The 57671-nt window shown below is 42.2% G+C and carries 57 protein-coding genes and 1 riboswitch (1 of these 58 running past the window's edge); of the genes, 19 read left to right on the top strand and 38 right to left on the bottom strand.

The features are described 5' to 3' along the window. The 6 genes in view from AC0YOD_RS18605 to AC0YOD_RS18580 are tightly spaced (at most 11 nt apart) and all read left to right on the top strand, a layout consistent with a single transcriptional unit that may run on beyond the window. Window positions 1-810, top strand: partial view of a YheC/YheD family endospore coat-associated protein gene (locus tag AC0YOD_RS18605; protein WP_475800822.1) — the 3' portion only. The gene continues 561 nt to the left of window position 1, outside the view; 810 of the gene's 1371 nt are visible here — the last part of the coding sequence; the start codon falls outside the window, past its left edge; it ends in the stop codon at window positions 808-810. 11 nt (window positions 811-821) lie between these two features. After that, the gene (locus tag AC0YOD_RS18600) at window positions 822-2045 is read left to right on the top strand and encodes a YheC/YheD family endospore coat-associated protein (RefSeq protein ID WP_475800821.1); all 1224 of its coding nucleotides are present in this window, start codon (window positions 822-824) and stop codon (window positions 2043-2045) included. Then, entirely contained in the window at window positions 2042-3421 is a 1380-nt protein-coding gene (locus AC0YOD_RS18595; protein WP_475800820.1) for a YheC/YheD family endospore coat-associated protein, read from the top strand. Before AC0YOD_RS18600 ends, AC0YOD_RS18595 begins: the two co-directional genes overlap by 4 nt. Next, a complete protein-coding gene (locus AC0YOD_RS18590; RefSeq protein ID WP_475800819.1) occupies window positions 3421-4575 on the top strand; it encodes a YheC/YheD family endospore coat-associated protein in 1155 nt (384 codons plus the stop codon). The genes AC0YOD_RS18595 and AC0YOD_RS18590 overlap by 1 nt, the downstream gene beginning before the upstream one ends. A 1-nt stretch (window position 4576) precedes the next feature. Further along, on the top strand, window positions 4577-5074 hold the full coding sequence (locus tag AC0YOD_RS18585; protein ID WP_475800818.1) for a GNAT family N-acetyltransferase: 498 nt from the start codon (window positions 4577-4579) through the stop codon (window positions 5072-5074). Then, window positions 5031-6188, top strand: a complete 1158-nt coding sequence (locus AC0YOD_RS18580) for a YheC/YheD family endospore coat-associated protein (protein WP_475800817.1) — start codon at window positions 5031-5033, stop codon at window positions 6186-6188. The genes AC0YOD_RS18585 and AC0YOD_RS18580 overlap by 44 nt, the downstream gene beginning before the upstream one ends. A gap of 141 nt (window positions 6189-6329) precedes the next feature. On the opposite strand, the gene AC0YOD_RS18575 is transcribed toward AC0YOD_RS18580, so the two are convergent. After that, on the bottom strand, window positions 6330-7004 hold the full coding sequence (locus tag AC0YOD_RS18575; protein ID WP_475800816.1) for an HAD family hydrolase: 675 nt from the start codon (window positions 7002-7004) through the stop codon (window positions 6330-6332). A gap of 71 nt (window positions 7005-7075) precedes the next feature. Continuing rightward, the gene (locus tag AC0YOD_RS18570) at window positions 7076-7369 is read right to left on the bottom strand and encodes a transposase (RefSeq protein ID WP_475800815.1); all 294 of its coding nucleotides are present in this window, start codon (window positions 7367-7369) and stop codon (window positions 7076-7078) included. 158 nt (window positions 7370-7527) lie between these two features. On the opposite strand from AC0YOD_RS18570, the gene AC0YOD_RS18565 reads away from it, so the two are divergent. Continuing rightward, the gene (locus AC0YOD_RS18565) at window positions 7528-8292 is read left to right on the top strand and encodes a TspO/MBR family protein (protein ID WP_475800814.1); all 765 of its coding nucleotides are present in this window, start codon (window positions 7528-7530) and stop codon (window positions 8290-8292) included. An 82-nt stretch (window positions 8293-8374) separates the two neighbouring features. Continuing rightward, window positions 8375-9157 carry an archaetidylserine decarboxylase gene (asd, locus tag AC0YOD_RS18560; RefSeq protein ID WP_475800813.1) on the top strand — a complete coding sequence of 261 codons (783 nt, stop codon included), beginning with the start codon at window positions 8375-8377 and terminating at the stop codon, window positions 9155-9157. A gap of 80 nt (window positions 9158-9237) precedes the next feature. On the opposite strand, the gene AC0YOD_RS18555 is transcribed toward asd, so the two are convergent. After that, the gene (locus AC0YOD_RS18555) at window positions 9238-10023 is read right to left on the bottom strand and encodes a helix-turn-helix domain-containing protein (RefSeq protein WP_475800812.1); all 786 of its coding nucleotides are present in this window, start codon (window positions 10021-10023) and stop codon (window positions 9238-9240) included. 233 nt (window positions 10024-10256) lie between these two features. Here AC0YOD_RS18555 and AC0YOD_RS18550 point away from each other — a divergent pair, with 233 nt between their 5' ends. Beyond that, a complete protein-coding gene (locus AC0YOD_RS18550; RefSeq protein WP_475800811.1) occupies window positions 10257-11561 on the top strand; it encodes an aminotransferase class I/II-fold pyridoxal phosphate-dependent enzyme in 1305 nt (434 codons plus the stop codon). A gap of 87 nt (window positions 11562-11648) precedes the next feature. On the opposite strand, the gene AC0YOD_RS18545 is transcribed toward AC0YOD_RS18550, so the two are convergent. The 8 genes from AC0YOD_RS18545 to AC0YOD_RS18510 all read right to left on the bottom strand — a co-directional run bounded on the left by AC0YOD_RS18545 (window position 11649) and on the right by AC0YOD_RS18510 (window position 19913). Further along, entirely contained in the window at window positions 11649-12263 is a 615-nt protein-coding gene (locus AC0YOD_RS18545) for an NAD(P)-dependent oxidoreductase (protein ID WP_475800810.1), read from the bottom strand. A gap of 31 nt (window positions 12264-12294) precedes the next feature. Beyond that, on the bottom strand, window positions 12295-13542 hold the full coding sequence (locus tag AC0YOD_RS18540) for an ABC transporter permease (protein ID WP_475800809.1): 1248 nt from the start codon (window positions 13540-13542) through the stop codon (window positions 12295-12297). Beyond that, window positions 13542-14291, bottom strand: a complete 750-nt coding sequence (locus AC0YOD_RS18535) for an ABC transporter ATP-binding protein (RefSeq protein ID WP_475800808.1) — start codon at window positions 14289-14291, stop codon at window positions 13542-13544. Before AC0YOD_RS18535 ends, AC0YOD_RS18540 begins: the two co-directional genes overlap by 1 nt. A 120-nt stretch (window positions 14292-14411) precedes the next feature. Further along, window positions 14412-15659 carry an S-layer homology domain-containing protein gene (locus AC0YOD_RS18530; protein ID WP_475800807.1) on the bottom strand — a complete coding sequence of 416 codons (1248 nt, stop codon included), beginning with the start codon at window positions 15657-15659 and terminating at the stop codon, window positions 14412-14414. 104 nt (window positions 15660-15763) lie between these two features. Continuing rightward, window positions 15764-17260, bottom strand: coding sequence for a DEAD/DEAH box helicase (locus AC0YOD_RS18525; protein WP_475800806.1), 1497 nt, complete (start codon window positions 17258-17260; stop codon window positions 15764-15766). Between the two features lie 26 nt (window positions 17261-17286). Beyond that, window positions 17287-18060 carry an SDR family NAD(P)-dependent oxidoreductase gene (locus tag AC0YOD_RS18520; RefSeq protein WP_475800805.1) on the bottom strand — a complete coding sequence of 258 codons (774 nt, stop codon included), beginning with the start codon at window positions 18058-18060 and terminating at the stop codon, window positions 17287-17289. Window positions 18061-18136: 76 nt separating this feature from the next. After that, window positions 18137-18598 (bottom strand): chemotaxis protein CheX, encoded by a 462-nt coding sequence (locus AC0YOD_RS18515; RefSeq protein WP_475800804.1) that lies wholly within the window; start codon window positions 18596-18598, stop codon window positions 18137-18139. Window positions 18599-18920: 322 nt separating this feature from the next. Beyond that, window positions 18921-19913 carry an HRDC domain-containing protein gene (locus tag AC0YOD_RS18510; protein ID WP_475800803.1) on the bottom strand — a complete coding sequence of 331 codons (993 nt, stop codon included), beginning with the start codon at window positions 19911-19913 and terminating at the stop codon, window positions 18921-18923. Between the two features lie 238 nt (window positions 19914-20151). On the opposite strand from AC0YOD_RS18510, the gene AC0YOD_RS18505 reads away from it, so the two are divergent. Together AC0YOD_RS18505 and AC0YOD_RS18500 are read left to right on the top strand one after the other, a co-directional pair. Beyond that, entirely contained in the window at window positions 20152-20448 is a 297-nt protein-coding gene (locus AC0YOD_RS18505; RefSeq protein ID WP_475800802.1) for a DUF3055 domain-containing protein, read from the top strand. A 51-nt stretch (window positions 20449-20499) separates the two neighbouring features. Further along, complete coding sequence (locus tag AC0YOD_RS18500) at window positions 20500-20778, top strand: hypothetical protein (RefSeq protein WP_475800801.1); 279 nt, start codon at window positions 20500-20502, stop codon at window positions 20776-20778. Window positions 20779-20851: 73 nt separating this feature from the next. Here AC0YOD_RS18500 and AC0YOD_RS18495 read toward each other — a convergent pair whose 3' ends face one another. Continuing rightward, window positions 20852-21661, bottom strand: a complete 810-nt coding sequence (locus AC0YOD_RS18495; protein WP_475800800.1) for a metallophosphoesterase — start codon at window positions 21659-21661, stop codon at window positions 20852-20854. Window positions 21662-21995: 334 nt separating this feature from the next. Between AC0YOD_RS18495 and AC0YOD_RS18490 the strand changes: the two genes are divergently transcribed. From AC0YOD_RS18490 to AC0YOD_RS18460, 7 genes are all read left to right on the top strand, one after another. Then, window positions 21996-23933 (top strand): asparagine synthase-related protein, encoded by a 1938-nt coding sequence (locus AC0YOD_RS18490; RefSeq protein WP_475800799.1) that lies wholly within the window; start codon window positions 21996-21998, stop codon window positions 23931-23933. 14 nt (window positions 23934-23947) lie between these two features. Next, the gene (locus tag AC0YOD_RS18485) at window positions 23948-24079 is read left to right on the top strand and encodes a paeninodin family lasso peptide (RefSeq protein ID WP_475800798.1); all 132 of its coding nucleotides are present in this window, start codon (window positions 23948-23950) and stop codon (window positions 24077-24079) included. Window positions 24080-24181: 102 nt separating this feature from the next. After that, entirely contained in the window at window positions 24182-25108 is a 927-nt protein-coding gene (locus AC0YOD_RS18480; RefSeq protein ID WP_475800797.1) for an aldolase, read from the top strand. Between the two features lies 1 nt (window position 25109). Further along, complete coding sequence (locus AC0YOD_RS18475; RefSeq protein WP_475800796.1) at window positions 25110-25427, top strand: lasso peptide biosynthesis PqqD family chaperone; 318 nt, start codon at window positions 25110-25112, stop codon at window positions 25425-25427. Next, window positions 25390-25839 (top strand): lasso peptide biosynthesis B2 protein, encoded by a 450-nt coding sequence (locus tag AC0YOD_RS18470; RefSeq protein ID WP_475800795.1) that lies wholly within the window; start codon window positions 25390-25392, stop codon window positions 25837-25839. The genes AC0YOD_RS18475 and AC0YOD_RS18470 overlap by 38 nt, the downstream gene beginning before the upstream one ends. 61 nt (window positions 25840-25900) lie before the next feature. After that, complete coding sequence (locus tag AC0YOD_RS18465) at window positions 25901-27697, top strand: ABC transporter ATP-binding protein (protein WP_475800794.1); 1797 nt, start codon at window positions 25901-25903, stop codon at window positions 27695-27697. A gap of 117 nt (window positions 27698-27814) precedes the next feature. After that, on the top strand, window positions 27815-28147 hold the full coding sequence (locus AC0YOD_RS18460; protein ID WP_475800793.1) for a helix-turn-helix domain-containing protein: 333 nt from the start codon (window positions 27815-27817) through the stop codon (window positions 28145-28147). A 10-nt stretch (window positions 28148-28157) separates the two neighbouring features. Here the strand turns inward: AC0YOD_RS18460 and AC0YOD_RS18455 are convergent, their stop codons facing one another. From AC0YOD_RS18455 to AC0YOD_RS18395, 13 genes are all read right to left on the bottom strand, one after another. Continuing rightward, window positions 28158-28319: a hypothetical protein gene (locus AC0YOD_RS18455; RefSeq protein WP_475800792.1), complete on the bottom strand. Its 162-nt coding sequence runs from the start codon at window positions 28317-28319 to the stop codon at window positions 28158-28160. 15 nt (window positions 28320-28334) lie between these two features. Then, a riboswitch (cyclic di-GMP riboswitch) is annotated at window positions 28335-28417 on the bottom strand. Between the two features lie 121 nt (window positions 28418-28538). Next, window positions 28539-29597 carry a glycosyltransferase family 2 protein gene (locus tag AC0YOD_RS18450; protein WP_475800791.1) on the bottom strand — a complete coding sequence of 353 codons (1059 nt, stop codon included), beginning with the start codon at window positions 29595-29597 and terminating at the stop codon, window positions 28539-28541. A 44-nt stretch (window positions 29598-29641) separates the two neighbouring features. Beyond that, window positions 29642-30691 carry a UDP-glucose 4-epimerase GalE gene (galE, locus tag AC0YOD_RS18445; RefSeq protein ID WP_475800790.1) on the bottom strand — a complete coding sequence of 350 codons (1050 nt, stop codon included), beginning with the start codon at window positions 30689-30691 and terminating at the stop codon, window positions 29642-29644. Between the two features lie 122 nt (window positions 30692-30813). Beyond that, the gene (locus tag AC0YOD_RS18440; RefSeq protein ID WP_475800789.1) at window positions 30814-33120 is read right to left on the bottom strand and encodes a right-handed parallel beta-helix repeat-containing protein; all 2307 of its coding nucleotides are present in this window, start codon (window positions 33118-33120) and stop codon (window positions 30814-30816) included. A 48-nt stretch (window positions 33121-33168) separates the two neighbouring features. Next, window positions 33169-34749, bottom strand: a complete 1581-nt coding sequence (locus tag AC0YOD_RS18435) for a lipopolysaccharide biosynthesis protein (protein ID WP_475800788.1) — start codon at window positions 34747-34749, stop codon at window positions 33169-33171. 9 nt (window positions 34750-34758) lie between these two features. Further along, window positions 34759-35319, bottom strand: coding sequence for an acyltransferase (locus tag AC0YOD_RS18430; RefSeq protein ID WP_475800787.1), 561 nt, complete (start codon window positions 35317-35319; stop codon window positions 34759-34761). Between the two features lie 2 nt (window positions 35320-35321). Next, complete coding sequence (locus AC0YOD_RS18425) at window positions 35322-36506, bottom strand: glycoside hydrolase family 88 protein (RefSeq protein WP_475800786.1); 1185 nt, start codon at window positions 36504-36506, stop codon at window positions 35322-35324. 22 nt (window positions 36507-36528) lie between these two features. After that, entirely contained in the window at window positions 36529-37713 is a 1185-nt protein-coding gene (locus AC0YOD_RS18420; RefSeq protein ID WP_475800785.1) for a glycosyltransferase, read from the bottom strand. A gap of 14 nt (window positions 37714-37727) precedes the next feature. After that, complete coding sequence (locus AC0YOD_RS18415) at window positions 37728-38918, bottom strand: glycosyltransferase (protein WP_475800784.1); 1191 nt, start codon at window positions 38916-38918, stop codon at window positions 37728-37730. A 7-nt stretch (window positions 38919-38925) separates the two neighbouring features. Then, window positions 38926-40083: a polysaccharide pyruvyl transferase family protein gene (locus tag AC0YOD_RS18410; protein ID WP_475800783.1), complete on the bottom strand. Its 1158-nt coding sequence runs from the start codon at window positions 40081-40083 to the stop codon at window positions 38926-38928. Next, window positions 40080-41129 (bottom strand): glycosyltransferase, encoded by a 1050-nt coding sequence (locus tag AC0YOD_RS18405; RefSeq protein WP_475800782.1) that lies wholly within the window; start codon window positions 41127-41129, stop codon window positions 40080-40082. The genes AC0YOD_RS18410 and AC0YOD_RS18405 overlap by 4 nt, the downstream gene beginning before the upstream one ends. After that, the gene (locus tag AC0YOD_RS18400; RefSeq protein ID WP_475800781.1) at window positions 41126-42343 is read right to left on the bottom strand and encodes a glycosyltransferase; all 1218 of its coding nucleotides are present in this window, start codon (window positions 42341-42343) and stop codon (window positions 41126-41128) included. The genes AC0YOD_RS18405 and AC0YOD_RS18400 overlap by 4 nt, the downstream gene beginning before the upstream one ends. A 24-nt stretch (window positions 42344-42367) precedes the next feature. After that, window positions 42368-43555 (bottom strand): nucleotidyltransferase domain-containing protein, encoded by a 1188-nt coding sequence (locus AC0YOD_RS18395; protein WP_475800780.1) that lies wholly within the window; start codon window positions 43553-43555, stop codon window positions 42368-42370. Window positions 43556-43760: 205 nt separating this feature from the next. Here AC0YOD_RS18395 and AC0YOD_RS18390 point away from each other — a divergent pair, with 205 nt between their 5' ends. Beyond that, a complete protein-coding gene (locus tag AC0YOD_RS18390) occupies window positions 43761-44417 on the top strand; it encodes an acetyltransferase (protein WP_475800779.1) in 657 nt (218 codons plus the stop codon). 9 nt (window positions 44418-44426) lie between these two features. Here the strand turns inward: AC0YOD_RS18390 and AC0YOD_RS18385 are convergent, their stop codons facing one another. The 13 genes from AC0YOD_RS18385 to AC0YOD_RS18325 form a co-directional block, all read right to left on the bottom strand. Then, window positions 44427-45608, bottom strand: a complete 1182-nt coding sequence (locus tag AC0YOD_RS18385) for an aminotransferase class I/II-fold pyridoxal phosphate-dependent enzyme (protein WP_475800778.1) — start codon at window positions 45606-45608, stop codon at window positions 44427-44429. A 69-nt stretch (window positions 45609-45677) separates the two neighbouring features. After that, a complete protein-coding gene (locus AC0YOD_RS18380; protein ID WP_475801029.1) occupies window positions 45678-46283 on the bottom strand; it encodes a sugar transferase in 606 nt (201 codons plus the stop codon). 40 nt (window positions 46284-46323) lie between these two features. Further along, window positions 46324-47061 carry a glycosyltransferase family 32 protein gene (locus AC0YOD_RS18375; protein ID WP_475800777.1) on the bottom strand — a complete coding sequence of 246 codons (738 nt, stop codon included), beginning with the start codon at window positions 47059-47061 and terminating at the stop codon, window positions 46324-46326. Between the two features lie 13 nt (window positions 47062-47074). Next, window positions 47075-48148 (bottom strand): EpsG family protein, encoded by a 1074-nt coding sequence (locus tag AC0YOD_RS18370; RefSeq protein ID WP_475800776.1) that lies wholly within the window; start codon window positions 48146-48148, stop codon window positions 47075-47077. Next, window positions 48129-49052, bottom strand: coding sequence for a glycosyltransferase family 2 protein (locus AC0YOD_RS18365; RefSeq protein WP_475800775.1), 924 nt, complete (start codon window positions 49050-49052; stop codon window positions 48129-48131). Before AC0YOD_RS18365 ends, AC0YOD_RS18370 begins: the two co-directional genes overlap by 20 nt. Continuing rightward, window positions 49018-50163: a glycosyltransferase family 1 protein gene (locus AC0YOD_RS18360; protein WP_475800774.1), complete on the bottom strand. Its 1146-nt coding sequence runs from the start codon at window positions 50161-50163 to the stop codon at window positions 49018-49020. The genes AC0YOD_RS18365 and AC0YOD_RS18360 overlap by 35 nt, the downstream gene beginning before the upstream one ends. Then, complete coding sequence (locus AC0YOD_RS18355; RefSeq protein WP_475800773.1) at window positions 50148-51314, bottom strand: glycosyltransferase family 4 protein; 1167 nt, start codon at window positions 51312-51314, stop codon at window positions 50148-50150. Before AC0YOD_RS18355 ends, AC0YOD_RS18360 begins: the two co-directional genes overlap by 16 nt. A 21-nt stretch (window positions 51315-51335) precedes the next feature. Then, the gene (gene galU, locus AC0YOD_RS18350) at window positions 51336-52217 is read right to left on the bottom strand and encodes a UTP--glucose-1-phosphate uridylyltransferase GalU (RefSeq protein WP_475800772.1); all 882 of its coding nucleotides are present in this window, start codon (window positions 52215-52217) and stop codon (window positions 51336-51338) included. 25 nt (window positions 52218-52242) lie between these two features. Beyond that, window positions 52243-54069, bottom strand: coding sequence for a polysaccharide biosynthesis protein (locus AC0YOD_RS18345; protein ID WP_475800771.1), 1827 nt, complete (start codon window positions 54067-54069; stop codon window positions 52243-52245). 323 nt (window positions 54070-54392) lie between these two features. Continuing rightward, complete coding sequence (locus AC0YOD_RS18340) at window positions 54393-55067, bottom strand: CpsD/CapB family tyrosine-protein kinase (protein ID WP_475800770.1); 675 nt, start codon at window positions 55065-55067, stop codon at window positions 54393-54395. Continuing rightward, window positions 55048-55791, bottom strand: a complete 744-nt coding sequence (locus tag AC0YOD_RS18335; RefSeq protein ID WP_475800769.1) for a YveK family protein — start codon at window positions 55789-55791, stop codon at window positions 55048-55050. Before AC0YOD_RS18335 ends, AC0YOD_RS18340 begins: the two co-directional genes overlap by 20 nt. 98 nt (window positions 55792-55889) lie before the next feature. Further along, entirely contained in the window at window positions 55890-56306 is a 417-nt protein-coding gene (locus tag AC0YOD_RS18330; RefSeq protein ID WP_475800768.1) for a helix-turn-helix domain-containing protein, read from the bottom strand. 498 nt (window positions 56307-56804) lie between these two features. Beyond that, window positions 56805-56954: a hypothetical protein gene (locus AC0YOD_RS18325; RefSeq protein ID WP_475800767.1), complete on the bottom strand. Its 150-nt coding sequence runs from the start codon at window positions 56952-56954 to the stop codon at window positions 56805-56807. Between the last annotated feature and the right edge of the window lie 717 nt (window positions 56955-57671).

Raw genomic sequence — 57671 nt, 5'->3', positions numbered from 1 at the left:
AAAGAAGTAAAACAGCAGCATCGCACCAACATTTTCAACGAAAAGTTTCTGGATAAAACCGAGGTTTTCGATGCACTGAAGAAGGATGAGACGCTCGCTCGATATTTGCCTGAATCCCATACACTTCGGAACTACGCCATGCTGAAATCCATGTGCGGTCGCTATAACAATGTTTTTTTGAAGCCTGCTCGCGGCAGCCTGGGCAAAGGAATCATTCGCATTACTCAAGTCGATTCGAATAACTATCAAGCCATGTATGCGACCGCTGCTGGTACACGCAAGCAGAATTATACGAGTCTAGTTAAGCTCTTCTCGACCATTTCTTCGAAAATGAAAACCGTTCGGTATCAGATTCAACAGGGCTTGCAGCTCATTGAAATCCAGAAGAGACCCGTAGATTTCAGGGCGCTTGTCCAAAAAAACAAACTAGGCAAATGGACGATAACATCCATTGTTGCAAGAACTGCCGGCAGTCATCATTTTGTCTCCAACTTGGCACGCGGAGGTACGCTCAGCACCGCTCTAGAGGGTGTGTCCAGATCCAATCTTCAAGCTAGTGTAGGCAGACAAGACGCGGTGCAGCGCTTGCAGCAAGCTGCGCTGAATATCGCTCGCGGAGTAGATGAGCAGATCCCAGCACATTTCGGAGAGCTTGGCATCGATTTAGCGCTTGATACCAGTGGTCGCGTGTGGCTGCTTGAAGTAAATTCAAAGCCATCCAAAAACGATAACACACCGCTAAACGAGAATAAAATTAGACCTTCTGTTCGCATGATGATCCAATATTCCCGTTTCCTTTCAGGCTTTTAAAGGAGGTTACTATGCAATCTCAAACGGTCAATGTGGGTATCGCCGTTGCTTCTATCCGCCTCTCTAAACAAGGCGCCGAGGAGGTTCCGGTATTGTTGGAGCCTTCCTTCTATCGCGACCTGAGTCTAGCTGCAAAGCGGCTCGGCATAAACCTTTACGTGTTTTGTGCAGAAGGCTATCAGCAGCAAACAGGACAATTAAAGGCCTATTGCTTTGAACGAAATCACTTTACGCTACAGACCGTTCCCTTACCCGACATCATCTATGACCGTTGTTTCTTCACCGATGCCAGCCAGCGCATAAGATTCCGAAAGCTGCTGGCTTCCCTTTCGCAAAGGAAATCCTTTCAGCTTCTTAATGCAGCTCTCCCAGCGAAACTTGAAGTATATCACGCACTGAACCGCGACACTCTTCTGCAATCCTATTTACCTCAAACATTGAATTATCAATCATCAGATCAAATTATGGGTCTGACTGGGCTTCATCCTGAAGGCATTGTAATGAAACCGGCGTCCGGCATGCAGGGAAGAGGCTTGCTTCATATTAGAAAAAACCCAAATCATTCCACCTTTGAGGTGAATGGGCGCAGCAAACAAAACCATTCTTTTTCTCTTAGTTTTAAGGGTGAGCATAAATTCAATCATTGGATTAGTCGCTTCACTGGACGGACTCCTTACCTGATTCAGCCTTATCTAGAGCTTCGGGATGAGAAAGATAACCCCCTTGATATAAGAGCGCTCCTGCAAAAGGATGAGAATGGGCAATGGTCTCTCTCTGGCACAGCAGCCCGCTCCGGGCAAGCAGGCTCTCTTACATCCAACCTTCATGGCGGCGGTGATGCTCGCCCTGCCCTGCAGGTATTGAACGCCAAATTTGGCAGAGCTAAATCCGAACGTTTGCTAGAGGAAATCCATACAATAAGCAAGCAAACAGGAGCACGAATTGAGCAATCATTCGGAAGATTCGCCGAACTTGGTCTCGATTTCGGCATCGACCGAAGCGGCCGGCTATGGTTGATTGAAGTGAATGCCAAACCCGGCCGCTCATCCTTTCGACTCATCAGCGACAAGAAAGCAGAGCAGCTTTCCATTCAAAGACCGCTCCAGTACGCGCGATTGCTTTCAAGGCGCTTACAACCCAACTTTGTAGCCAATGAAACCGCAAACGGCCGATTCCATTTTTTTAGAACAGACAACCAATTACGGCCTTTCAACGTTCAGGAGGTTCATCAATGAGTTTGACAACTTGTAACGTACATTTCTCACAGCAGTCCAACAAGATCATTTATTTGTCCAGCCCGTTGCTGAAGCAGCTGAAGCTATCCGGCAAAAAGTCGGTTCACCTCAAGCTGGGCAACGAGGTCATTATTGCAGAAATCAAGCAGTTGAAACGCCCTGGCAATCACTTGTATTTATCATCAGGCGTTCGTCAATCCATTAGGGTGCCGAAGTCCGGTAATGTCTTCGTGCTCAATACCGGTGAGAATGAAGTGCAACTAGGTCCTCTGATCGGCATTCTAAGCGATAATAACAACCACTCGGAAAGCAACCCTTTTGGTCCGCGCACAGGATTCATTAAGCAAATTATCCGTACAGGCGAGAGTAAAGCTTATCTGTTCGGATTTACGCCAAGCGATATCAACTGGCAGCAAGGAACCATCAACGGCTATTTTCTTAATGCACAAGGCGGCTGGTACCGTAAAGTAGTTTCGTTGCCGGATGTTGTGTATAACCGTCTTCCAAGCCGTAAGGCAGAGACATCCGCATCGATTAACTCCCTGCGCGAGCGGTTTGTACGCCGAAAAATCCCTTTCTTCAACTGGAGCTTCTTCAATAAGTCTGATGTTTACAAACTGCTCGACAATGATCCGGAAGCGTTGAATCATTTGCCGGAATCTGTCGCAGGACCAACCTCAGAAAAAATAAAAGAGATGCTCGAGAAGCATCAGTTTCTTTATTTCAAGCCAACCGCAGGCAGTCTAGGTGTAGGCATCTACCGCCTCACCTATAATCCGAAGCGCGGTTACTTCGCACGCTATCGCAAAGGAGGTCAAAACGTACTCCTGCGTTTCACAAACTTCAGCAGCTTAATGCGCATGCTGCAAGCTAAACACGGAAGCAACCTGAATCATTACGTCATTCAGCAAGGCATCCGCTTAGTTGAGATTGATAGCTGCCCGCTGGATTTCCGCTTTCATATGCATAAAAACGGCAAAAACGAATGGATAACAGCTGGAATAGGCGCAAAGAAAGCAGGCAGAGGAAGCGTAACGACGCATGTCAAAAACGGCGGGTCACTAATGACACCTGAACAAGCGCTTGGAAAAACTTTCGGCGCTAAAGCAGATGAGGTATTAGAGAAAGCCAAGACTGCTGCCGTCAAGCTTTCAGAGGCTATTGAACGAAACTATCCGCATCGCCTCGGCGAGCTAGGACTTGATATCGGTATCGACAAAGATGGCGAAGTATGGATGTTTGAAGCTAATGCAAAACCGGGCCGATCCATCTTCAAACATCCAGCCTTGCGTTCGGAGGGCCGGGCATCTCTATCTTACATTCTTGAGCATTGTTTGTATCTTAGCCGCTTTCAGAACCAAGGAGGTAATGGCTAATGGACAGCTCGCTTCCGGCAGAATCGAATTTTAGAGAACTCCGCGCCGGCAGGACGGTTCTTGCCATTTTGACGATTGATGATGACTTGCTGCTCTTCCGAGGTAATCGAAGCAACTTTGCTGATTTGATTCGAACGGGTCAATCTATGGGTTTTATCGTCTACGTCGTGACAGCGAAAAATCTACAATTAACAAAAAACATTATAAAGGGCTTCATCTTCGATGAGGAGTCTGAGAGCTGGCTGCAGCGGCTCCTGCCATTTCCTGATATTATCTACAATCGAATCCCGCAGCGGGAGGATGAGATGCTCCCTGCTGTTAGACAAAAAATCGCCGCTTGTCATAAGCATCCGCGAGTGAAGCTGTTTAACCCATCCTTCTTCAATAAATGGGATCTATTTGAATGGCTTCGATTATCAAAGAAGACAAAACCTTATATTCCAACGACCCGCAAGCTTATTACGGTGACGGGACTCAGCCAAATGCTGCGCAAGCATTCCTATCTCTATCTGAAGCCGGAAAGCGGCAAAGCGGGAAAGGGCATCATGACCATCAAGGTCCAAAGCGAGAAGCAGATGCCCTATCGATTGAAAATTCAAGAAAACAAAAAAAGCGTCACCTATAATTGTTCTAGCATTAGTAAGCTTTGGAGCCGGATTCAGAAGCAAAGCGGAGACGAAGCCTATATAGCCCAGCAAGGCATTAAGCTAGCCTCCTTTAATGACCGAAGCTTTGATCTGCGGGCACTTGTTCAAAAAAACCAGCGCGGTCAATGGGATATAACAGGAATAGGGGCGCGTATCGCCGGACTTTCGAGTATAACCACCCACGTTCCACGCGGGGGGATGATCGAGGATCCGGAGAAGCTGCTTGTTCATTCATTTAACGAGGAGCAAGCGCGTAAGCTACTCATACAAGCAAAAAATACAGCAGTGTTAATTGCCAAACAAATCGAGCGCGCCTCGGGACAACTGCTTGGAGAAATGTCGATGGACCTGGGCGTCGACAGCAACGGGAATATGTGGTTTTTTGAAGCCAATTCCAAGCCGATGAAGTTCGATGAACTGCATATTCGTCAAAAATCTTTAGAACGCATTTTTCATTATGGAGCGTATTTGGTAAAAACAAAATCGGAAAAAACAGGAGGCGCATGACGTGGAACTGGAGCTGCTTACACCGGAGGCGTGGATATCAGAACAAAAAAGACTTATCGGCTATGCCATTCGATTCGGGGATAAGCGGCTTGCGGTCTCTACCATTCATACGCTGCGCAAGCTGGATGCCGCATTGCTGAAAGAGGATCACAACAACCTCTTTCATGCAGTTGCCGTTGTTGCTAAGCAAGCCAACCGAATTATTGGCTTTGGTTTTGCCTCGGGCAATGGTGAAGATGGCTGTATGGTCGTCGTTCACCCAGAGGCTAGAGGTCACGGAATCGGCAGCGCTATTGTACAAGCGATGATTGATCGACTTGGCAAACTGACCTGTAATGTCGCCACTGACAATACAGCAAGCATGGCCATATGCTTTCGGCTTGGCATGACAGCCGTCTCTATGCATAGAGGCCCAACAGGAAAACCGACGCTCCGTTTCGAAAGGGGAACCTCAAATGGCACAACCCGTCCTAGGCATTCTGACTTTGTACCTCAATGAAGCGGGCATGCTGGAGGAACGATCCATTTATCAAAAAATGACTACCGCGGGACGAAAAATTGGACTTCGCGTTTTCGTATTTACACCCAAAGACGTCAATTATAAAAAGAATCAAATTCATGCGCTTTTTTATGATCCCGACGAAGCGACTTGGTCCCGGAAATGGACTTCATTCCCTCATCTCATATATGACCGTTGCCGTATTCAAAGAACCTATCGCTTTGATCAGCTTAAACAGTTTCGAGCTCGCTATGGTTTTCTAACCTTCCTTAACCGCCCGCTTCGAAATAAATGGACGATACACCGTGTGCTGTCGAAGGATTCACGTTACAAAGGGCATCTTCCTTCCACTCGCTACGTCGAGAGCACGAGCGATGTCATTGAGATGATCAAGAAATTCCCGCTTCTTTATCTAAAGCCGATTAACGGCACGGGAGGCAGAGGCATTCTCCGCATCGAGAGAAACAAGGACGGTATGCTTAATATTCAAGGCCGCGATCGGTCGCGGCGGATTATAAAACCGCAGCAAATCTCAGTTTCTGCACTAAACAGTTACTTGACTCCTTGGAATTTGAAAGGGAATCGTTATATCGCGCAGCAAGGCATTCAAATAAAATTAAATAGCGGTCGCGTGCATGATTATCGCATGCTTGTTCAGAAAAATGCTGAAGGTGTGTGGGAAGTAACCGGTTGTGCTGGGCGAATTGGCGCATCAGGCAGTATTACATCCAATCTGCACGGGGGTGGCCGCGCATCCACGATGGGCGCTTTGCTTAAGGAATGGCTGCATGATGAGAAGAAGATAATTGAGGTGAAGGAAGAGTCCGAGAAGCTCGGGGTCGGAATTGCCGCATATCTGGAACAGAACTACGGAAGATTATGTGAGCTTGCGCTTGATTTAGCAATTGATCGCAAAGGAGGCATATGGCTTTTGGAGGTTAATCCCAAGCCAGCTCGCGAAGTGTTCGCACAAGCGGGAGAGAAAGAGGTTTACCGCAAAGCAATTGTCAGACCTCTTGAATATGCACTCTGGCTTCATAATCAAAAGATTCGTAAAAAAAACAAAGAAAAGACACTAGATTCTGATACACGTATCGATTTCGAGTTAGAATGAAACGTTGCTTTTGCTAAATAAACCGGTCTGCTACAAACCTTTTTTATAGTCAGAAAATCCTGCACCTGCAAGGAAGCGAGCGATGCCGCCGCTTCCTTGCAGGTGCTTTATGCTTATCACTTATTGATGAGTATACATCTATTATTCCAAAAGACCGATCAGCTCACGAAAATCGGAAATAAGCGCATCAGCACCCTCAAGCTCTGATGAGCGTCCATAGGTCGCATAGGCGCAGCCAATTGTCTGCAGTCCATTGCCCTTACCTGCTTCCACATCTGATGAGCGGTCGCCAACCATCCATGCCGATTGAATACCATGATCCGTTAACAAACGAGCAACTAAATCAACTTTGGTTGCCGTCTGATATTCTCCTGCACTGTACAGCCCATGGAATAGTCCAGCAATCCCTTTGTATTCCGCAACGCCTTTCACATAGTCCTCAAGTCCGTTGCTTGCCACAAATAGCTTTATTCCTCTATTCTTCAGCTCCGTTAATGTTTGCTCTACATACGCATATAAATCTCCTTCGCCTACAGCAAGCGCCTCTAGCTCATATTGCAGCAGCAATTCATCGGCGCGATTGCGAGCTGCCTCTGAGCCGTCTGGCATAACTTTTCGCCAAATATCATCCAGCAGCATGCCAAGACAGCCAAGCAATCTCTCTACTGGCGGTGTCGGATGGGGATATAACGCCTCCTCCCGAAGTGTCTCGAACACACGGTGATGGACGGGTATTAACAACGTATCGGTTTCAAACAATGTACCATCCATATCAAAAATAATGGCCTCCGGTTTTGGAAGCTTTTGCTCGTTCATCTAAGTTGCCCCTCTCCAAGTTTGTCCTAATCATACTGGAAGGGTAGATGCTATAGCAAGACTTTACCCCTCTATTTACGAACAAATAACGAAGCGGGAAGCATGACCAATCGTCCAATTGTATATGGACCCAAATAAGCACCAGCAACCAAAAAAAACGGGTTCACAAGCACCTCATGCACCTCTGTCATAAATACGGTATCGTGAACAATCGTTTCCCTAACAGCATCTGCCGCGACGACAAAAAATATAAATGCCGCTACAACAGCAGCAGCGTCAAACAACCGGCTTGCCACTCCGCTGACAAAGCTCACCCAACTAACTAGAACCGTTCCCAACGCCAGCGCGATGCCTATCATCAACATTTTACATCCCCCTTTTCTACTAGCTTCGGTTTATTGTCAATCGCTTAAACCATTAAAAAATCATAAAAAACAGCTCGATTGAATAAATAGAAGGCAAGTTGTTTACATATGAAAAGAGAAGATTAACTAAAAAACGTTGTAAAGCGGAGGTGCATGAGATGAAACATAAATATCGTTGGTGGAATATTATTGCTCTCGTTGCGGTTTTAATTGTTAACGGTCTAGCGGAATGGCTTCCGATCAATGGAAAGACGACTGGTGAAATATCGGCTCATTACCCGGTACTTATTACACCGGCACCGTATGCCTTTTCTATTTGGTCTGTTATTTATTTGCTGCTTATCGGCTTTGCTATATTTCAATTTAGACCACAAGCTGCCGGAAGCAGAATGTTGCAAAGTATCGGCCCTTGGTTTCTAATCAGCTGCTTATTAAATATAGCTTGGATTCTTGTTTGGCATTATGAACGGCTAAATAGCAGTATGTTCGTTATGTTGGCATTGCTTTTATCACTAATTATGATTTATACAGCTATCGGCAAAGAAAAGCTTAAGGCCTCAAGCGGTGAGAGACTGCTCATTTGGCTTCCGTTCAGTATTTATCTGGGCTGGATCAGCACCGCTACAATCGTTAACATCTCTGTCGTCTTATATGCTGCTAACTGGGATGGCTTTGGTTTGGCTGATACGGCTTGGACTATAATTATGCTGATCATCGCCGCTCTACTCGCGCTCTTTGTTGGGTTAAGGCATCTCGATCCCCCCTATGTTCTCGTATTCATCTGGTCATTTATTGCAATAGCCGTTAAGGAAGGACAGCAATCTGATATTGCGGCCGCTGCATTAATCGGAGCGAGTGTTCTTACGGCTGCCGCTGTACTCATACTTATTCAAGCTGGAAAAAGGAAGTCGAATGCATATTGATAAATAACACCGGATATGTCAAACTGTTTGGTGGGTGCGAGGATAAATCCCCCCCAGCAGGAGAGGACGTGACGGTTTACGAATGGCAAAATGGCTGCTTCGTTCCATGACAGAATTAAGCTCGCGCAAATGGATATCCCGATTAACGGGAAAATTCGCGCAATCGGGTGCTAGCCGTCGCTTTATTTCTCGATTCGCAACGACTTATGGCATTAAGATAGAAGAGGCAGAGAAGCCTTTATCTCAATACAAGACATTAAATGAATTTTTCACACGCAGGCTGAAGCCTGGACTGCGAGAAATTCATACCGATACGGATTCACTAGTAAGCCCTGTCGATGCGCTTATCACTGGCGCTGGTCCCATTACTAGCGGCACTATTGTGAATGTCAAAGGGCAGGATTATACAATTGAAGAGCTCCTTAACCGGTCTCCGAGAACGGCAAATTACTTGAATGGCTATTATATGGTGCTTTATTTAAGTCCAACTGACTATCACCGCATTCATTCACCCGTTAGCGGACACATTGTTGAACGTGAGCATATCGCCGGCAAGGTTTATCCTGTGAATGACTTTGGTTTACGCCATATGAGGCGGGTTCTGAGTCGAAATGAACGTCTCATTACTTACATGCAGCATGAGCAAGGTGAAGTCGCAGTTGTTAAGGTAGGCGCGATGAATGTGAGCAGCATCAAATATGTCATGCCTCTGCGTGATCAGCTGTTAAAGGGTGATGAGCTGGCATATTTTGAATTCGGCTCAACCGTGGTTCTTCTGACGGAGGACGGTTCGTTTACACCTCGTGAAGAAGGCTTGCTTGGAGCAAAGGTACGCATGGGAGAAAGATTAGGTTCACTTCAATAACATAAGCGTTTGTTAAGGCACAAAATCAAAACAGCCCTTTTCCTGAATAGGTTTCAGGAAGAGGGCTGTTTTGTCATTGCTTATCTCATATCAGATGGACTTCGTCCAGTATATTGCTTAAACTGCCTGCTGAAAAAGAAAATGTCACGATAACCAAGCGCATCCGCTACTTCCGTCACATTCATTCCCGCATGCATGAGCAAATGCTGCGCTCTTTCAATTCTTGTTCGAATGATATAAGTTTGAACCGACATCCCGATCATTTCTTTGAATCTCATCGAGAAATAACGCGGCGATAGCTGGGCTCTAGCGGCTAGATCCTCAACGCGATGTGCGATACTTGGATTTTGACGAACATAATTGGCTACCTCATGTATAGCTTCCGTTAACTGATTACTAGCTTTCTTCTCAACAGGTAATTCCTTGTCTTCCCGCAGTAAATGAATCATCAGCTGTTTAAGTACAAGCTGTGCTTCTTCCTCAGCTGCAAAGGTTTTAACGAGAAATAAACGTACATAGCGTGAAAGCATATATTCAAAGTCAACGGTATCACTTAGCTGTCTGTAACGATTTGGAACAGTATCAATCGGTTCATTGATAGCAAAATGTATGTAGGTCAAAACTAGCGGGCGCTGTGGGTGGTGCGTGGCACTTGTGAAATCACCCTTACGAAAGAGAAAACAGCTGCCTGGTCCCACATCGTAATGAATTCCATTTACTTCCACTTCCCCTTCTCCGCTCCATACATAAAATAAATCATAATTAGCCAGCGGTATTTCTCGTCTCGCCCATTTCCAGCTGGGCTCGCATACGATTTTGGCAAATGCGGGCAGCAGGACGAACGACTCAGGCGAAATGTGCAGCATAGGTCTACCTCCCATGTAAATCTATGCCGTCATCATACAACAGCAATAATCTTTTAGGCAAGCTGTCTAAAATTCAGAAAAAATTTGATCCCTTAATGGTTTGCAGTGTATAAAAAATGTTATAATATCTCCCGATAGCCAAAAACGGCCGAAGTAACTTATTTCGGTAATTATCATATTACATGAATAAATGAAATTCAAATGAAACAATTCGGAAGGATGGAATAAGGTCAATGAACCCACTTGCTCAGCAGTTAAACGAGACGTTGCAAACAGAAAATCCGAACGTCTATGCGATGTTGTCAGCTTTAGGCCAAGCGATTTATTTCCCGAAGGAGGGAATTCTCAGTCAATCCGCCGAAGCGAAGACAAAAGCAACTAAATTTAACGCTACAATCGGAATTGCTACAGAAGGCGGTCAGCCTATGCACCTTAAGGTCATACAGGATACCCTTACTGCTTACAATCCGAAAGATATATATGAATATGCTCCACCTGGAGGCAAGCCGGAGCTTCGGTCTGTTTGGCGTACCAAAATGCTGAAAGAAAACCCTTCGCTTGAAGCGAAAGGCTTCGGTACTCCAGTCGTTACGAATGCATTGACACATGGTCTTAGCATTGTAGCCGATTTATTCGCTGACGTTGGCGATGCTGTCATCATTCCTGATAAGAACTGGGAAAACTACGAGCTGACCTTCGGTGTTCGCCGCGGTGCTGAAATCGTAGAATATCCGCTCTACAATGAACAAACTCGCTTTAACAGCAAAGGCCTCCGCGAAGCGATGCTTGCTCAGAAGGACAAAGGCAAAGTAATCGTCGTGCTCAACTTTCCTAACAATCCTACTGGCTATACACCTGATGCTCAAGAAGGAGCGGAAATAATCTCAGCTATTCGCGATGCAGCTGAAGCGGGAATTAATGTTGTAGCTGTAACAGATGATGCTTATTTTGGTCTATTCTTTGAAGATTCCTTGCATGAATCTTTGTTCCCTCAACTAGCTGAGCTTCATCCGCGTGTGCTTGCTGTTAAAATTGACGGTGCAACGAAAGAAGAATATGTGTGGGGCTTCCGTGTAGGGTTCATCACTTATGCTTCCTCATCCGCTGCTACATTGGCTGCGCTTGAGCAAAAAACGCTGGGAATTATTCGCTCTACCATTTCAAGCGGTCCTCATCCTTCACAAACCTTCGTATTGCGTGCCTTGAAGTCGCCTGATTTCGATGCGCAAAAAGCAGAGAAGTACGAGATTATGAAGAACCGTGCCAACAAAGTAAAATCATTGCTCGACAGCGGCCGTTATGGTGATGTATGGGGCTACTACCCATTCAACTCCGGCTACTTTATGTGCCTCAAGTTAACTCAAGTATCTGCTGAATCGGTACGTCAGCATTTGCTTAACCAATATGGCATTGGTACGATCGCGCTTGGTGAAACAGATCTCCGTGTTGCTTTCTCTTGTATCGAGGAAGAAAACCTTGAAGAACTGTATGATACAATCTTCAAAGCCGTTAACGAATTGATCGCTGCCCAAGCTTAATAGAGCAGTAAAAAAAGAAACACCCCTTAGGGATTCCGTCTTGTTCAAAAGACGATGCTTCCCTCAGGGGTGTTTTTCTTATCTCGTTTAATAGGACAGCCCAACGGAAGCCTCGATGAATTGCGGCTCCAGCAAAGCAATCAGTAAGAAATGAGCAACATCAGCACGAGCTATGCGACTCCCTTTGCTTGGCACACCTAGAAGTGAAGTACGATACTTCGCCGTTAAAGGACCATTAACCAGTTGAAGCGGACGAGCAATCGTCCATTCTAATCCACTAGCCGTTATCTGGCTCACTGCTTGCCGATGATCTGCGAGTACATTACGCAGCAGCATGCCTGTTAATTTACCAATTACGCCAGGTATCTCATCATGTATTCCTGCTGAAGCAAGGTAGACGATGCGCTGAACGTTATGCGCCTTCATTCCATGGAGAAGTTCTGCTGTCATGGTAGTCAGGGCGTTAGACTTGCCAAAGCCTCGTGTTCCAAGACATGAAATAACCGCTTCATGCCCTTTAATTGCAGCTGATACTGCTTCGCGATCAGTTGCATCTCCGCATATAATAGTAAGTCTTTCATGCCGCTCCGTTATTTTATCAGCATTCCTAACGAAAGCCGTTACCTCATGGCCTTGTCTTATCGCTCCCTTTAAAACCTCTAAGCCTGTCCCTCCGCTTGCGCCGAACACGATTATTTTCATTTGTCATGCTCCTCTCCCCTACCTGCCTGCTCTATTCCTCATCCTCGTCGGTAAGCAGCTTCTTACGTAAGCGTGACGGTCTGATAAGGATATACATAATCGTTCCTGCGCCTGCCGCCAGTGATGGTATGAATAGGTCTGATACTAGTAACGGCAAGGCGACAAATAACCATAGCAATAGAGCGCAGCAAATGATCGCCAGTCGATCTACCTTTACATATTGTTCAAATCGTTGTTTCTCTGGCAATGGATAGACATGCTTCCAAACGGAATAGCGATGAACATGACGCAAGCCACCCAATTGAACTGCAATAAGTCCGAGGAAGATGACATATACGATCATACAGCCCCACCCGGATAGTGAGGCAGCCTCAGAGAACCAGTAGGTGATCAAGCATCCCAGCATCAGCAGTCTTAGAATGATACCGCCCATTTCTGTTCGCAGAAGGGCTGCTGTATAAAGGTAGACAAAAGTATTCGAATTGGAGTAAGGAATGACCCCAAGGACCCACGATAGATAGGATCGCTTCGCTATATTGGAAGGCAGCGTAGGGACGTCAATAAATAGTCCAAAGAAAACATAATATCTTTTTCGCGTGCGCGCTTCTTCAGCGATAAGTCTCTCCCAAGGCAGATGATGTCGACTAGGAAGACGGTAAAGGAACGCAAATAATAAGGAAACCAATACCGTAAATGCTGCCGCTTGCCATACGAGACAAGTTAACCATGCTGTTAGCATAAGTGCTGTAGCTGCCCAGCGGAGCAACCGCATCAGTCTTCTCATTCCAGGCCATGCAATCTGCCGCTCCCGCCATGCCCCCCAGATGTTGCCGCCCTTCAAAAAAGCTGCTGCGAGCGCAAGAAGCCAGCCACCGCTTATTGCCGGACCTTGGTTGTAAATCGGCAAATAAAGCAAGAATACGATTAAGGCAAGGATTGAAAAGCCTATGGATGTATAACGAAATGAGCGCCTTATGTACCCGTCCATCTCTGCTTCACGGGGCATCATAAATACGGTATCGCCCGCTTCCAGCCAGGTCCGTAGAGGGCTCCAGCAAAGAACAAGCAGCAATGAAATGACACCTACCGAAGCAATAGGAAACTGAGGAGGCAGGTTGTTTATCAAGGTTATATAGCCAATTGCTGAAGAAATAAAAATGAGCGACAAAAAAGCTGGAAAACCGCTCTGTCCCATGTACCGAAAATAGGGCAGTGTTTCTGCGCGAAAAGCTTTTTTGCGGCGAGTCCATATCGCTTCGAGCATTAAATCTGCGCTCATTATGAATGTCCCCCAGTTACGAGCTTGTAGAAGGCATCCTCCAGTGAACCGCTTCGATTATCCATGCCCGCTGCCTGTCTGACTTCATCCAGTGTTCCCAAAGCAACGATTTTACCATGATGCATGACAATAAAACGATCGCAGTATGCCTCAACCGTAGACAAGATATGCGAGCTCATCAGAATAGCGGCTCCCTTTTCCTTCACCTCAACCAGTCTCTCCAGAAGTGAGCGTATACCAAGAGGATCTAGACCAAGAAAAGGCTCATCAATGATATAAAGCGACGGTTCAGCAAGCAGCGCATTCATTATCATCACCTTCTGCTTCATCCCTTTGGACAAATGGGAGGCAAATGCTTTCCGTTTTGGCGTCATTTGAAACTCAGTAATCAACTCTTCCACTCGTGCATCATAGGCGTTCCCCGCCACACTGTATGCCATTCCCGTCAATCGCAAATGCTCCTCCACCGTCAACTCATCGAAGAGTACGGGTGTCTCCGGCACGTATGCAAAAGCAGATCGGTATCGTTCTGTATTCTCCTCCAGAGTAACTCCGTACACCTTCACCTCACCCATTTGCGGCTTCATTAGACCAAGAATATGCTTGATTGTCGTGCTTTTACCCGCACCATTCAGTCCAATTAGCCCAATCATCTCACCTGCCTTTACCTCAAAGGAAATGTCGTGCAGCACCGGTCTCTTAGGACTGTAACCACCGGTCAAAGCATTTACCTGTAATATAGAATCCATTTCATCACCTTCAATAATGCGATTTAGTAATAGCTATTAAACAGCATACCGAATAATCCGTCCAATATCAAAAAAAAGACAGCACCGCAAGCGGTACTGTCTCCTTTATTTTGCAAAAGCTTATTTGATTTCAATAGATTTTACAATGTTGTTATCGCCTTTTACCTGTACGAGTTGACCCGTCTTTAAAAGGGAGGCATTGCCGGTAACGGATACATTAGCATCGATATTATATTGATAGATGAGCGTTTGCCCATTCTCAACTCGCGTAATTGCGATTGAAGAGAGCTTTGCCTGCCCATTGAACGTAAGGGAATATACCGTTCCCAGCTCATTGAATGATGTATTCACAGCAGCTGTTTTTAAAACTTCGATAAAGACGACTCTATTCTGATAAGTGCGTACGAGTACTTCATCTCCCGCGCGTAATGCGCTTACTGGAGCTTTCTTATCCTCTCGGAAAATAAATACATTGGGATCAAGCGTTAATGCTGTCTCTGTATTATCCGATTTCAAAATTGTAATTTTACCATCTGACGCAACTGCTTTCAGCTTACCTGTAATCGCCTGTGCATCATGATTCGGAATTTCAGTATCTGTACGATCCAGCAGCGCTGCAAGTTCAGCACGGGTAACGGATTGGTTTGGACGGAACGTCTTGCCGTGTTTATCGTTGTAGCCAGTAATGATTCCTTTTTTGAGAGCAAGCGCGACATAACCGACTGAGCCTGCCGGGATATCCTTCGCATCCTTAAAGTCCAGCTTCGTATTATTGAGCGCTTTCGCTTCATCTTCCAATTTAAGCGCTTTAATGAGAATGATCGTTGACCATAGTCTTGTCGCATTTTCTTCCGGCTTCACTTCTGATTCTGTCTCTGAGAACAGATCATTTTCTAATGCTACTGCTACATAACCAACAGCCCAAGGATATTTCTTCTTAATCTTATCTGCATCCTTGAACTGAAGCTCTGTTTTCATCTCTTCCGTTGATTCCGCTTGAGCACGGAGTCCCATCAATCTTACAGCTGCAACTAATGTTTCAATTCGGTTGACCTTTTGATTAGGCTTGAATGTCCCATCCTCATAGCCTGTGAACACACCCTTCGACGCTTGTCGCATAATGTATTCCATCGCCCATTTCAGCTGGTCCTCATCCTTAAACTGCCAGGTCACTTTATATTTATCATCGTCATCTTCATTCTTGTTGTTCTTGTCCTCATGGCGCCCGTTATCACGGTCATTCCCATTATTCCCTTTTCCTTTGCCGCCGTCTGCAAAAGCTGATGTTGCACCGCCTGCAAGCATTAGCAGTGCAAGTGAGGAAATCGCTGTCTTTTTCCACATGGTTTGTTTTATCAAGAAAGCCACTCTCCTTTGTCGATTGCGGTAATTTCCGCTTTTTCCACCTTCGCCCATATGTTTCGGGAGAAGAGAATCGATTTAAGAGGGTGGCTTTTGACCTATTTATTCAATTATTCTTTTTTTTCTTCACGTTTGGCCTTCAACCATTTCGGTGCGCCTTTATTTTTACCTTCGCGCTTGCGCTCTACTTTCTTCACGGGAGCAGGCTTAGCCTTTGGCTTGGAAGCCTTTTCTCCTGGCACAGCTTGTACCGTATTCGCCGTACCCGAAACAGAGCTCGCCGTTACCTTTTGCTTTTCTTTAAAATCCCTTGAATCCTTCGTACCTTTGAGTTCGGTCGTATCTTTCACAGCTCGCGGACGATCATTTTCTCCCTGAACTGGTTTCACCTTGGCTGATGCTGCATCTGTCCGTTCGTTTGACCTCGTCTCTTGACGAGCCGCAAATGGACGAGTCGCTTCGCGCAGCTGTTCCTCCGAGAGAAGCTTACCGCGGAACATTGTGCGCTCACTCAAATCGATGCCCAGCTGCTTACGGAATTTCTCCATAATGAACAGCTCCTGCGGGGTCACAATGGATACAACCGTTCCTGGTTTACCCATACGTCCCGTTCTTCCCGCTCTATGCACATAATGGTCGGAATCTGCTGCTGGATCAAGCTGTATGACGAGTGTTAATCCTTCAATATCGAGGCCTCGAGCCGCCACATCTGTAGCGAGAAGAAGCTGACAGCGTCCGTCACGGAATCTTGTTAGCGTAGCCGCCCTACGCTGCTTATCCGCATCACCGTACAGGGCTTCAACAGTAAAGCCTTCATAACTAAGTTTAGATTCCCAATTCGCAATATTATCCGTGTCATTAAGGAATAACAGCGCGGAAGACGGATTGAGCAAACGAACAAGTCGTCTTGCCGTATCTGTTTTATCACGTTTATCGCTTACGATATAGTAATTATCAATCGTTGCCGATACCCGGTGCTCCGGTGTAATTTGGATGCGCTCCGGATTTTTCATCCAGCGACCTTCAAATCTTGCCATTTGATCGGGATAAGTAGCGGAGAAAAAAGCCATTTGACGGTCACGACCGACGCTGTGCAAAATAATTTCAACTTCTTTTGTTGAACCTAGCTGAAATACCTGATCCGCTTCATCAATGACGACATTATTCACGTCAGTAAGCTTTAGCTTCCTAATCTTCAGCAGCTCATGAATACGTCCCGGTGTTCCGATAACAATCTGCGGACGAAGCTTTAGCTTCTCGACCTGACGCTTTAACGCCGCTCCGCCGATCAACTGTTGAACACGAATGTTCAGCGGTTCGCCGTACATTTCTGCAACGCGTACGATTTGCATAGCAAGCTCCTGCGTGGGAGCCAAAATAATAGCCTGAATCGCATTCGAATAAGGATTCAGCTTTTGCAGCATTGGCAGTAAATAGGCAAGCGTCTTGCCTGTACCTGTCTGCGATCTAGCGGAAACATCGCTCCCGCCCAGTAAAATCGGAATCGTCTCCGCTTGCACGTCGGTCGGCTCTACAATGCCGTTTGCCTCCAGCTTATTAGCTAGTTGTTCATTAATGCCAATCTCATTCCATGTATGCTTGCTCATTCTTAATTCCACTCTCATTCCAATCCTTATTTTTGATTAAATAAACCGCCGAGCAATCGATCTACTGTACGTGGCAGCAAATGATAAAGCTTTATGCCTATAGATGCCGTCTTTGGCAGATCAAGCTCTTCCTTCTTCCGTTCCATCACACGAATCATCGATTTGACAACATATTGTGGTTTCATCATAAACCAGCTGACATTTTTTACGTAAGTGCCCGATGGATCAGCAAGTGAGAAGAAAGGAGTATCGATCGGTCCTGGATTGATCGCTGATACACTTATTCCTTTCTCACGCAGCTCCATTCTAAGCGCATTCGTGAATCCAAGAACAGCATGCTTAGAGGCTGTATAGGACGTTGATTTGGAGGAGCCAATTTTCCCAGCCATAGAAGCCATATTAACGATATGACCGCTTCCCTGCTTAAGCATATGGGGAATGACTGCCTTGCAGCAACGAACGATTCCCATATAGTTGGTATCCATCATTTGTTCAAAGCTTTCCACAGGCATATCTGTAAAATACTGAAACGTTCCGTAGCCGGCATTATTCAATAAAATATCTATTTTCCCATGCTTCGCAATGACGGCATCCACCGTTTGCTGTACCTGCTCCATGCTCGTAACATCCATCTGATACACGGAGCAGTTGCCTTTTATCGTTTTAGAAACATCCTTCAGCCTATCTAAATTCCGGCCTGTCAGTATCGGTATTGCGCCTTTCTCGGCTAAACTGGCAGCCGCTAAAGCACCAATTCCGCTTGAAGCGCCAGAAATGAATACCACTTTTCCTTTTAACATCCAGCATCACCTATTATAAGTTTACTTGATTGGTATGGAAGACGCAAAAAAAGCTCCCTAAGGAGCTATTTCTGTGCTAGGATGCGATTAAAACCTGAATATCCAATTCCCCAATGCCTTCCATAATAAGCGGGATTGTCAACGCCTTCTGTGCACTAAAGCCTGCTGAATGAGCAGATTGAATAACTTTCGGCGGAGTAATATCAACTCTTACGCCTTGATTATACAATAATGTACTGGCATTGCCGCTAATCATGTTGCCAAGCTCAGAAATAGCACTCTTTACTATTTCATCGATTTCAGAAATCGCGTATCCGCCCATCATCGCAGAAACCATTTTCATAGCTACTTCTTCACTGAGCCCAAAAACGATATCACCAGTCATTCCGCCATTTAGCCCTATCTGAATCCAGATGTAGTTCTCCACGAACTTTATATCCTTTAGACCGAGTTGTCCAGTTAAAGGACGAATTTGTATGACTTGCTCGATGACGATTTTTGCGGACTCAAGAAATGGATTAATGTATTCTGCCTTCATAATGAAGATACGCTCCTTTTCGACAAATTTCGCAAGTTGTCTTGTATAATCTTCATTATACTTAATTTACTAGGACAAGTATACTAAAAATATAATATATAGATCATAGGAACTAATTTTTACAATAAAAAATGTTGAAATATAGGTGAAACTGGCGTGTTTGACGAGCAAAATCCGAATAATCATTTGTTTTCATTTTTACGTACCGTTTTTAGGAAGAATGTCCTCGTACTGAAGTATCAGAGAATTCTACCGACTTCATCATCATGAAGAAGTCTCTGATACTTGTCTACAACTATGTTTTTTACCAAGCTTTTCTTAATTAAACGGCCTTACTCGGAACCGATCTTCGGAAACGGAGTCTTATTAAGCGAAGGCGCTCGTATAGCACATCAACCGGTTTATTAAGCTGTGATCCATCGGCTGATCCGTATACCTGCTGCAGCACCGGCTTTAAATATTTATCACCAACTAATGACAATGCATCCCACACCAGCTGCTGCTCCTCTTCTGGCACTTCAACCAGTTCTCTTGAAATCAGAGGTTCAAAATCATATCCTTCCTGCTCCAGCTGCTCAATCCGATCCATCAGCTCGCGGCGCGACAGCTCTAGCTCCGATTGCAGCTGATCGAGCGTTCCACCCTGATGGACGGTCGTTAAAATATGTTTTTTCGCTAGCTGGCGATCCATAAGATTTTTATATTTCGCTTCCTTTTGTTTAAAGAGCCATTGTGTATATGCCGCATTATCTAATTTTTCCGTCACCCATTGCAGTGGAAATTCAGTTGTTCTCATTCGTTCCTCCGTTATAGCGAGCACTTCCATACCATAGGATGCATGCTTCGTATTTCCCCACCCTGGTATTTGCGTCAGCTCTTCGGCTGTTTTCGGGACAAACGCACTGATCATCCACAGCATCCGATTTGTTGCAACAAGATAGGCAGAACGCTTCTCAGAGATCGCTTTGGCACGACGCCATTCGCGCAGCAATTGGAACAGCTCTGGGTTCGAATGAAGCTCGCCATAGCATTGCAGCATGGACAGGAAGCTGCCCGCAGAAGTGCGGCGATCCTCAAGCATACCATCAATAATAGGCGCATAGCCTTCCCCCATCATTCTTGCAGTACCATGCCTGAAGGCAGTAATCATCTCCTCCCAAGATGCACCTTCAAACCAGGTTTGAGGATTCTCGTCTTCTCCCTCCATCCATAGCACTGCCCATTGCCCTTCACGCTCACAAATAGATAACTGTGCACTTGCGACCTGCTGATCCTCTCCTGGTTTCTCGAACGTGTTCAGAAATACGATTTGCATGTTTACTCATCCTCCAATAAATAGATGTGATCGCGAATGAATTGAACGGCTAGGCAGCAATCGGCTTGAGGCCAAAACGCCGGAGAACAAAAAAAAGCACCTCTTCTGCCTTGGGCAGAAGAGGTGCTTCCTCAACGTTCAATAATTCGATTGCCTTCATGCTATCATAATGATTTCTTTATTACAAGTATTTTGTTATTGTATAATAGTTGTAAATAATGAACGGAGGCTATACCAAATGCTGTTGCCTGATTTTGATTTTATGTCTGATACAACGGAACAAACCGAGACGAGATTTGTCACCTTCATCACGCCAAGCTTGAAGCGCTTTGACCTTGCTGTTACATCCACAAACCGTTTCTATGGCAAAAAGCTGATCACTGATCTCCAGTCCGGAAAAACTGCAGTTATCGGCCCTGATGACTTAGAGGAAGAGGGCTATTTGGAGCATACATACAAGCTGACAGAAGAAGAGGCTGCTGAGCTTGTTCAATTTTTATATTTTGTGGTCGGAAGCGTGCATTTTACCGATTAATGGGGGCACACTGAGGGGGTAGCCTATTACCATTTCAGGAGGACCTTGCCCATGGATCGATTTATTCATGAGGATCGCCAGCCTTCTACCGATGTTTCAACGGTGGAATCGCAACGCAATGACCTCATTCCGGAGGAGTTCCCGGATGGCCCTTACGGCTCCGAACTGCGGATGGAATCACTTGGAAAAAGTACACCTTGGCGAATTGATCAACGACCATCGAATCGCTTTGGCTATGAGAACAGAGCACTGCATGCCGGATTAAAACGTGACTATCCCGGCGAGGACGAGTACAACGGAAGCATTCCCGAAGTGCACGACGAACCGTAAATGAGCAAATCCCTTGGATACATGCTTTCGAGCATGTATCCAAGGGATTTTTTTTGAATCTGTGCAACGTACGCTAAAGCTCATGTATCGTTATCTCGCTTCTCACCATAAAACGCGCATTAAATCCCGCTTGGCCAATCCCCTTAGAAATATAGAAGGCGCCTTGCTGGTCCTTATGCAGCCCTTTATAAATACCTCTAGCAGGAAGAGGTCCCTTCGGCTTAATGACAAAAAAGAATGGAATATTCAGCTGCTTTCCATGAAGATGACCGGCCATTAAATAATCATATGGTCGCTTAATATGGAGCAAGACATTAGGGTCATGCGTAATGATCACAATTGGCTTACTCTCATCCACATCTCTCATAGAACGTGCAACATTACTATGTCTTGAACTAGCATCATCGATGCCGACCAGTTGAAAATCAGGAAGAGTAATGGACTCGTTTCGAAGAAGCTGAATGCCATAAGCTTTAAACAAATCCAGCAATCTGCCCAAACGCGGAAGTTCATAATCATGGTTTCCCAGTACAGCATAAACAGGTATTCCGCTATCCGAGATCATTTTGAGATAGTGGCCTGCTCTTGGAAGAAAGTGTTCCTTATAAGTAAAGTCGCCTGTCAAAAAAATATAATCTGGCTTTTCCTCATCTATAACGTGCCGGATTCGCTCCGCACTAATTCGGAGCTTATCTACATGAAGATCACTAATTTGCAATATTCGCTTTTTGATGCCTATTGGATTGTTAACGCGTTCTATTTTCAACCATTGTGTCGGGAAAATAAAAAGTAGATATAAGAGGATAAGCAATCCTCCTCCAGTTGCAAGATAGATCACGCTTATTCTCCCTTCAGATGGAATCACACTTTCCTTTTTATCCATTAAGTATAGTCATTTATACCTTTTACCACAAACAATCGCGCAGTTGAACACGGATCATCATTTATAAAATGACATTGTCCCACAAGATATATTAATTTCCGAAGAAACTGTTGACAATAAATCGAAATAAATGGTAAGCTATGCCCAAGTTCTTTATTGAGAACAAAATCGAAAATTAACTCCGGTTAATATTTCCAAAATCTTTAAAAAAAGAGTGAAATTTATTTCATTTAAACGTATCTCTTCTATTATATGATAAATATCTGTTCTTAAACAAGAACATTCAATAAAACTTTCTTTTATAAATTAGTTTATTACACAGACGGAGGATATCATGAGCGCAATAACTGGCATATGTTCCATCAACAATGAGCCTCTAAGGCTGGAGCTTGGCGTGAAAATGCTCCAAGAACTTCAATGTTATCCTGCCGATAAAGTAGACGCATGGAATAATGAACATGTATTTTTAGGATGCCACGCTCAGTGGATTACTCCGGAATCTATTAAAGAACAGCTTCCTTACTATGATATAGAACGAGGATTAGCTATAACAGCCGATGCTTTCCTCAGTAATCGTTCAGAGCTATTCCAGAAGCTTCAAGTAAAGTATGAAGATCAGAAAGAAATGTCAGACAGCTATTTAATTTTATTAGCCTATCAACAATGGGGCAATGATGCGCCTAAACATCTAGTTGGCGACTTTGCTTTTATGATATGGGACCAACGCAATCACTCCTTCTTTGGAGCGAGAGATTTTTCTGGAACCCGCACCTTATATTATACCCTTACGGAAGATAGCTTTGCATTCTGTACAACCATACAGCCTCTTTTCTGTATTCCCGGTGTGAATAATAAATTAAATGAAGAATGGATGGCTGAATATTTAGCGATTCCGCTAATGGCAGACTCTACTGATTTATTCACAACCGTGTACAAGAGGATTCAACAAGTTCCTCCTTCTCATTCTATTCACGTATATAGAGGAGAAGTCAAATTTTCTAGATACTGTACCTTGGTAGCGGAAGATAAATTGAAGCTAAAAACGAACGAAGAATATGAAGAAGCTTTTAAAGACGTTTTTCAAACGGCCGTAACTTCTACTCTTCGTACAAATCGCCAAATCGGCGCACAATTAAGCGGCGGTCTGGATTCTGGTTCTGTAGCCAGCTTTGCTGCCAAAACACTGCAAAAAGAAAATAAACAGCTCCATACTTTTAGCTATGTTCCATTAGACGATTTTAAAGATTTCACACCAAAAACTAGAGTGGCAAATGAACGACTAAATATTCAAACCACTGTCAATTACGTTGGTAACATACATGATCAATATTTCAATTTTCCTGAAATGAACCCTCTCTCTGAGATGGATAATTATTTGGACATTATGGAGATGCCTTATAAGTTTTTTGAAAATTCCTTTTGGATCAAAGGCATTTATGAGAAAGCGCAGGAGCAAGGAATTGGCGTTCTACTCAATGGTCAAAGAGGAAATTGGACGATCTCTTGGGGACCTGCTTTGGATTATCAAGCAACACTTCTAAAACAGATGAAATGGATTAAATTATTTCGCGAAATGAATCATTACAGTAAAAACATGGGTGTAACAAAGTCACGCGTGTTTCCATTTGTAAGAAAAAAGGCATTTCCTTTTATGAGCAAGTGGATGGATTCACAAGATGACGACAGCATGCCAACTTTGATTAATTCTCAATTTGCTGATCGAACAAACGTATTTGATAAACTGCGTGAGCACGGCTTTGAATCATGGGGCAATCCCTATCAAAGTGCCTATGATGTTCGCAAGCAGCAATTTGAACAGCTTTTCTATTGGAATAAGACCGGAACAATGTCTACAAAAATGTCACTTCGCTATTCGCTATGGGAGTGCGATCCAACCAATGATTTAAGAGTTATTAAGTTTTGCCTATCCGTACCTGAAAATCAATATGTTCAAAATGGAACGGACCGCTCTCTCATTCGCAGATCAACAGTAAGTTACTTACCGGATAGCATTCGACTAAATCAACGGGTTAGAGGCATACAAGGTGCGGATTGGGTTCAACGCATTCTCCCATCCTGGCATCTGCTTATTCAAGAGCTGAAACAGCTTGTTAAGGATACAAATGTTGCTCAATATTTGAACATCCAGGAAATCACATCTGCTCTCTCAAGGATCGAGAATAATCCTAATCCAGAGTTTGCATTTAATTTTGACATGCGTTTTTTGATGCGCAGCTTAATCGTTTACCGATTTATGAAAAAAACAATATGAAAGGGGGTGATACAATGCAAACGAAAAAAGCATGGCAACAACCCGTTTTGGAAGTGCTTGATGTCAATTTGACTATGGCTGGCCCTGGTAAAAAAACTCCTGATGCAGTTCAGGATGACGTAGATGAAGTGGTGAACTTCAGCTAGTACTTATTCAATTCGGTCTACAAGTAAAATGCGGATGCCCTTATATCTAATCCATATAAGGGCATCTAACCAAATTTCCGCTGTACGATTTGGAGTGATTTCATGTTAGAAACAACTATGAGGACCACTTACAGTTCCTTTGGTCTACGTATTGAAAGTGAATTCTCTTTGCCTGAGTTATTTCAATCCGAAACGAATTCAGAGGTTGGAGAGGTTATCGTCTCAAAAAGCGATCTCACTTTGAAATGGCTTCAATATGCACAAAGAGAAGGCGGCTTCATCGTCGAACAAAATCAGGTCATGTTTCGAGTTCCTGATACTGCGATATTTTGGATCAGCAACGGTGATTCTATCGTGGTTTCCCCTCTCGAAGGCTCTGATGAAGCAAAAATTCGTCTATACATACTAGGCACCTGCATGGGTGTCATCCTTTTACAAAAAAAGATTCTCCCGCTCCATGGCAGCGCGATCGCTATTGGCGGTAAAGCATATGCCGTAGTAGGTGTATCAGGCGCAGGAAAATCCACCCTTGCTTCCGTTTTACTGGAGAAAGGTTATGAACTTTTAAGCGATGACCTCATTGCAGTAACTTTTACTGAGGGTCACGTTCCCATGGTTATGCCTTCATACCCACAGCAAAAAATGTGGCAGCAAAGTATTGATCAATTAGGGATGGATTCCTCGCATTTCCAAGCACTGTTCGAAAGAGAAACCAAATTCGCTGTACCCGTTTCGTCTAAATTTTGTTCAACTCCCTTACCGCTTGCCGGCGTGTTTGAGCTTGTAAGTACGGAAACGAGTGTATCGCTAGTACCTATAAACGGGTTAGAGCGGTTTCAAACATTACTTCGACATACATTCCGCAACACTCTTATTGAACGCTTGCAATTAATGGAATGGCATTTTCAAACAATTGCACGCTTCGCCAGCCGAATTGAAATGTATCAGCTGCACCGGCCTCCTACTGGCTTTAGTGCTCATCAATTGGCGCAATATCTATTAAACACCATTCCTAAGGAGGAATACTAAAATGCTAGAAACTCAAACCATTGATCTAAATGAGTATATTACGTCTTGTGAGCAAAACATTGTAAGCGACATGGATGGCGAGAAAGTGATGCTCAGCGTTCGAAATGGAAAATATTATAATCTAGGCAGTATTGGCGGCCGCATTTGGGATTGTCTGGAAAGACCTATTACCGGACAGCAAATTGTCGAACTGCTCCTTTCCGAATATGATGTAACACTTGCAGAATGCGAGCAGCAGGTTATATCTTTTCTGGAACATCTGAGGAAAGAGGGTCTGATTCTTGTTACTAAAGAGAATTCGATTGCTGCTGGCTCTTAATCGCCAAACATTCCTATTATTTTGTGAGGCATTTTTTTTCTTGGGCTGGGCACGTATTCTTCTTCGTCGCCCCTTTGCCAAAATAGCTCCGTCACTTGGCCAAAAAACAGAAGAAACATCACTTCAACATATGACGACCAATATCGTACAAATAAAGCATATTTCCAGTGCGCTTGAGGTTGTAAGCCGGCATACTTTCTGGGACAGCAAATGTTTGGTCAAAGCGATCGCAGGTATGAAGATGCTCGAGAGACGCAGCATTGACTGCACACTTTACTTAGGTACAGCCAAAGATGATAATGGCGCTTTAATTGCACATGCTTGGCTTCGCAGCGGCCCCATTTATCTGACCGGAGCAGATGTCATGAATCGTTTCATTATCGTAGAAAAATTCGCAAATAAGGCATGCTAGACCTCTAACCTCGTCTTTGTATAATTGCTGCCTGTTTGGGTCTGACACAGGGGAGAGACAAATGGAATACATTTTACATTATATAAAAAGATTACATACCTTTTCTGGCTCAACACTATATTTGAACATGTTCGGTATGGTAGTTTCGAGCTTCCTTGAAAGCATTGGTATCATTTTACTAATTCCTTTATTGAGTCTAATAGGTATTGTAAGCATGGATATAGGGGGCAGCAGCTTCTTTTGGCTGGCTGATTATATGAAGAGCCTCCCTTTGACACTCAGCCTAATCATTATTTTAGCTATTTATATCGTTACTGTGATTGGACAAAACCTTATTCAGCGGAACGTAACCATTCGAAACGTTGCCATTCAGCAGCATTTTAGCCGCAAACTGCGATTTGATACCTATAGTTCTCTCCTACAAGCTAATTGGCCCTTTTTCTTAAAAAAGCGAACTTCAGATTTAATAAATTTGTTAACCATAGAGCTTGCCCGCGTCATTGGTTCTATCAATCTTTTTCTTCAGCTCATAACCTCGCTCATCTTCACTTTAATCCAAATCGGCTTTGCCTTTTGGCTGTCTCCGAATTTGACCCTATTCGTGTTGGGTTGCGGTATCGTGTTGGCCATCTTCTCCAGACAATTTATAAAAAAATCAAAGTTTTTGGGGAATCAGACTTCTCAGCTAGCTCAGAGCTATCTTGCAGGAATTACAGATCAATTAAATGGGATTAAAGATATTAAAAGCAATAACTTAGAGTATTCCAGATTGAATTGGCTAACGGGTTTAACAGCCGGAATGATGCAAGAGCAGCTATCCTATATTAGACTAAGAATGAATTCACAGCTGTTGTACAAAATATCGTCCTCTCTCATTATCGCCTCATTCATTATAGTTTCATTTAAGCTTTTTCAAACACAAGGCATTCAATTGTTGACCATTACTATTATTTTTGCTCGCTTGTGGCCTAGATTTACAAGTATACAATCCAATCTGGAAAGCTTAGCTTCGATGATTCCTGCTTGTAAAGCTTTAATGGATCTTCAGCAGCAGTGTGATGATTCATGGGAAAAATTACTGCCTGAGGAAGCAACTCATGAACCGATACAAATTCAGCATGGCATTGAGTGTCAAAATGTATCTTTTCGCTATAACCAGGAAGAAACATCCCTCACTCTGCACAACATTAGCGTACATATACCATCCAATAAGATGACTGCCATTGCTGGTCCTTCCGGTGCCGGAAAAAGCACACTCATAGATCTTATAATGGGCCTGATGCAACCTGATTCTGGCATAATTCTAATTGACGGTAAGCCCGTCACGAGTCAGAACCTGATGTCTTACCGGAAATCGATTAGCTATGTAGCTCAGGATCCTTTCTTATTCAATGAAACAATACGGGAGAACCTACTGATGGTTAAGCCTAATGCAACAGAAGAGGAGCTCTGGGAGGCTTTAGAATTTGCATCCTCTGCAGACTTTGTAAGAAAGCTGCCTAAGGGGTTGGATACAACAATTGGGGATCGAGGAATTCGATTATCCGGGGGAGAACGTCAACGCATAGTGCTTGCTCGAGCAGTAATACGCAAGCCCTCTATTCTTGTGCTAGATGAAGCAACAAGCGCTTTGGACAGTGAGAACGAGAAAAACATACAAGAAGCCATAGATCGCTTAAAAGGTAAAATGACCATTATAGTCGTTGCGCATCGTTTATCAACCATTCGAAATGCTGATCAGGTGCTTGTATTGGATCAGGGAAAACTAGTTGAAAGCGGGGAATTCTTCAAGCTCGCTGGGGATCCTACTAGTTTATTTGGAAATCTGCTACAGCATCAATCTGAAATTAGCGCATAAAAAGATCAATTCCGATTGATCTTTTTTTTATGTATGTTCGTTGACGGCTTTCGTTATTAAGAATTATTCGCTATAATAGGGGTAATCTACAACGATGAGGTAACGGAGGAGTTTGTTATGATCGGAGAACGCATTCAAATGTTGCGCAAAAGAAAAGGCCTATCCCTCACTGAGCTTTCTCAGAGGGCAGGCGTAGCGAAATCTTATTTAAGTTCTATAGAACGTGGTCTTCAACAAAATCCTTCAATACAGTTTCTTGAAAAAGTTGGAAACGTTTTAAATGTTACGGTTGAAGATTTTTTGAATAATGATGAAAATACGGATTCCAAGTCCACCCATCTTGATAATGAATGGACTGATTTAGTTAGAGAAGCTATGGCTTCTGGCGTAAGTAAAGATCAATTCAAAGAATTTCTAGAATTTAATAAATGGAAAATAAAGCGCGATTAGCGCTTTTTCCTTATACGGCTGTTTCTGCTTGCTCGTCGCCGTTAGAGCTATCTTTAAGGAGTAGAAGCACTTTTCGTATATCGTCTTTGCTAAAACCCTTCGTTTTGGCGTTCATTATTAAAGCTACCCATTCAGAGTCTAATTCCTGATTATCCAACTGTGTATGTATCATATAAAAGTCCCCCATTCATTTTGGGACGGTTGCACCACTGACTCCATACGTTTAAGGTGCCCAGATACTAAACGTATTTCTTCGTCTCCCATGCCTGTCACTCACTCTTCATATTATAAAACACTCATTTTGCGCATGCTGTCGGTTCATGTCTCACATAAATAAGTTATTTTTACAATTTTTGTCGAAAAAATGAATAACACTCGATCTTGGGCTTATTTATAGGACTTTTGAAATTAATTTAACCGCATAGCTTCTTGGGACTCTTTTTAGATGAATTTTCTTTCCTAGACCAAATAAATAATCTATATTTTTGTTTCGTATAGCATTTAAGTAGTCACTTCCAAAATAAGCTTCCGATCCTTCAATATCCAGACATTCAATGACATTACGATCACAAACGTATCTAGCAATAGTCTCTCTCTTATCCATATCGCTTAATGGGCTGTTAAATAAATTTAACAAACAAGTTTTAAATGTGTTGAGCAGCATTATGCTAATGCCATAATATTGCTCTTCCGTGCTGTCTTGATAGTGTTTTTCAATTACCTCTTTTTGTATGAGATAGCCATTAACCATATCCTCAAACAAATACGGCATATATTTCGTCGTAAATCCGCCAGCTCTGTAGTAATACAAATACTTATTGATTACTTTTACTTTTTTCGCCTTCAAAAAAACTTCTATATTATAAAAGAGATCATCACCCAGATACTTGATTCTTTTTACATACTCGCCAGAATGAATGAGCAGCTCTCTCTTATATAACTTTGCATACAGAGACGCAGGAAATGGGTGTCCATGCAAATAGGCTTTGACCAGTTCACTCCTTATCGTCACTTCATCGTACATTTTATCATTCTCAAAATAGCTATTGCTGTTTACCTTCTTTTTAAACAATAACCCGCTGCCTATCACTTTATTTATGTTACATACGGTTATGTCAGCATCGTTTGCTATTGTTTCGTTATATAATAACTCAATCATATGCTTATCAATCCAATCATCAGCGTCAACAAACATAATGTAATTGGATTGAGCTGCTTGAATCCCTTTATTTCTAGTCGCAATGCTTCCTTCATTGCTTTTATTAATAACCGTTATCCGCTTGTCTTTTTCTGCATAGAACATACATACCTTTAAGCTGCTATCTGTTGAGCCATCATTTACTAATATCAATTCAAACTCATTGAAGCTTTGGCTAAGAATAGATCTGATGCACTTGTGTAGCTTTGAACCCGCATTATAAATAGGTACAACGATGCTTACCTGACTCATTTCGCAGCCCTCCAATCCTATTTAAAATTCTCCATTTAAACCCGCTATTTAACAGAGTAAATTTGAGGTGCATGCTCTATTTCTTCCTCAAAGCCATTCGGATTCATACTTTGCCAACGCCAAGTATCCTTACACATTTCTTCTATTCCTCGTGATGCATACCAATTCAATTGCTCATTTGCTTTGGCCGTGTCTGCATAACATAATCCTATATCGCCAGTTCTTCTTTCTATGATCTGATAGGGTACCTTTTGACCAGATACCTTCTCAAAGGCTGTAATCATCTCCAGGACGCTATAACCGCGACCTGTTCCTAAATTATAAATATGTACATCTGAAGTATGCATCAACCGCTCCAGCGCCTTCAAATGGCCTTTCGCTAAGTCAACAACATGGATATAATCCCTCACGCCAGTTCCGTCTACTGTCTCATAATCATCGCCAAACACGTTAACCAAACCAAGCTTTCCAACAGCTACCTGAGAAATATAAGGCATTAAATTATTTGGTATGCCGCTAGGATTCTCTCCAATTCGCCCACTCTTATGAGCACCTATAGGATTGAAATAACGTAAAATCGAAATTCCCCATTTCTTATCTGACGCTGCTAAATCCTGCAGGATTTGCTCAAGCATGAGCTTAGTACGCCCATAGGGGTTCGTTGCACCCAAAGGTGAATCTTCTGCAATGGGTACTTGATCCGTTAGTCCATATACGGTAGCAGATGAGCTGAATACCAACTTATGTACGTTATGCTCCTTCATAACCTCACATAGCACTAACGTGCTCATAATGTTCGTATGGTAATAGGACAGGGGCAGCCGGACGGATTCTCCAACAGCCTTAAGACCAGCAAAATGGATGACCGCATCAATTGCATGCTTCGTAAATACTAGATTTAGCTGGGCTCGATCTAGTAGATCCATTTTGTAAAAGGTAAAGGATTTGTTTGTAATCTCAGCCACACGGTTTAGAGATAATTCACTGCTGTTAGATAAATTATCAACGATTACTACCTCATAACCCGCTTCAAGCAATTCCACACATGTATGACTACCGATATAACCCGCCCCGCCTGTTATTAGTATCGCCATATCCATATCCCCTCGTCTTTCGCATTTTATAAAGTGCACTTTAGTTCTCAATAAAGAACAATAATATAAATGAAATCCTTGCAGCTTAAGGTAACCACAAGGATAAATTTTCAATGTTAATCTTATGAGTTACCAAGATCCGTATTGTCAATGAGACTTAAATAAGGACTGGTACCTTTAATAGCGACCCCTTTAAATACATTTTTCACGAGTGTAGCCGATTGATTAATCGTGAGCCAATAGAAATTAACCTTTGTGTTTTCTAAATAGGACTGAGCAACTATTGCTTTTTTTGTATTATCAGCTCTTCCAATTGATGCATTAAGGAATGTGCATCCTGTTAAAAGACTATTGCCATCCATAAAAACGCCCAAGTTTTGGAATAATGAGTTCCTTAATGTAACTTGTCGATTGAAGCCAACTTGAGTCGAGCCCAGCTGGATATCCATGGCTCCCATTACCGTAGATTTAGCTCGCATAAACTCTGCGTTGCTAACATGACTACCCTCAAAACGCGCTGATCCTTCAACTAACGTTAAGCCTCTAACTGTATTAGGTCTGCCTGCGTAATCTTGAGGAACTAAGACTGAAAAATCATAGTTTTTCAATTTAATATTTTCTATCACAGCACCGGCACTAAGAAGATTAAAGCCAGATGGAGAAACATTATCAGGTTTCCAATCTCTTTCGATTGTAATATTGGAGAGATAACATCTCCCATAGTTGAAACGACTTATATTGAATCCTGGTTGACCACCGTCTTTAATAACAACTGGTGTTCCTCCAAGTGATTCAGACACTTGAAAGCTGTTAGCTGTCATATTGACCGTGTAGTAAAGTTTATCTACACTTACTCCCGATGGAATCTGACCCACCCATTGCTCAAAAACAACCTGAGCGCCGTTGCCCATCCCGTGGGGTGCAGCGAAGGTGAAGGTGCTTGCTGCTACATTTGTGATCGGTGTTCCAAAATATCCGTATACATTAGATCCATATACCATTCCATCTTTAATCATACAGTTTTGAACAACCGCACCTCTTACATCCAATAGTTTTAAGTTCGCTTTATTGAAAACACCTCCATTGACGAATTGATCACCTTGTACAGTGAGTTCACAAGAAGTAAAGGTGTTATTCAAAAACTTAACACTACGGAAACTTGGATTTGATGATACTCCGCCAACGTTATAACCCTCAAACGTATTATTTTCGATAGTGACATCCGTACCGTCCGCATTAATAATGTGACCTCTTACATTGTTATAAATATAGTTATCAGAAATACGAATGCGGTAATTCATCTCAATACCTTTTGGACGTTCGGGGGTTTTAATAGGAATATTTGTTTCGCTATACATGGATTCAATATCAATACCAAACATCGGAGCGGTGCCGTTGCGGAAATTCGTAGTAACTCCGTCATCATCAAAGCCAATATCATGAATTTTATTACGAAAAACATGTGTATCATTTGAAGCGCATAATGAAATTCCTTGTCTCCTGCAATGATGAATATGACAATCATGAATACGAATGAATTGCCCCATCTGCTCTTGCGTATATTGAGCTGGATCTAATAAATATTCTTTCCATTCCGTTAAAATACCGTCTCCCGTGCAGTTCGATATTTCTATACCGCTAATATCAATTTGGTTTGAGCCATACAGACCGATACCTAAACCTTTCTCATGTGTGTAGAAGGTGTGATCGACTTTAGCTTGTATACTGGATATTTGTTGATCCGTTAAGGGCGTTGTAGGCTTAATAGCGAATATCATTTTGTTGTTTTTTGTTACGTCTCCCTCCTCATTGAGGAACCAACCTCTCCCTGCCGTGTTAGCTGGAGCAAATAAACCATTAGTCCTTGATCCTACGAATGTAGCTTTAGATACCGTGTCTTTGTATTGATAGAACGAAAAGCCTGTCGCATTAACTCCGCTGATACTCCAAAGTCGAAAGTTAGAGAGGAGCCCTGGATTGGCATATCGGTCAATGACCTCACTCCGTATCCAGCTTTGATCATTGTTTAAGGAACCATCAGTATTAACTCCGCCACGTACAAATTTCACATATATCTCATAGATATGCTTCTTCTTATCACCTACCAGCATGCCACCGGATATCTTTGCCCCAGTAATCCCTTTCATTTCAATGATCGCGTATCCTGGTGATGAATTAGCTTCCAACTCAATAATACAGCCTTCCTCTAATTCCAAATGTATGCCGCTTTGCATCCTGATAGCAACAGAAGTGCTAGGGTTTAACTTGACAGTATATCGGCCTCTTGGAAGTATGACATGCGTGTATCCTTCCGATTTAGCCCAAACCAGCGCGGCATTAATGCCATCCGTCGTCGCAGATGAGTTCAAACTATTATTACTAATACTGAACCTATCTAGTTCAATACGATAAGACCCATATTGATTCATACCTTTCACCTCCGTTTACTATCAACGTATGTGGTTGTCAGTGAAAGGTTACTTATTTCCGCCAACCTCTATATTGCTTCCGCTTTTAAGAGATTTCTGATAAAGCGTATTTACAGCAGGTATTTTACGCAATAAACCTTTTAAAATACCAAGTAGATATTTGAATTCATCTGTTCTGTGAAATACAACAATATAACAAATATTTACGACCGCAACACAAATGACCCCTTTTAGAATAAGCCACATATATGAATTTGATGGCATTAGACTATTCGCACCTTTAGCTAAGAAAAAGGCAGTTATACCGACAACCGTATAGAGAAAATAACTTCTATAATAAAGAAGAACTGGCTGCTGGAACACCTTCTTATATACGAGTAAAGGCGTATACCAGAAAGGCACCAGTATAGCGCTTATTAGCGTGCCGATAAATATACCCGTTATACCCCAGTAATGAACAAGAACAAGAGAAATACCAAGATTTATAACTGCTTGGAATAGGGGTGTAAAGCGATCCTCATGAAATATTCCTGAAGTCGTTTTTACGGCCGTTAATGAATTGCGCATCCCTCTTTCATAGAAAGCCAAAACTAAGAGCAGTAATACAATGTTGGTCATTTGAAACTCTGTTCCTAACCATACGGCTATGAGCGGTTCAACTAATAAATAGAGTCCAATTGATAAGAGCGAATAGAGCCAAAAATTCAGAAGCAACGTCACTTTAAATATTCGGTAAATGGCTGCTGCGCTTTCTTTGGCGACGAGATTACCTAAGCTATGATACATATTAGCAAATACTTGATTTAAAAAAGTGCGGCAAATCTCAATCAGCATTTTGTAATTGGAGTATAAGCCGACAGCTGCAAGACTGACAAAAGTGGAAATGAGGATGCTGTCTACACCAAAAATAAAGTAATTACCTATATTTTGAAGTACGATAGCTTTCATGTTTCTTATAAAGTTAGCTTTGGTTTCGGGGTCTAGCTTGCTTTTTATTTTTTGCTTTAAAAAAGGATACATTTTATCTACCATAACGGCGAGTATAATGGAGGTAATAATAGAGATAACACTTTCAATCGCAAGGTATAGAAGATAATTTTCTGTGTAATATAATATTCCGATTTTCATACTGGTAGATATGATGGCCGATACGGAGAAAACAGCTGTTACAATATAATTTTTCTGGTTTACATTTAAGAAAGAGTTTTTATAAACAAATAAATAAGGGGCTACCGTATTAATAAGAAATAGGAAGTAGATAAAACTGATATGCTCGATATTGGTATCTTTTATGAATAGATCAAGAAAAGGCATAAGTGCTAATCCAAGTACCATAATAAAGCCAGCGATAAATAAATATGCTTTTTTGTATAACTGCATTAAAGCAAGTATTTTGCGCTGATTATTGTCTGCAACCGGCTTATATAAGTTATAAACAATACTAGAGCCAATCCCAGCTTCTGCTAATGTCAGCATGGCAAGTATGCTTGTGAAAAGACCATTAATCCCTAAATATTCAATTCCAAGACTATTGATAAACACCGTTCTTGAAATCAAGCTTAATGCGGTAATAATAATTTGATTGCCTATTCCCGCTGATACGTTCAGTAAAGAGCTTTTGACTCTCATCTTATTCTCCTATCTGATATAGCCTTTATTATTCACTAAGTCCTTATACATCTGATTTTTATTTTCGTTAGATATACCTCCATTAACTGTATTCGTTTCATCATAATTTATAGATGTTACTAAAAGTGATTTAGTTTTATCTATGTAGTTTGTAACAGTTCCGATAGGCTTAGCTGGGTTACCAGCAACAATTGTATCTTTTTGTACGGATTTGGTTACGACGCTGCCTGCTGCTACTATTGAACCTTTTCCAATCGATACTCCTGGCATAATAATTGCTCTTGCTCCTATAAAGACATCATCTTCAATAATAATAGTTCCAATTCTTGTATAGCCCGTTAGTCGCTTACTGCTAGCATCATGTGCTAAAAGATAGGCATGTGGTGCAATTGTTACATTATTTCCAATACTAATTAGCCAACAATGGGAATGGTCGAATATTACATGAGGCTGAATGGAACAATTTTCACCAACTTTCATTCCCATTTTCACATAATCATCCAACCAGGTTTCTTCTAACAGCCATTTCTTAGTTCTTGCTCTCAAAAAATTCACTATTTTTATAACCATTGTTACATCACCTTGGAGTTGCTATAGTGGTTAATCATACGAATACAAAAGCCCTGTGTAAAAGGCAGGATGTTGAATAGCATGGAATAAACACCGATGTCTTTCGTGTCACCCTGCGAAAAATCTACAGCTCCGCTCCTGCGAGTCACCTTCATGAGATAATGAACGGCACGTTCCGCTCCTTGTGAACAATCATCAGCAAGCTCTTCAATTCCTGCAGCTTGTAGTAGAAACCATCCCAAAGTCGCAGTTGTAGAAGAATCAGGTCTCGTTTCACGGCGAGTGACCGTCCAGTTCCAATTGCCTTCCGGCCTTTGGAAAGAAAGGATAGTATGAGCGAATTTTTTCACGAAGCTCTCCAATACAGGCTTTGATTCATGATCATCAGGCAGCTCACGCCATGCATCGATTAATCCTATCGCAAGCCATCCAAGGCCCCTGCCCCATCCGTACAGACCAAGCGGCATCGTATTATTGGTGTGGTAAGCATGGCTTGGAATGTAATGATTCTCCAGCATGCCGCAGCGATCATATTGCTCCAGTTGCTTTACTGCCAGCTGGACACATTCTGGCTTGCTATAGCGAATTCCATAAGCAACTAGAAAGGGACAAATAAAACCGATAGTATCTACATAACGATAATCCTTCATAAACTTCCGATACTGAACCGTACCATCCTCGCCTATATGCGATTGAATGAGCTCCCAGGTACTGTCATAAGCAAGCTTAAATCGATCACTTTCATTGCCTTCGAACTTCATCACGGCATACGTAAGAATAGCCGAATCTACATAATTGGGTTTCACTAACCACTGTCCTTGCCCATCAAACTTCGATTTCAAAAATTGTTCAACGCCTTTTCTGAGCTCTCTACTCTCAGCATGTTTCAGACTTTCTGCTAACCCAAGCAATAGCGAAGCTTCCTGCCAATGTTGAATCACACTTTTTGTATAGTTTCCTTTGAGCATATCGATAGCAACAAGTCGCGTATTATCCGTTACTTTAATTTTCGGTGTATGATTAAGCCATTTAACGCCCATTTGCGTTATGGATTGATTCCATTCCTCTTTGTTTTTATATCTTCCAATATGAATTCTGCCTAGCCAATCCCTGCTTATTGGCAATACATCCAGCGCTACAATAGCAAGTATTGCTAAGATGAAAACCGCGAAAAACGCTTCAATCATCCTAATCTCTCCTTCATACGCCTTAGATTAGGGCGTATAGCTTCTCAATTTCCGACTCCGTCCCTAAGCTTTCACTAGACAACTGCTTGCTTAACGCGTTTCTTAAGCTTTCATCCTCTATCAGCTTTTTAACCCCTTCAAATACAGCCTCAGCATTCATATCAACAATGATCCCATTATGATTATGTTGGATCTGATCCTTTGCTGTACTAAAATTCGTTAATACGATTGGCTTGCACAATATTTTCGCTTCATCAATGGCAATCGATTTCCCTTCAAAACGAGAGGACTGAACGTAAATATCCGCTTGTCTAATGTACGGATAAGGATTTTCCTTTAAGCCTAATAAATAAAAATGCTCTTGCAGCCCATTTTTTTCAATTTGCTGCTCCAACTGACTTCGAAGCTCTCCTTCTCCAATCACGTACCAATTAACGTTATGTCCTGTTTCAATTAACCTTTTACATGCATTGATCGCCATATCAAAGCCCTTTTGATCATTCAATCTTCCAACTGAAACAATAATGCTCGTATCCTTAGCTTTGAATAAAAAATTGATCTCTTTTGACATCTTATGAATTAAGGACGGAGACACAATGTTTTCAATCACCTTTACTTTATGCTTAAACTGCGGAAATCTTTGTTCCAGCACCTCACCGCATATATCCGATACCGTAACGATATGATCCAGCTGTTCAAAGTATTTATTGTCGATAACCGGGTCCATCTGCAGCTTGTCATAATCATTGTGGATAAAACCAAGCTTAACGGCCGCATTGACCTTCTCAATGCTGAAATAAACAGGGTTCTTCTCTAAAAATCCGATGGCTGCATCATATTTTTTATCAAGAATAGGCAATGATTTTGAAAGATACTTCCATGCCCTTTGTTCTCTCCTAGCTGGGTTTTTTTCTGTCTGAAAAATATACCCTGCACTTACCCTTGAAAAAGCTAAGCTAATTTTGCCGCGCTTCAAGCAATTCAAAACTGCTTTTTTTATCGACATATCAAAATAGCGATATAATGAAGGTTCCTCCAATACATGGACCGAAGCAGGCAGTTTGTTTAAGAAGATACCTTCTCGCTTAAATAGATACAAATCAACATTGTATCTAGAAAAGTCAATGGTTTGTAATAAGGATAGGAGTGATTTCTCTGCACCGCCGCAATTCAAATTATTCATAACAAACAAAAGATTTTTTTTCACGGTTAATCCACCTATCAGAGAAGTTTATATAATTTATGGATCTCTTCCTCTGTTCCCAATTGTAGTTGTGACAAATACTCCGTCATTCGATTTCTTGTTTCTTTTTCCTGAATAAGCTTTGCCAACCCCGCGGCGATAGCTTCCGCATTCAAATCTACGATCATTCCTTCAATCCCATCCTTAATCTGATCCCTTGCTGTACTAAAGTTAGTAATTAATATGGGTTTTTTCAAAATTTTCGCTTCATCAATTGCGATTGCTTTGCCTTCAAACCACGACGTCTGAGCGTAAATATCTGCCTGCTTAATATAGGGATACGGATTTGATCTCAATCCAATTAGCTTTATGGTTTGTTCCAAGCCTTCTGCTGCAATGAGCTCGGTAAGCTTCTGCCGCTCTTCACCTTCTCCAATAATATGCCATTGGAAATGGAAACCTTGATCCACAAGCAGCCTGCAGCTTTGAATTGCTAGTTCAAACCCTTTTTGAGGGTGAAGTCTTCCAATTGAAAGAATGATCGATTCATTATTTTTACGATTATAAATATCATGTGTATCTATCTCGGCTAGTTTATTAATGATTATTGGGGATACGATATTATGAATGACGTTAATCTTGTGGTTCTGATTTGGAAATCTTTTTTTCAAAATATTGCCGCATTCTTCAGAAACCGTAACGATATAATCTAGTTTTTGAAAATAGTCCAAATCGAAATAGGGATTCATCCCCAATTTGTCATAATCATTATGTACCCATCCTATTTTTGTAGTAGCATTCACTTTCTCCATGCAAAAATAAGTAGATGATTTCTCTAAAAATCCAATTGCCACATCATATTGCTTATCGATTTTATCCATTGACTGAGCAATGTATTTCCAACTGTTTTGCTCTCTGATACTGACGCTGTGTGATACTCTGTTTCTGTAGCTAAACATAATTCTGCTATAGGCTAAAGCTGCCTTTTTGGAGCGTAAAAAATACGATACCGCATCCCACAAAGGCATGACAAAACTTTTATAATTTTCTGGTAAAGGAAGCAATTCAACATCACTTGGTATCATATCCATAAAAATACCTTCATGATTAAACATAAATAAGTCCACATCATAATTTTCAAAGTCAATTTGAGTAAGTAGATTAACTAAACTTCGTTCAGCTCCGCCTGCGGAAAGGCTAGGTATAACGAACAACAGTTTTTTTCTCATAGCCATCTCAAACTAACCCACTTACATATTCAACTGCTTTATAGGACATCTTCTGAATATTTGGAATCGCATGCTTCAGTTTATTTTTGATTTCATCTTCTTCCCTAACCATTTCATTGAACTTTCCGATTAGCTTGCGGCTGTCCGAAATCTCCTCGATACCAAGTACAAGCTTCTCTTCTCCAAAAATATCCTGAGCAATTCCCTTCGATTTGACGCTGTACCCAAGCACCATAGTTGGAACGTAATTGGAGTATGCTGCAATCGTTGCGTGCGTTCGAGCCCCAATAAAGAACCTCATTCTAGCGATATAACCTTTGTATTGAATAGCCGTTAAATCATCAGGCAGCAAAATGACTCTTCCGGTATGTTTGAATGCTTCATAATAACCACTTAGCACTTCATAATCATTATTTCCATCTATCATCACGTGGGGAGTAAGCGCGATCGTCATATCCGTTGTCGTTAAAATATGAAGAATAAGCTCTTCCACTGCAGTCTGCGATTGCCGATTCCGCTTCCAGACCAATGGACTGAAATTAAGTCCAACCGTATTGCCCTCTTGCCAGCCCTCAGGCAGAGCGAGTTCTTCCTTTTCCATTGTAAAAGCAGGGTCGGCGCATAATCTGACATTTTTCAAACCCTTGCGCAAGAGCATATTATAGGTCAACGTCTCTCGAGAGAGAATCAGATCGAATAGCTTCAAGTCCTCCAGCTTTCTTGGTGTCATATCCTCTTCACCGATAGAGCATCCCCAGAGAACAAGCTTCTTTCCTTTTGCTTTAACCCGCTTATCAATTTCATACCAACCTGGCTGCTCACCATAGCAATAGTTGTCGCCACCTATGGAGAGTATGACGTCCATGCCATTTATGTTTTTAATAATATTATGATGAATTTTTCCAAGCGCATAGGATTCATCTTTGAACAATTTTACTTTTAAAGAAGAGACAAACCAATCCATCGAATATTTTTTTATGCTAAGCGTTCTGCCATCATAAATCCCATCCAGCTTTGTTAGTATTTGATCACTCTCAGGTCTAGTTGATGCCAAATACACTTTCGCGTCACTTATTCGTTCCTTTAGAATGTCCGTTGACGATCGAACGATAGCTTCACAGCCTCTATTCAAGCTGCCATCATGAGCAAACATCATAATCTTCATTGCTTTACCCCCATTTTTCCATTTCTAAATCTGCTGTAAGTGGTTAGCATATACAAGCCTACTATCGATTTTCTTTTCATAAGGCTTATAATTAGTTTCTTATATCTGTCCATATTTATTTCCATTTCCTTCATATAAATAGGCAGCGCATATCTTACCTGCTGATGAACAATCATTTTTTTGACGTAACGAAACTGATCACTAATGCTGATTTCTGGTGTAGGCTTTAAATAGATATGTATGTACGCCATTACGCTATGTATAAGCCTTATGGATTTCAATTGATTTATCCTTGCTCCATCAATCAATCCGATATAGCAATCAGGAGGCTGCGATTCATACACCTCTAGCGCTCTTAAAAAATAATTTTTCTGAGATATGCTTCTAGTCGCGCTCCCTGTTACTTCCCGATAATGATAGCCAGAATAATCGACGTACAAGAGCGTCTTAATATGACTAAAGAACAGCATGTTAAACATACCGTCTTCTCCAAGTGCTACCTGCACGGGGAATTTCACATCATGCTCTCGCAATAGTTGATTTCGGTAAATTTTGTTGCATGCTGTGTTCCACTCATCCGTCCTTAAAAATTGCGGTAAAATTTCTTCTCTAATGAAGCTCGATGTCAGAACAACCTCAGATGGAATATCATAGCGCGTAATAACCTCATGACCATCCATTTCACTTATAAAATTAGATAAAACCACATCGCAATCTCCAAAGCTAGCCTCTTTGTAAAGACGTTCAAACATATCCGCATCCACATAATCATCTGCATCAACGAACCCTACATATTGTCCACATGCAGTCTCTACGCCTATATTTCTAGCTGCACTGACACCTTGATTTGTTCCGTGAATAGCCATAATACGTGAATCTGCAGCACGGTATCTCTCAATAATGTCAGCACTCTGGTCTGTTGAGCCGTCATTTACAATAATAAATTCGCATTCCTTTAACGTTTGGTTAAGAAGGGATTCGATACACTGACTTATATAAGCTTCAGCGTTATACACCGGTACGATTATACTCACCTTTATACTCAACTGACGCTTCTCCCTTCCGCTCCAATCAGCTCATAGAGCTTCTCTAACTCATAGCCGTTGCTGTAATCAAACTGCTGGCAGTTATGGGCCAAGCGAGCCCTAAGCTCATCATCTACGTACAACCGTTCTATTCCAGCTGCTATTCCTTCAACAGATAACTCTGTAATAAATCCATCCCATTCATGGTGAACCTGACTTGGCGCTGTTGGATAATTCGTAATAACAATGGGCTTACCCAGTATTTTTGCTTCAGTCACCGTAACCGCCTTGCCCTCATATCTGGAAGGCTGTACATAAAGATCGCACTCATTCATATAGGGATAGGGATTCGTTTGCTTTCCCAATAGAATAAAGCTATTTCCTAGCTCATATTCAGCTATAAGCTCACGAATAGCCTCTTCATCACCGCCATACCCGACAATATACCAAGCGATATCGGTATAGCCTTTGTCGATAAGCAGCTTCATCGCTCTTACTGCATTATCAATTCCTTTTGCATGTGAAAATCTAGCTACTGACATCAGCTTAAATCGTTGATCCCTTTTCATCGGGTTTGTTTCGCATGCTTCATGAGCCATATTTTTTATAAAAGCTGGAGACATAATATTTTCCATAACAACCACTTTACTTCTAAGCGATCCATACTTTTCGAGGAAGGATTCTTTACAGGCATCTGATACCGCCATTATAAAATCGAACTTATCCCACATTTTCAAGTCAAGCTCACTGTTGGTTGCGATTGTAGAGTAATCCGTATGTATCCATGCGATTTTTGTATTCGCATTAACCTTATCGGCTACGTAGTAATGCGGCCAAAGATAGCTGATCGCTACATCGTAAGCTCTCTTCTCCTTGGGTAGAAACGGCAATGCATATTTCCACATTAATTGCATTTGATAATATCCCGTTTCTTTCGCACCGCTGCGTCTGCCCTCAAATTGTGAATGCAGCTTAGCTAGAACCCGTGAAAGCCCAATAGCAAATTGCTTGCCTTTAAGCGTTTCACTTATGGATTTGCGGAAAGAGGCGTACTGCGGCACTTCATCAAGAAGATTAGCTTTGTCGGAGAGCAGACTCATGAAATCCCCTTGATGGCGATAAAGCATTAAATGAACGTCATAATTGCGATAATCAAATTCATCCAGCAAACCCGCGAGGCTTCTTTCGACCCCGCCAACTTCCATATCATAGGAAGCAATTAATAGATTTCTCATATTGATCTCCTCCGCTATGATCCCTTAGGAATACTGGCGTTTCCGCGTCTTTCTCCATGCCCATAAGAAAGGACGCAATGGGAAATAAAGAAAGTGAAGCTGCTTCGGTAAAGATAAGGTCTTTGCATCTTCTGGGTAAGGGAATAAGAAGCTAGCCATAAATTGAATTTTTTGCCCTGTTGTATACAATGAAAATAAGTAACGCTTATGATATTTATCCACATCCTCTGGAAGGGGCGGCGTATGTAAATTAATCATTCTCTGCACATAGAACATGGCATCCTCTGCAAGCCACTCCGTTCTTCTTCCTATGAGCAGCGGCTTCATTTCTTCACGAAGCGGTACCGAAAGTAAGCGCGAAGCTAGAAATAGGGCTTGGCCTCCCAAGTGCAAGTAATGATGCTTTTTGAGCAATTGAACAAGCTTGGGCCAATCTATACGTTGATTAACTAAATATTTAATATCCAGCAGCCAGCGCAATCTAGACCAACCATGTCTTGCACCGTGAGAAACAAGGAATAGAAAGAGATCCTCCCTACCCAAATAGAAGATAGGCCGGCTGATCAATGAGCTTTTTCGCTTCCTAGCCCATAAATCATCAAAGCATGGTTCCTTAGATGGTGATGGATTTAATCGCCAATGCACCTCTACCTTTATCTGTTTTGTCGGATGGTTGAAAATAATATGATGATGTCTCCACTTCCAATCATTGAGGACCGTTTCGATATAATCATCCTTCTCATAACCAAGCTCGATTAGCATAGCTTCTGCTTGCTCCAAATCATTCAGTGGAATTAGGAAATCCAGATCACATGACGTTCGCAGAGATACATCCCCATAAAGATCGGCTGCAATGACTGGACCCTTCAAAAATAGAGCCCGAACGCCCCGATCCGCGAAAGATTTAGCAATTTGCTCCATTTCACCAGATAACGCCAACATTTGCAGCGTATTTCGATAATAGTCGCGATGAAATAATTGCTTTACAAAAACAGGTATATCAACGAATTTGCTGTCTTGTATAATTCTATTTAGAGATGGAAAGACCCGATGATGCCTCGCCAACTTAATAAATTGATTCCATTCAGCCTCACGCAGAAGCTCGCTAATCTCAAATGTTTGATCAGCATCCTGGTCCATTGCGAGGAGCGCAAGGAGCAATCTCAGCTCGCCGTTTAAGTCATGCGTATGGACGGTAACATCGTTATTCATGAGTTTCTCCTTCAATTCGATTATCCAATAACGAACAAATAAACCTATTGTTGTTCTATAAAACGAACACTCATACAGAATATCATCTTTCATAATTTCTGTCAATTCATATGGATATTGTATTTTACTTAGAAATACCATTTAAAACCTGCTAGAATAATAGAGGACTAAACAAACTAATCAATAACAGGGGGGCTTGTTTCTTTTGCAAAATATAGTTGTTTACGGCGCAGGAGGCCACGCTAAAGCTGTCATCGATATTATCGAGAAAGCAGGCTTCTATCGAATCATTGGCTTACTGGATGCAAATAAATTACCAGGCACTATCGTATATGGCTATGAGGTTTTGGGTGATGATGCTTGGCTTGCTTCAAATCAAACATCCATCATAGGCGGTATCATCGCCGTTGGTGATAATTGGGTCCGTTCGCAAATTGCTGCTCGCATTCTCTCCGTTTATCCTGGCTTTGCCTTTATTAATGCCATTCATCCCTTATCCTCGATTGCAAGAGGCGCTTCGATCGGGGGCGGCAGCGTGATCATGTCTGGTGCAGTAATTAACAGCGACGCTAGAATAGGGGATCATTGTGTCTTCTATCCCAATTCATCTCTGGATCATGATTCTACACTGGGAAACTTTGTTACACTAGCTCCAAATACAGCAACGGGAGGAAATGTTCATATTGGACACTATTCCGTTATCTCTATTGGCGCGAATATTATTCATGGTCGCATGATTGGCGAACATACCGTCATAGGTGCTGGCTCTACCGTCCTATCCGATATTGCCTCTAACAGTATTGCATATGGAACACCGGCAAGAGTCGTTCGGTCACGTGAAGTCGGAGAACGCTATCTCTAATGGCAATGATTATGCCGTTTGAACGGAATGGTCAGCGATTGTATTTAATAGATCATTAATACAATCTACCACTCTCACCTGCTCAACGACTGACATACTTGAACCTGAGGGCAAACAAATTCCTGTTTTAAAGAGCTGCTCGCATACAACCTCATTCTCGGAATGCGCATAAAATTTCGCTCCCGCAAATACAGGCTGCATATGAAGCGGCTTCCATACAGGACGTGCTTCAATATTTTGTTCTGCTAAAGCTTCAATTAGAAGCGGAATGCTTACTCCTGTTTCCTGTTCATTTACTGTCATTGCAGTCAGCCAGCGATTGGATTTGCTGTTCGCCAGCTCCGGCATGAAGCCAATGCCGATCCGAGAGGCAAATGCTTCCTCATATTTTTTGTAAATCGCCCTTCTTGCTTCCACACGCTCATCCAGCACTTCTAATTGCGCTCTGCCTACCCCAGCAAGCAGATTACTCATTCGGTAATTATACCCAATCGTACTATGCTGATAATGAGGTGCGAGATCTCTTGCTTGCGTAGCAAGGAATCGTGCTTTTTTCAATAATTCAACATCATCAGAAACGAGCATTCCCCCGCCTGAGGTTGTAATGATCTTGTTTCCATTAAAGGAGAAAATTCCGATTTTACCAAACGAACCGCTCTTCTTGCCTTTATAAGATGAACCAAGTGACTCCGCCGCATCTTCAATGACAGGTATCTCGTGTTGATCACATAATCTCAAAATCTCCGACATTTTCGCACTTTGACCGTATAGGTTTACAACGACGACCGCTTTCGGCAGCCAACCTTCCTTTATGGCTTCATCGAGCGCTCTCTCCAGCGCTTGCGGTGACATATTCCACGTCTCGGGCTCAGAATCAATAAAGACCGGCTCTGCCCCCAAATAGCAAATTGGATTCGCACTTGCGATAAAGGTAAAGCTGGAGCAAAACACTCGATCTCCTTTGCCTACATCTAATAGATGCAGAGCTAAATGCAGCGCTGCTGTCCCCGAGCTCACTGCCGCCGCATCTTTCATTCCTGTATAGGCGGCAATTTCTTTTTCAAACGCGTCGATATGCGGTCCAAGCGGTGCAATCCAATTGGTAGCGAAAGCCTCATCAATATACTTCTGTTCATTCCCGCTCATATGAGGCGCTGATAAAAAAATCTTTTGATTTTTATTTTCTGACATCGGCTATACACATCCCCATCCAAAATAATAGGCCGTCCTTGCAGTCAAATAATGACTTCAAAAACGACCTTAAGCTTCTATTTTACTCACCGAACCTTGAAATGCAGGCATAGTGACATAGTTTTCATTGCTAACGCCTTCAGATCGAATGACCTTTTTTACGGTTAATAGCAATATTTTAATGTCCAATGCAAAGCTTTGATTTTCCACATACCATACATCATGCTGAAATCTTTCTTCCCACGAAACTGCGTTTCTTCCATTAATTTGCGCCCATCCGGTTATACCGGGCCTGACCAAATGACGCTTTGCTTGTTCATCCGTATAAAGCGGCAAATATTCCATTAGCAGTGGTCTTGGTCCAATGAGACTTAAATCTCCCTTGATAACATTAATGAGTTGAAGCAGCTCATCTATACTGAATTTCCGCATAAAGCTGCCAAATGACGTTAGTCTCAGATGATCGGGCAGCAATTGACCGTAGCTATCCTTTTCATCTGTCATCGTCCGAAATTTATAAACAAAAAAAGGAACGCCATGCTTACCAGGACGTTTCTGCTTGAATATAATCGGCGAGCCTAATTTGAATCGAACCATAATGGCAATGACTAGTATAAATAACGAAGAAATAATGAGGATTATGGATGATACAATAAGATCAAATAAACGTTTTATCATAGATTCGGACTCCTGGCATTCAAATGTTGGATCTTTATTATGAGGACAACATGTCTCTCATTTTAGAAATCACTTTAGGACCGACTATCCGGCTTACTATTCTTTTCACACTTCCTCTTATTCTTACATGAGCCGGAAGCCAGGATTGTGCAAAATGATGAATGGTGTGGCTGTCATTAGTTATGTAATTACCGCCATTAATATAATCATACGGACTAAAATAAGCTCTAGGATAGAAGGTGACACCATTGCTCAGCACCTGATATTGCCCATTTTGAATCAGCCCGTGCTTGCCGCAAATTTTTGTAATAACTGCTGTATTCGTCGTTGTATCCAATGTGCCATCAGGGAGCAGAAAACTTATGCTATCGTAATGCTCTAGCAGTTCTGTCGTCCATGAATGCCCTTTAATTGCGCCCATTGTTCCGGATTGCAGAAATTTCTCATCCTCAAAGCCTGAAAATGCTTCATGATGCAGAAAGGAATCCAGCGGCTTAATCACTTCAACATCGGTATCTAAATAAATACCGCCATATTGCTGAAGGGCATGCAAGCGAACATAATCACTTACAAACGCATACTTTCGCGCCTCATAAGCCTCCTTCACATACCGGTTAGAGGAAATATCAAAATTATCCTCATTCCATTCTATAAATTGATAGTCGCTTAAATACTTCTCCCAGCTTTTCATACATTTCAAGATTTTTCTCGGCTTCTCCCCTCGCCCAAACCAACAATAATGCACGATACGGGGGATTTGCTGGGTTTCATTCACGTCATTTCCTCCTTTACCATGGCCATCTTATATAATCACTCGAATAGCGAATATCCAAAGCAATCACACTCTCGAAATAGAAAAACATGAAGTAAAATAGAAGAATCGAAAAATAGACAAACTTGCGATGCTTCTCTTGAAACAGCTTCACGATCCAACCAAATAATATGAGCTGATAGAGATTAAAATAAATGTTCATTCTTGCGAAAATCCAGTTCTGCGTTGAAATAATAAGCAGAATCAAACCGATTATGGATAAATTAACAATAATATCGCTTTGCGGAAATATTTCTTTGAGCTTATGCCTGCCAAAAAAAGCAATGATCAATGGAACCGCAAAAACAAAAACCCGAATAATGCTAGCTCCGCCCTCATTAAAGCTCTGATATTCCGCATATTGCGTATTCTGGATAGCCGTAAACAACAGTTCCGAAAATTGATTAAAGCCAATGACAATAATTATGGCTACGCTTAATAAAGTAAACGTTGATCCTGTCCACGCTTTTCTCCTAACAATAAAGTAAAGAGGAAGCATAATGAGTGCACTTTGGTGAAGAAAGGATGCAAACAATACAACCAACATATACGTTTTCCATTTGCCTTCAAAAAGCGCCTTAGTCGCCGCAAACACAATAGCAGCTGCTAGAAACTGTCTCAGCCCGTTCATAGAAACGACAAATGCTCCTGATGTAATATATACGTATAAGCTAAGCTCCAGCATTCTAGAGTACTTATACATAACGACAACAATAAGCAGATTAGTGATCAAGGCCGTTGTCAGCAGCAAGATTTGAGGATCATCTGAAATCTGTTTGAGCAGCATTTGAAATAATCCAAATCCAATATCTTTCCGCTGCACAATGCTTACAATGTCAAATTTGTTTACCTCATAGGCATGCGTATAAAAAAATGTATCTCCGATATTATTGCGCAGTCCCGATACGAGAATAAGTGTCATTGCAGCTGCACCCGCCATGATTTTATTCGGATGTGGAAAGTTAGGTCCTATTCTTACCGGAACAGAGTAGAATCTAGCGATAAGCGCGAGTAAAAAAACAACAATCATATTAAGCCAAAGGATAGTCATTTGTCGTTCCTCTCGCTCTATATGTTTTTCTCGTCTTCATCGTGATATACCAGTAAAGCAAGAGACCAGGTATGACGGCTAATACCGTTAGCGCCTTAAACGGGGCATCTTTCAGCCACTTTTTATTAGCGGATAGAAGACAACTTGAAATATAATGAACCGCCTGCCGGTATTTAAAACTAATGCTTCCAAAAGGAAGCTTCATTAAAGCTTTACGATAGAAAGCAAAGCCTTGCGGGTTTTTACGGTATTGATGGAGCATATTGCGCGATGATCCATCCGGCAAATACTCGACATGCACCAGCACCTTATTCATAAGGAGCAGTTCATAGTCCTGATCCAGCAAATGATACTTATAAGCTAGACCTACATAATTCTCTCCCTCAAAAAGCGGATACGGATATTGCTTAGTTAGCGCGCTTCGATAAACCAGCTTCTTATCTCCGCTAATCCCATGCTTCTGATACAAATCAAACAACGTTGATCGGCTGATATGTTGCGGCAGGTCTGTTCCTACCAATCTTCCATCGGTATACGCATCTAGACCAACAAGCCCGCAAACTTCATCTGTACCATGCTCGCTCCAGAAAGTTACGATGTGTTCAACCGCGTCATCAGGCATAAAATCATCAGAATCGATACATACATTCAGCTCTGTTTCTATGTACTCATAAGCTGTATTATGTGCGCCGTGCATGCCTTGATTCTCTTGCTTGATATAACGAATGGACATCTTTTGCTCCGCAATCCAGCCGTTCACTAACGCTTCCGTTGTATCACTCGACCCATCATCAATAATGAGCCAATCAAAATCTTTGCATGTTTGACGCTGAAGGCTTTCATACAATTGATTTAAGCAATAAGCCCGATTATACGTGGGCGTAAACACGGTTAATGTTTTCATGGTTCACCTCGATTTGGGAAGAGTAAAATTCTACTGCTGATTGCGCCGTTATTTGGATGTCATACCCCTTCTTCGCTAAAGCGTCAAAAGGAATCCTTCGTGATTGTCGCTTGGCTGATTCTAGTATTTTGCTCATGCAGCTTGCTCCATCCGTTAAAGAGAAATACTGGATTAATCCGATGCCCATATCGACTTCTGTCGTAATATGATCCGAAATAACACAGGGAAGCCCAGAGCCCTGCGCTTCGATTAACGTAACAGGCAGCCCTTCATGATGGGAAGGAAACAAAAATACATCAAAGACTTGAAGCAGACGTTCGATATCGCTTCTTATACCCAAGAACTTCACTTTATCCGTTAATTGCAGTTCCTTAACCTTTTGCTCAATAGCTGGCCGTAATGGACCATCACCAACTAAAAGAAGAATGCTGTCCTCTCTCATTAGCTGCAATTGCTTGAAGAGATCGATTAGCCCGTTATGATTTTTTTGCGGCGCAAATCTGCCTATATGACCGACAACTAAGCTCTCTTCTGAAATCGCAAGCTCTGCCTTAAGCTCCGAACGAACCGCTGAAGAGAAAGCAAATTTCTCGCAAGGAATACCGTTTTGAAAGATAGACGCAGACTTAGCTTTACCTCCAAATAACCATTTAGCAGCAGCATGTGAGCAGGCTATATACGTCGTCGCAGCTGACTTCACCTTCGTTCCTGCGTACCATTTATACAATCTAGCAGCGATGCTGCCTTCACTTCTTGTATTGTGGCTATGCGCAATCCGCACGGGAATACGGGCAAGGCGAGCGGCACGCAGTACAAATCCACTGATCTTATCCATATGAGAATGAACAATCTGATAAGCGCTGTTTTCTTGAAAAAATCGATTCAATGCACGGGTATAGCCTTTATGACCAGCCTCAGTCAAATAGGGAATACGATGAATCTTACCGCCTAATGCAATAATCTCTTCATCGAACACGCCTTCCTTGCAGGTTAGAAAATCAAACTGCACCTTTGAGCGGTCAATATGACGATATAAATTCATAATAAAAGTTTCAGCGCCGCCGCGATTCATATTCACAACAACATGCAAAATTCTTATAGGACTGCCCACTCTACTGATCTCTCCATTTCATCTTGGGAATGCTCCATAAATGGCTTGTAAATATCACTGAGCTCTCTTGCTACTTGAGCTAATGCATACTTTTTGACCATATCTACACTTTCTGCTCCCATTCGTTGACGAAGGTCCTCAGAGACATTCAGCTGAAGCAGCCTGCTGGCAAAGTCGAATACTTGATCATGCTCAATAATAAAACCATTTACACCCGAAACAACAAGCTCCGAGTGACCTCTATTCCGGGTTGCTACAATAGGCAGGCCGCATGCCATTGCTTCCATCATGTTAACGGGTAAACCCTCTCGCAAGCTGGATGCCACCGCAACATCACACATAGGCAGCAGTGAAGCAATATCATTCCGTTGTCCTAGGAAATGAACCATTGACGCTACACCAAGATCAGACGCTAGCTTCCGCAATGATTCCAACAGTGGACCTTGGCCTGCAAGCAACAGCTTGATTTGAGGTACTTGTTCTTTTATTAAGGCAATCGCACGAATAAGCAGCTGATGGTTTTTGTTTTTGTTGAATTCGGCTGCATAAAATAAAATGAAATCATCCGTTCGATAATCTAGATCCTGACGCAGCCGCCACTTCTCTATTTTTTGCACCGGTTTAAATTGAAGCGTGTTGACACCGACACCATGAACATGCGCTATTTGTTTTGCCTTAAAACCCCTGTCTACAGCCAGATTATAATCCTCGCTATTAATGGTGATGAGGCAGTCTGTATAGCTAGAGAGCTTCTTCTCGATTGGATAATAAATGAGCCAATTAAGAATGGATGATCCTTTGCAAAAATGAAAGCCATGCGCGGTATAAATGACTTTTGTACCCTTTCGTCTTGCAGCTTGCGCAGCCAAACGAGCCAGCACCCCTGCAGTTGGCGTATGGCAGTGAATGATGCTGTACTCCTGCTCCTTAATAATTCCTTTAAGCTCCTGATAGGCTCTTCTATTATTTAATCGAAGCGGAGACCGCTCAATGGACAAATGAAACCTCTTATCGACAAAAGGGAGGTCCAACTCGCCCTTGGCAGCGATATGAACCTCCCAACCCTGTTCATTAAACCATTCCATAATGGGCAAATGAAAAGCCTTGAAATGGTAATCAACGGTAGCACAAAATAATATTTTATTAGGCATGGTTACCATCCTGTTTACTTATTATTTGCGAACGCCTTCTCTCTCCACCATTCGAGACAAGTATTCAAGCAGCTCATATCTCAGGTCATCGCGCTGCAAAGCAAACTCGATCGTCGTCTGAATGAAGCCCATTTTCTCACCAACATCATAGCGTACGCCATCAAACTCATAGGCATAGACAGCTTCGGATTGATTCAATGCTGCTATTGCATCCGTAAGCTGAATTTCCCCGCCTGCGCCTGGTTGTTGGCTGCCCAATATGTCGAATATAGCGGGATTCAAAATATATCTTCCCATAATAGCCATATTAGACGGGGCATTCTCTCTAGATGGCTTCTCGACGAGATTTCGAACGCGATGGAAGGCTTCCTCCATTTTTGCACCGTCAACGATTCCATATCTTGAGACTGCTTCTTCCGCTACGCGCTGTACTCCGATAATAGAAGTGTGATATTGTTCATACTTCTCAATCATCTGTCTAATGCATGGCTTTTCCGCAGAGATAATATCATCTCCAAGAAGTACTGCAAACGGCTCGTCGCCGATAAACTTTCTAGCGCACCAGATAGCATGACCGAGTCCCTTCGGCTCCTTTTGGCGAATATAGTGAATATCAACCATATCAGCCGATTTTCGAACTTCGCTTAACAGCTCAAACTTATGCTTTGCCGTAAGAATTTGCTCCAGCTCTAATGAATTGTCAAAATGATCCTCAATCGCTCGTTTCCCTTTGCCCGTTACAATGATAATATCCTCGATACCCGATTCGATCGCTTCTTCTACAATATATTGAATGGTTGGCTTATCCACGATAGGCAGCATTTCCTTTGGCATGGCTTTCGTTGCAGGAAGGAACCTCGTACCCAGCCCAGCAGCTGGAATGATCGCTTTTCTTACTCTCATAGTCTACATAAACTCCTTTTTATTTCTATCCTGTAACGGATACGAATTTTGGTAAAATAACAACATTATTCGCAAGGTCTAGCAGCCGTACGCGCAGCTCAGCTTTGCTCATGGCGTTAAACTCTTGAATCAGCTCCTCGATTTCCTCGAAAGGAACCTCAAAGGATTTACCGATATAAATTTTTGGATAAACCTGCTGTTCATCCATCTCATGATCCTTCAGCATTTCTTCAAACAGCTTCTCTCCAGGCCTAATGCCTGTATATTGAATGCCGATTTCCTCTACTGTAAACCCTGACATACGAATCACATTTTGCGCCAAGTCGGTTATTTTGACAGGGTCGCCCATGTCCAGCACAAAAATCTCTCCGCCCTTCGCAAGCGCTCCTGCTTGAATAACAAGTCGTGAAGCTTCAGGAATGGTCATAAAATAGCGAACCATATCCGGATGAGTAACCGTCACAGGACCACCCTTCTCAATCTGCTTTTGGAACAACGGTATAACACTGCCTCTGCTCCCAAGTACATTTCCGAAGCGCACCGCTACAAACTTCGTCGTACTAAGTCGATCCATGTGCTGAATGATCATTTCAGCTATTCTTTTCGTCGCGCCCATCACACTCGTTGGATTTACCGCTTTATCCGTGGATACCATGACAAAGGTTTCAACTCGGTTTGCACTCGCAGCTTTTGCCGCATTCAGTGTACCAAGCACATTGTTTTTGAAAGCTTCCTCAGGATTTCTTTCCATTAGCGGCACATGCTTATGCGCTGCTGCGTGATAGACCACCTGTGGCCGATGGGTTCCCATAACACTCAACATTTTGGCAGCGTCCTGCATGTCGGCTATTTCCGTAACGATTTGCATTTTTGTATGACCATAAAGCTCTCTCAGCTCCAACTCAATGGAATAAATGCTGTTCTCGCCATGACCTAACAAAATGAGCTTCTCCGGTAAAAAACGTGACACTTGTCGACATACCTCAGAGCCAATTGAGCCTCCTGCTCCTGTTACCATAACGACCTTTTGCGTTACATAACCCGATATGCTCTCAATATCCAGCTCAACAGGCTCGCGTCCTAATAAATCCTCAACCTGAACATCACGGAATTGGCTGACCGACACTCTGCCAGTAGCCAAATCCTCAAGCATCGGAATGATTTGTGTTTTTGCTTTTGTTTTGGCACATTCCGTAAAGATCGTATTCAGCTGTTTTTTGCTTAACGATGGAATGGCGATGACAATACTGTCAATTTTATATACAAGCGCCATCTTCGTAATATTTGCTACTCCGCCGACGACCGGGATGCCCATGATATCTAATTTATGTTTGTTTACATCATCATCGATGAAAGCTATTGGCAATAACTCCTTGTCACTGTTGCTCAGCAATTGTCTCGCCAGCATCGTACCTGCAGAGCCTGCTCCAATAATTAACGTACGTTTCCGTTGTCCAGCATGCTTTTGATAGCCACCGCGGAAAATTCTCCAGCAAAACCTAGAACCGCCTATAAGCAGAATATGTATCATCCAGGTTACAGCTAATAAACGAAAAAATACGTCATGCAATACAATCTGTTGAATGATGGCTGCTGCGACAATCGATAAAGACACGGACCTTGTAATAATCATAAGCTCACCGACACTGGCATACTCCCATGCCTTCTTATAGAGCTTGTAATAGAAAGAAAAGAAATGATGGCTTAACAACAGTGTTATCGAACTAATGACTATCGGAATCGTCACCACGTTAAGTGATGCATCCAGCAAAAACCTGCTAAAAAAAATAGATGTCAGTACAATAAGCGAGTCGATTAGAACCAAAAAAAATAATCGTTGTCGATACGTCAAAACCAGTTCACCCTTTCAAGATCATACTTGTAATGAATATGCGGCTTGATAGAACACCTCATTAAAGTGTTTAACTAAAAAGTTTTAGTCAAAAACCTTATAGTTAAAAACTCTAAGCTTAAAAAAATGGGGCATTTAACCCCCCCTCACACCACACTTTTGACGACTTGCGTCTAAGGTTCTCTGCAACCCACAGCATGATCGAGTGCCTCCATTGATAACGGTGAGGAGGCATTACCGAGCATATACTTTCACATAGAGAACAATAATGTACTTTATAAAGAACATTATTGCGTAAAAAAAGCGCTAGCTGATTGCGATCATCAAACGCTCTTTTTATTAAGTATGACGCCTAAAATATTTGCTTTTGCAAATAGCAGTGCACGCTTTGCTTCAATGGCATGATTTTGCTGTGTTTTACCGCTGTTCAGCAGAAGAATTACGCCATCACATTTGTCTACAAGCGCATTGGTGTCCGGCACACCTAGAACAGGAGGGCAATCCAGCAGAATCATATCATAATTGGAAGAAGCAAATTCCATAATCGTATTCATAAATTGAGAATTCAGCAGCTCCGTTGAGTTATGAAACCGCAAACCACTTGGTAAGATGTCTAGGCCTTCGACCTCTGTATTGTAGATGGCCTCACGAATTTCCAACTGCTGACCAAGAACATTCGATAAGCCAGGTGAAATTTGAACATTAAATATTTTATGAATAGATGAGTTTCTAAAATTCGCGTCAATAATCAATACTCGATCACCGCGCTGAGCCATGCATATGGCTAAATTCACAATAGCTGTTGATTTACCCTCGCCTTCAGAAGGCGAGGTAACAAGAAGTGACTTAATCTTTTTTCCATTAGATGCATACTGAATATTATTTCGGATCGTTCGATATTGCTCAGAAATTGATCCATGAGAATGGTTATACGATAGTAAGCTGCGATTTACAAATGATTTTGCTGTTTTTTGTCTCTCACGAACCAATGGTTTCACCTCGCACGACAATGTTCTTTTGTTTTTTAGATCGTTTGGCATATTCTTTTCTTTTCATTTTGCTCACTTGTCCCAGCATCGTTAATCCTAGCAGCTCTTCGATTTCTCTCTCTGATTTGATAGAGTCATCAAGTGCATCCAATAATAACGTTAAGCCGATTCCCAGTATTAGACCAATGAATAAGAAAATGAATACGATTCGGTTGGTCTTCTCATTAATGTCATAAGGATTAGCCTGTGCCTCGGTCAATACACGTATATTGTTGATTCCAAGCATTTCGGAGGCAACGCGTTTGTAAACTTCTACACTTTTGTTTGCAATGCTCGCTGCAAGCTCCGGATCGGAATCCACTACCGTAATTACCGTTACGATAGAAGCATCTACATTGTTGGCATGAATTTGACCTCTAAGCTCACCAACAGAACGATTAAGACCTAGCTCCTCAATGACCTTTGTCAAAACGATAGGTTCACGAAACATCACTTTGAGCGTTCCCATCATATCCTGTGTAGAAACAATCATGACTCTCGTCGAGGCCGCGTAGGATGGAGACACTGGCCTTGAATTGATTAAAACACCAATAATAGCGAATAGGATAGCAAGCACTACAATCATCCACAAACGTTTTCGTAATACAGAATAAATAGCCTTTATATTTATTTCTTTTCCTTTTTCTTTGTCATTACGTGTTACATGCAATTCTTCTAATTGTTTACTTTCCATTTTACACCTGCTTTTGATGTTTTTTATAAAGAACAATAATACAAGTTTAGTTCTTTATATAGAACATGTCAATACGTGTTTCCGTTTTTACATGATCTTTAATTGTCGTTGTCGATATGTAGAATAATAATGTTCGACGTTTTCTTTTTCTCATTGACCGACATGCTTTTTCCCGTCATTTTCTTTTTCCATTGATTCGATCGGATCAAATCCTTTAATGTTTGAAAATCGCCTTTGCTCATCCCTTCTTCAACAGCGCTTTGAATAATCGCACGCCATTCATCGTCCAAAAATTCATTTTCATGAAGCTTTGGCAAGGATTCTTCTCCAAGTAAATATTCAATATTAGAATCCAAAGGTGCTGCAATTTTAGCCATGACTTGAAGAGAGGGGTTATTCTGCATATTGCGTTCGATGTAGCTCAAATACGACTTAGAGACGCCTGCAAGATCGGCAAGTTTCGTTATCGAATAGCCTTTTTTTTCGCGTAGATTTTTAATACGTTCCCCGATCATAATATTCTCCTTCAGCCAGTTTAGATCTAAACTTCAAACTTAGCATTTGTCTATTCATGCCAGACGTTATAACAGACAATATGTATATTTTAGTTCTTTAATAAGAACAGGTCAACACCATTCATCATATTTTATTGAAATATCGTTCCTTGTCGCTTGAGCTCGTACTACAATATAAGAAAAAAACGTTGATTTTAAGGCTGTGTAGAGCGTTCTCTCGTCATAAATCTTTCTTTTATTTGGACAACCTACTAGTAGCCGTAAGAGTCAGAGTATTCTTTATAAAGAACAATGGTGGGCGATATATACTGTTACAACACTAGGGTTTGCGCGTTGGTTGCTTGGGTGGTTCTTTGAATGGTTAGTGGATGTATGCTTTGTTTGCTCGTTGGAGGCTTCATGAATGGTTAGTGGGAGCGTGCTTTGCTTGCTCATTGTGTGCTTCTTAAATGGTTAGTGAATGCATGGGGCGCTTCCTCGTTGATACTTCTTGAAGGTTTAGTGGACGCATCGTTCACTTGTACGGTGGGTGCTTCTTGAATGGTTAGTGAATGCATGCTTCGCTTGCTCGTTGGTGCTTTTTGAATGGTTAGTGAATGCATGCTTTGCTTGCTCGTTGCGTGCTGCTTGAATGGTTAGTGGGTTCATGGGGGCGCTTCCTCGTTGGGGGGCTTCTTGAATGGTTAGTGAATGCACACTTTGCTTGCTCGTTGCATGCTTCTTAAATGGTTAGTGAATGCATGCCTTTGCTTGCTCGTTGTGTGCTGCTTGAATGGTTAGTGGGTTCATGGGGGCGCTTCCTCGTTGGGGGGCTTCTTGAATGGTTAGCGAATGCATGCTTTACTTGCTCGTTGGGCACTTCTTGAATGGTTAGTGGGTACATAGGTCGCTTCCTCGTTGGGGGGCTTCTTGAATGGTTAGCGAATGCATGCTTTACTTGCTCGTTGGGCACTTCTTGAATGGTTAGTGGGTACATAGGTCGCTTCCTCGTTGGGGGCTTGCTTGCTTGGTTGGTTCGCTAACTACTTGGTTAGTTTCACCTTTTAACACGATTTCACTTATTTAGAGGATTTACTGCAGAATAGTTTCACTTTTTGAAGCTAAGTAGTTATTCTACCTATCTTTCGCCTTTTTAACTGTCAGTAGTTTCAAATTATGAAACTACTCCTTTTATTAACGAATTTTTCTATGAGCTAATTTCAATATATGAAATTAATTAACAATGCGGGATCCAGCGGGATCCATAGATAAATTCATATATCACCCCCTCCCCTTATTGACCTCTCCTAATCTGCGTCCATGCCTTATTCCTAGACCGACATGGACCGGCCTAAAGCGACCTAGATCGACATAGACCGACCTAAA

The organism is Paenibacillus sp. J31P13 (genome assembly GCF_056269295.1).
This window is presented reverse-complemented; position numbering and strand designations above follow the sequence as displayed.

Bases quoted from the DNA above. Each gene is read 5' to 3' on its own strand.
- AC0YOD_RS18490 (WP_475800799.1), top strand. From the start codon at position 21,996: ATGAGCGCAATAACTGGCATATGTTCCATCAACAATGAGCCTCTAAGG.
- AC0YOD_RS18595 (WP_475800820.1), top strand. From the start codon at position 2,042: ATGAGTTTGACAACTTGTAACGTACATTTCTCACAGCAGTCCAACAAG.
- AC0YOD_RS18460 (WP_475800793.1), top strand. From the start codon at position 27,815: ATGATCGGAGAACGCATTCAAATGTTGCGCAAAAGAAAAGGCCTATCC.
- AC0YOD_RS18500 (WP_475800801.1), top strand. From the start codon at position 20,500: ATGGATCGATTTATTCATGAGGATCGCCAGCCTTCTACCGATGTTTCA.
- AC0YOD_RS18415 (WP_475800784.1), bottom strand. From the start codon at position 38,918: ATGAGAAAAAAACTGTTGTTCGTTATACCTAGCCTTTCCGCAGGCGGA.
- asd (WP_475800813.1), top strand. From the start codon at position 8,375: ATGGCAAAATGGCTGCTTCGTTCCATGACAGAATTAAGCTCGCGCAAA.
- AC0YOD_RS18545 (WP_475800810.1), bottom strand. From the start codon at position 12,263: ATGAAAATAATCGTGTTCGGCGCAAGCGGAGGGACAGGCTTAGAGGTT.
- AC0YOD_RS18430 (WP_475800787.1), bottom strand. From the start codon at position 35,319: ATGGTTATAAAAATAGTGAATTTTTTGAGAGCAAGAACTAAGAAATGG.
- AC0YOD_RS18410 (WP_475800783.1), bottom strand. From the start codon at position 40,083: ATGAAGATTATGATGTTTGCTCATGATGGCAGCTTGAATAGAGGCTGT.
- AC0YOD_RS18485 (WP_475800798.1), top strand. From the start codon at position 23,948: ATGCAAACGAAAAAAGCATGGCAACAACCCGTTTTGGAAGTGCTTGAT.
- AC0YOD_RS18565 (WP_475800814.1), top strand. From the start codon at position 7,528: ATGAAACATAAATATCGTTGGTGGAATATTATTGCTCTCGTTGCGGTT.
- galU (WP_475800772.1), bottom strand. From the start codon at position 52,217: ATGAGAGTAAGAAAAGCGATCATTCCAGCTGCTGGGCTGGGTACGAGG.
- AC0YOD_RS18370 (WP_475800776.1), bottom strand. From the start codon at position 48,148: ATGACTATCCTTTGGCTTAATATGATTGTTGTTTTTTTACTCGCGCTT.
- AC0YOD_RS18450 (WP_475800791.1), bottom strand. From the start codon at position 29,597: ATGAGTCAGGTAAGCATCGTTGTACCTATTTATAATGCGGGTTCAAAG.
- AC0YOD_RS18495 (WP_475800800.1), bottom strand. From the start codon at position 21,661: ATGGATAAAAAGGAAAGTGTGATTCCATCTGAAGGGAGAATAAGCGTG.
- AC0YOD_RS18535 (WP_475800808.1), bottom strand. From the start codon at position 14,291: ATGGATTCTATATTACAGGTAAATGCTTTGACCGGTGGTTACAGTCCT.
- AC0YOD_RS18355 (WP_475800773.1), bottom strand. From the start codon at position 51,314: ATGCCTAATAAAATATTATTTTGTGCTACCGTTGATTACCATTTCAAG.
- AC0YOD_RS18600 (WP_475800821.1), top strand. From the start codon at position 822: ATGCAATCTCAAACGGTCAATGTGGGTATCGCCGTTGCTTCTATCCGC.
- AC0YOD_RS18425 (WP_475800786.1), bottom strand. From the start codon at position 36,506: ATGATTGAAGCGTTTTTCGCGGTTTTCATCTTAGCAATACTTGCTATT.
- AC0YOD_RS18365 (WP_475800775.1), bottom strand. From the start codon at position 49,052: ATGAAAACATTAACCGTGTTTACGCCCACGTATAATCGGGCTTATTGC.
- AC0YOD_RS18475 (WP_475800796.1), top strand. From the start codon at position 25,110: ATGCTAGAAACTCAAACCATTGATCTAAATGAGTATATTACGTCTTGT.
- galE (WP_475800790.1), bottom strand. From the start codon at position 30,691: ATGGCGATACTAATAACAGGCGGGGCGGGTTATATCGGTAGTCATACA.
- AC0YOD_RS18590 (WP_475800819.1), top strand. From the start codon at position 3,421: ATGGACAGCTCGCTTCCGGCAGAATCGAATTTTAGAGAACTCCGCGCC.
- AC0YOD_RS18395 (WP_475800780.1), bottom strand. From the start codon at position 43,555: ATGAATAACGATGTTACCGTCCATACGCATGACTTAAACGGCGAGCTG.
- AC0YOD_RS18510 (WP_475800803.1), bottom strand. From the start codon at position 19,913: ATGCAAATCGTATTTCTGAACACGTTCGAGAAACCAGGAGAGGATCAG.
- AC0YOD_RS18335 (WP_475800769.1), bottom strand. From the start codon at position 55,791: ATGGAAAGTAAACAATTAGAAGAATTGCATGTAACACGTAATGACAAA.
- AC0YOD_RS18580 (WP_475800817.1), top strand. From the start codon at position 5,031: ATGGCACAACCCGTCCTAGGCATTCTGACTTTGTACCTCAATGAAGCG.
- AC0YOD_RS18525 (WP_475800806.1), bottom strand. From the start codon at position 17,260: ATGAGCAAGCATACATGGAATGAGATTGGCATTAATGAACAACTAGCT.
- AC0YOD_RS18480 (WP_475800797.1), top strand. From the start codon at position 24,182: ATGTTAGAAACAACTATGAGGACCACTTACAGTTCCTTTGGTCTACGT.
- AC0YOD_RS18550 (WP_475800811.1), top strand. From the start codon at position 10,257: ATGAACCCACTTGCTCAGCAGTTAAACGAGACGTTGCAAACAGAAAAT.
- AC0YOD_RS18505 (WP_475800802.1), top strand. From the start codon at position 20,152: ATGCTGTTGCCTGATTTTGATTTTATGTCTGATACAACGGAACAAACC.
- AC0YOD_RS18465 (WP_475800794.1), top strand. From the start codon at position 25,901: ATGGAATACATTTTACATTATATAAAAAGATTACATACCTTTTCTGGC.
- AC0YOD_RS18515 (WP_475800804.1), bottom strand. From the start codon at position 18,598: ATGAAGGCAGAATACATTAATCCATTTCTTGAGTCCGCAAAAATCGTC.
- AC0YOD_RS18435 (WP_475800788.1), bottom strand. From the start codon at position 34,749: ATGAGAGTCAAAAGCTCTTTACTGAACGTATCAGCGGGAATAGGCAAT.
- AC0YOD_RS18575 (WP_475800816.1), bottom strand. From the start codon at position 7,004: ATGAACGAGCAAAAGCTTCCAAAACCGGAGGCCATTATTTTTGATATG.
- AC0YOD_RS18455 (WP_475800792.1), bottom strand. From the start codon at position 28,319: ATGATACATACACAGTTGGATAATCAGGAATTAGACTCTGAATGGGTA.
- AC0YOD_RS18325 (WP_475800767.1), bottom strand. From the start codon at position 56,954: ATGAACCCACTAACCATTCAAGCAGCACGCAACGAGCAAGCAAAGCAT.
- AC0YOD_RS18555 (WP_475800812.1), bottom strand. From the start codon at position 10,023: ATGCTGCACATTTCGCCTGAGTCGTTCGTCCTGCTGCCCGCATTTGCC.
- AC0YOD_RS18385 (WP_475800778.1), bottom strand. From the start codon at position 45,608: ATGTCAGAAAATAAAAATCAAAAGATTTTTTTATCAGCGCCTCATATG.
- AC0YOD_RS18400 (WP_475800781.1), bottom strand. From the start codon at position 42,343: ATGAGAAATCTATTAATTGCTTCCTATGATATGGAAGTTGGCGGGGTC.
- AC0YOD_RS18540 (WP_475800809.1), bottom strand. From the start codon at position 13,542: ATGAGCGCAGATTTAATGCTCGAAGCGATATGGACTCGCCGCAAAAAA.
- AC0YOD_RS18570 (WP_475800815.1), bottom strand. From the start codon at position 7,369: ATGTTGATGATAGGCATCGCGCTGGCGTTGGGAACGGTTCTAGTTAGT.
- AC0YOD_RS18330 (WP_475800768.1), bottom strand. From the start codon at position 56,306: ATGATCGGGGAACGTATTAAAAATCTACGCGAAAAAAAAGGCTATTCG.
- AC0YOD_RS18520 (WP_475800805.1), bottom strand. From the start codon at position 18,060: ATGTTAAAAGGAAAAGTGGTATTCATTTCTGGCGCTTCAAGCGGAATT.
- AC0YOD_RS18440 (WP_475800789.1), bottom strand. From the start codon at position 33,120: ATGAATCAATATGGGTCTTATCGTATTGAACTAGATAGGTTCAGTATT.